The organism is Halorarum halophilum, assembly GCF_013401515.1.
GTDB classification, from domain to species: Archaea; Halobacteriota; Halobacteria; order Halobacteriales; family Haloferacaceae; genus Halorarum; species Halorarum halophilum.
Window position 1 is genome coordinate 113370 of record NZ_CP058530.1, and the last position, 54580, is coordinate 167949.

General features: G+C 69.2%; 60 protein-coding genes and 1 pseudogene (2 of these 61 only partly in view). 41 read left to right on the forward strand and 20 right to left on the reverse strand.

Features of this window, described 5'->3' with window-relative positions:
- A protein-coding gene (locus HUG10_RS18840; protein WP_179171240.1) for a CBS domain-containing protein crosses the window boundary here: on the forward strand, positions 1–995 show its 3' portion. The gene continues 238 nt to the left of window position 1, outside the view; the window shows 995 of its 1233 coding nt (coding positions 239–1233); its start codon lies beyond the left edge, outside the window; it ends in the stop codon at positions 993–995.
- Between the two features lie 630 nt (positions 996–1625).
- On the opposite strand, the gene HUG10_RS18845 is transcribed toward HUG10_RS18840, so the two are convergent.
- Positions 1626–2246 (reverse strand): hypothetical protein, encoded by a 621-nt coding sequence (locus HUG10_RS18845; protein WP_179171241.1) that lies wholly within the window; start codon positions 2244–2246, stop codon positions 1626–1628.
- A gap of 314 nt (positions 2247–2560) precedes the next feature.
- Here HUG10_RS18845 and HUG10_RS18850 point away from each other — a divergent pair, with 314 nt between their 5' ends.
- Positions 2561–2845 carry a hypothetical protein gene (locus tag HUG10_RS18850; RefSeq protein ID WP_179171242.1) on the forward strand — a complete coding sequence of 95 codons (285 nt, stop codon included), beginning with the start codon at positions 2561–2563 and terminating at the stop codon, positions 2843–2845.
- Between the two features lie 67 nt (positions 2846–2912).
- Here HUG10_RS18850 and HUG10_RS18855 read toward each other — a convergent pair whose 3' ends face one another.
- Entirely contained in the window at positions 2913–3821 is a 909-nt protein-coding gene (locus tag HUG10_RS18855; RefSeq protein WP_179171243.1) for a CBS domain-containing protein, read from the reverse strand.
- Positions 3822–4019: 198 nt separating this feature from the next.
- Between HUG10_RS18855 and HUG10_RS18860 the strand changes: the two genes are divergently transcribed.
- Entirely contained in the window at positions 4020–4379 is a 360-nt protein-coding gene (locus HUG10_RS18860; RefSeq protein WP_179171244.1) for a hypothetical protein, read from the forward strand.
- A 48-nt stretch (positions 4380–4427) separates the two neighbouring features.
- Here HUG10_RS18860 and HUG10_RS18865 read toward each other — a convergent pair whose 3' ends face one another.
- The 3 genes from HUG10_RS18865 to HUG10_RS18875 all read right to left on the reverse strand — a co-directional run bounded on the left by HUG10_RS18865 (position 4428) and on the right by HUG10_RS18875 (position 6694).
- A complete protein-coding gene (locus tag HUG10_RS18865) occupies positions 4428–4754 on the reverse strand; it encodes a HalOD1 output domain-containing protein (RefSeq protein ID WP_179171245.1) in 327 nt (108 codons plus the stop codon).
- Between the two features lie 161 nt (positions 4755–4915).
- On the reverse strand, positions 4916–5794 hold the full coding sequence (locus HUG10_RS18870; RefSeq protein ID WP_179171246.1) for a hypothetical protein: 879 nt from the start codon (positions 5792–5794) through the stop codon (positions 4916–4918).
- A gap of 138 nt (positions 5795–5932) precedes the next feature.
- On the reverse strand, positions 5933–6694 hold the full coding sequence (locus HUG10_RS18875; protein WP_179171247.1) for a mechanosensitive ion channel family protein: 762 nt from the start codon (positions 6692–6694) through the stop codon (positions 5933–5935).
- 211 nt (positions 6695–6905) lie between these two features.
- Between HUG10_RS18875 and dps the strand changes: the two genes are divergently transcribed.
- Positions 6906–8006 carry a DNA starvation/stationary phase protection protein Dps gene (gene dps, locus HUG10_RS18880; RefSeq protein WP_246310393.1) on the forward strand — a complete coding sequence of 367 codons (1101 nt, stop codon included), beginning with the start codon at positions 6906–6908 and terminating at the stop codon, positions 8004–8006.
- A gap of 116 nt (positions 8007–8122) precedes the next feature.
- Here dps and HUG10_RS18885 read toward each other — a convergent pair whose 3' ends face one another.
- Positions 8123–8551, reverse strand: coding sequence for a DUF5789 family protein (locus HUG10_RS18885; protein ID WP_179171248.1), 429 nt, complete (start codon positions 8549–8551; stop codon positions 8123–8125).
- A gap of 146 nt (positions 8552–8697) precedes the next feature.
- On the opposite strand from HUG10_RS18885, the gene HUG10_RS18890 reads away from it, so the two are divergent.
- From HUG10_RS18890 to HUG10_RS18940, 11 genes are all read left to right on the forward strand, one after another.
- The gene (locus tag HUG10_RS18890) at positions 8698–9033 is read left to right on the forward strand and encodes a DUF7130 family rubredoxin-like protein (RefSeq protein ID WP_179171249.1); all 336 of its coding nucleotides are present in this window, start codon (positions 8698–8700) and stop codon (positions 9031–9033) included.
- Positions 9034–9167: 134 nt separating this feature from the next.
- Complete coding sequence (locus HUG10_RS18895) at positions 9168–10877, forward strand: NADH-quinone oxidoreductase subunit D (protein WP_179171250.1); 1710 nt, start codon at positions 9168–9170, stop codon at positions 10875–10877.
- A 264-nt stretch (positions 10878–11141) separates the two neighbouring features.
- The gene (locus HUG10_RS18900; RefSeq protein WP_179171251.1) at positions 11142–11324 is read left to right on the forward strand and encodes a hypothetical protein; all 183 of its coding nucleotides are present in this window, start codon (positions 11142–11144) and stop codon (positions 11322–11324) included.
- A 45-nt stretch (positions 11325–11369) separates the two neighbouring features.
- Complete coding sequence (locus HUG10_RS18905; protein ID WP_179171252.1) at positions 11370–11918, forward strand: uracil-DNA glycosylase; 549 nt, start codon at positions 11370–11372, stop codon at positions 11916–11918.
- A 280-nt stretch (positions 11919–12198) separates the two neighbouring features.
- Positions 12199–12867, forward strand: coding sequence for a helix-turn-helix domain-containing protein (locus HUG10_RS18910; RefSeq protein ID WP_179171253.1), 669 nt, complete (start codon positions 12199–12201; stop codon positions 12865–12867).
- Positions 12868–13175: 308 nt separating this feature from the next.
- A complete protein-coding gene (locus HUG10_RS18915) occupies positions 13176–13472 on the forward strand; it encodes a winged helix-turn-helix domain-containing protein (protein ID WP_179171254.1) in 297 nt (98 codons plus the stop codon).
- A gap of 58 nt (positions 13473–13530) precedes the next feature.
- Positions 13531–13833: a hypothetical protein gene (locus tag HUG10_RS18920; protein WP_179171255.1), complete on the forward strand. Its 303-nt coding sequence runs from the start codon at positions 13531–13533 to the stop codon at positions 13831–13833.
- A 146-nt stretch (positions 13834–13979) separates the two neighbouring features.
- Entirely contained in the window at positions 13980–14948 is a 969-nt protein-coding gene (locus HUG10_RS18925; RefSeq protein WP_179171256.1) for a hypothetical protein, read from the forward strand.
- Positions 14949–15002: 54 nt separating this feature from the next.
- A complete protein-coding gene (locus HUG10_RS18930; RefSeq protein WP_179171257.1) occupies positions 15003–15323 on the forward strand; it encodes a DUF7471 family protein in 321 nt (106 codons plus the stop codon).
- Positions 15320–15838 (forward strand): winged helix-turn-helix transcriptional regulator, encoded by a 519-nt coding sequence (locus tag HUG10_RS18935; RefSeq protein ID WP_179171258.1) that lies wholly within the window; start codon positions 15320–15322, stop codon positions 15836–15838. The genes HUG10_RS18930 and HUG10_RS18935 overlap by 4 nt, the downstream gene beginning before the upstream one ends.
- 103 nt (positions 15839–15941) lie before the next feature.
- On the forward strand, positions 15942–16322 hold the full coding sequence (locus HUG10_RS18940; RefSeq protein WP_179171259.1) for a hypothetical protein: 381 nt from the start codon (positions 15942–15944) through the stop codon (positions 16320–16322).
- Positions 16323–16441: 119 nt separating this feature from the next.
- Here the strand turns inward: HUG10_RS18940 and HUG10_RS18945 are convergent, their stop codons facing one another.
- On the reverse strand, positions 16442–16846 hold the full coding sequence (locus HUG10_RS18945; RefSeq protein ID WP_179171260.1) for a carboxymuconolactone decarboxylase family protein: 405 nt from the start codon (positions 16844–16846) through the stop codon (positions 16442–16444).
- Positions 16847–17254: 408 nt separating this feature from the next.
- Here HUG10_RS18945 and HUG10_RS18950 point away from each other — a divergent pair, with 408 nt between their 5' ends.
- Positions 17255–17584, forward strand: coding sequence for a DUF7344 domain-containing protein (locus tag HUG10_RS18950; RefSeq protein ID WP_246310395.1), 330 nt, complete (start codon positions 17255–17257; stop codon positions 17582–17584).
- 100 nt (positions 17585–17684) lie between these two features.
- On the opposite strand, the gene HUG10_RS18955 is transcribed toward HUG10_RS18950, so the two are convergent.
- Complete coding sequence (locus HUG10_RS18955; protein ID WP_179171261.1) at positions 17685–17822, reverse strand: hypothetical protein; 138 nt, start codon at positions 17820–17822, stop codon at positions 17685–17687.
- A 244-nt stretch (positions 17823–18066) separates the two neighbouring features.
- On the opposite strand from HUG10_RS18955, the gene HUG10_RS18960 reads away from it, so the two are divergent.
- Both HUG10_RS18960 and HUG10_RS18965 read left to right on the forward strand, forming a co-directional pair.
- Positions 18067–19410 carry a DUF7405 family protein gene (locus tag HUG10_RS18960; RefSeq protein WP_246310397.1) on the forward strand — a complete coding sequence of 448 codons (1344 nt, stop codon included), beginning with the start codon at positions 18067–18069 and terminating at the stop codon, positions 19408–19410.
- A gap of 9 nt (positions 19411–19419) precedes the next feature.
- Positions 19420–19710: pseudogene (locus tag HUG10_RS18965) on the forward strand (type II toxin-antitoxin system VapC family toxin); the annotation flags it as partial.
- A 30-nt stretch (positions 19711–19740) separates the two neighbouring features.
- On the opposite strand, the gene HUG10_RS18970 reads toward HUG10_RS18965, so the two are convergent.
- Both HUG10_RS18970 and HUG10_RS18975 read right to left on the reverse strand, forming a co-directional pair.
- Positions 19741–20529 (reverse strand): ABC transporter permease subunit, encoded by a 789-nt coding sequence (locus tag HUG10_RS18970; RefSeq protein WP_179171263.1) that lies wholly within the window; start codon positions 20527–20529, stop codon positions 19741–19743.
- Entirely contained in the window at positions 20522–21499 is a 978-nt protein-coding gene (locus HUG10_RS18975; RefSeq protein ID WP_179171264.1) for an ABC transporter ATP-binding protein, read from the reverse strand. The genes HUG10_RS18970 and HUG10_RS18975 overlap by 8 nt, the downstream gene beginning before the upstream one ends.
- Before the next feature lie 96 nt (positions 21500–21595).
- Here HUG10_RS18975 and HUG10_RS18980 point away from each other — a divergent pair, with 96 nt between their 5' ends.
- The 3 genes from HUG10_RS18980 to HUG10_RS18990 all read left to right on the forward strand — a co-directional run bounded on the left by HUG10_RS18980 (position 21596) and on the right by HUG10_RS18990 (position 24347).
- Positions 21596–22210: a TetR/AcrR family transcriptional regulator gene (locus tag HUG10_RS18980; protein ID WP_179171265.1), complete on the forward strand. Its 615-nt coding sequence runs from the start codon at positions 21596–21598 to the stop codon at positions 22208–22210.
- A 175-nt stretch (positions 22211–22385) separates the two neighbouring features.
- Positions 22386–23177, forward strand: a complete 792-nt coding sequence (locus HUG10_RS18985) for a rhodanese-like domain-containing protein (RefSeq protein WP_179171266.1) — start codon at positions 22386–22388, stop codon at positions 23175–23177.
- A gap of 90 nt (positions 23178–23267) precedes the next feature.
- Positions 23268–24347, forward strand: a complete 1080-nt coding sequence (locus HUG10_RS18990) for a DUF7350 domain-containing protein (protein ID WP_179171267.1) — start codon at positions 23268–23270, stop codon at positions 24345–24347.
- Between the two features lie 109 nt (positions 24348–24456).
- On the opposite strand, the gene HUG10_RS18995 is transcribed toward HUG10_RS18990, so the two are convergent.
- Positions 24457–25587, reverse strand: a complete 1131-nt coding sequence (locus HUG10_RS18995) for a trypsin-like serine protease (RefSeq protein ID WP_179171268.1) — start codon at positions 25585–25587, stop codon at positions 24457–24459.
- Between the two features lie 363 nt (positions 25588–25950).
- Here HUG10_RS18995 and HUG10_RS19000 point away from each other — a divergent pair, with 363 nt between their 5' ends.
- The 3 genes from HUG10_RS19000 to HUG10_RS19010 all read left to right on the forward strand — a co-directional run bounded on the left by HUG10_RS19000 (position 25951) and on the right by HUG10_RS19010 (position 28281).
- Positions 25951–27141 (forward strand): MFS transporter, encoded by a 1191-nt coding sequence (locus HUG10_RS19000; protein ID WP_179171269.1) that lies wholly within the window; start codon positions 25951–25953, stop codon positions 27139–27141.
- Positions 27142–27253: 112 nt separating this feature from the next.
- Entirely contained in the window at positions 27254–27814 is a 561-nt protein-coding gene (locus tag HUG10_RS19005) for a DUF7342 family protein (protein ID WP_179171270.1), read from the forward strand.
- A gap of 20 nt (positions 27815–27834) precedes the next feature.
- A complete protein-coding gene (locus HUG10_RS19010) occupies positions 27835–28281 on the forward strand; it encodes a hypothetical protein (RefSeq protein WP_179171271.1) in 447 nt (148 codons plus the stop codon).
- 3 nt (positions 28282–28284) lie between these two features.
- Here the strand turns inward: HUG10_RS19010 and HUG10_RS19015 are convergent, their stop codons facing one another.
- Positions 28285–30882 carry a heavy metal translocating P-type ATPase gene (locus HUG10_RS19015; RefSeq protein WP_179171272.1) on the reverse strand — a complete coding sequence of 866 codons (2598 nt, stop codon included), beginning with the start codon at positions 30880–30882 and terminating at the stop codon, positions 28285–28287.
- A gap of 228 nt (positions 30883–31110) precedes the next feature.
- Positions 31111–32106, reverse strand: a complete 996-nt coding sequence (locus tag HUG10_RS19020; protein ID WP_179171273.1) for a GNAT family N-acetyltransferase — start codon at positions 32104–32106, stop codon at positions 31111–31113.
- A gap of 283 nt (positions 32107–32389) precedes the next feature.
- Between HUG10_RS19020 and HUG10_RS19025 the strand changes: the two genes are divergently transcribed.
- From HUG10_RS19025 to HUG10_RS19045, 5 genes are all read left to right on the forward strand, one after another.
- Positions 32390–33484, forward strand: coding sequence for a nicotinate-nucleotide--dimethylbenzimidazole phosphoribosyltransferase (locus tag HUG10_RS19025; protein WP_179171274.1), 1095 nt, complete (start codon positions 32390–32392; stop codon positions 33482–33484).
- A complete protein-coding gene (locus HUG10_RS19030) occupies positions 33481–34833 on the forward strand; it encodes a cobyrinic acid a,c-diamide synthase (RefSeq protein ID WP_179171275.1) in 1353 nt (450 codons plus the stop codon). Before HUG10_RS19025 ends, HUG10_RS19030 begins: the two co-directional genes overlap by 4 nt.
- A gap of 83 nt (positions 34834–34916) precedes the next feature.
- On the forward strand, positions 34917–35639 hold the full coding sequence (locus HUG10_RS19035; protein WP_179171276.1) for a cob(I)yrinic acid a,c-diamide adenosyltransferase: 723 nt from the start codon (positions 34917–34919) through the stop codon (positions 35637–35639).
- 4 nt (positions 35640–35643) lie between these two features.
- Complete coding sequence (locus HUG10_RS19040; RefSeq protein ID WP_179171277.1) at positions 35644–37302, forward strand: cobyric acid synthase; 1659 nt, start codon at positions 35644–35646, stop codon at positions 37300–37302.
- A 359-nt stretch (positions 37303–37661) separates the two neighbouring features.
- Positions 37662–38951, forward strand: a complete 1290-nt coding sequence (locus tag HUG10_RS19045; RefSeq protein WP_179171278.1) for a CaiB/BaiF CoA transferase family protein — start codon at positions 37662–37664, stop codon at positions 38949–38951.
- Between the two features lie 19 nt (positions 38952–38970).
- Here HUG10_RS19045 and HUG10_RS19050 read toward each other — a convergent pair whose 3' ends face one another.
- Positions 38971–39447: a cupin domain-containing protein gene (locus HUG10_RS19050; protein ID WP_179171279.1), complete on the reverse strand. Its 477-nt coding sequence runs from the start codon at positions 39445–39447 to the stop codon at positions 38971–38973.
- 106 nt (positions 39448–39553) lie between these two features.
- On the opposite strand from HUG10_RS19050, the gene HUG10_RS19055 reads away from it, so the two are divergent.
- A complete protein-coding gene (locus HUG10_RS19055; protein ID WP_246310328.1) occupies positions 39554–39892 on the forward strand; it encodes a CHY zinc finger protein in 339 nt (112 codons plus the stop codon).
- Positions 39893–39926: 34 nt separating this feature from the next.
- Here HUG10_RS19055 and HUG10_RS19060 read toward each other — a convergent pair whose 3' ends face one another.
- Together HUG10_RS19060 and HUG10_RS19065 are read right to left on the reverse strand one after the other, a co-directional pair.
- Positions 39927–40280 (reverse strand): type II toxin-antitoxin system PemK/MazF family toxin, encoded by a 354-nt coding sequence (locus HUG10_RS19060; protein WP_179171281.1) that lies wholly within the window; start codon positions 40278–40280, stop codon positions 39927–39929.
- The gene (locus HUG10_RS19065; protein ID WP_179171282.1) at positions 40277–40648 is read right to left on the reverse strand and encodes a MarR family transcriptional regulator; all 372 of its coding nucleotides are present in this window, start codon (positions 40646–40648) and stop codon (positions 40277–40279) included. The genes HUG10_RS19060 and HUG10_RS19065 overlap by 4 nt, the downstream gene beginning before the upstream one ends.
- A 137-nt stretch (positions 40649–40785) precedes the next feature.
- On the opposite strand from HUG10_RS19065, the gene nikR reads away from it, so the two are divergent.
- The 6 genes from nikR (at position 40786) to HUG10_RS19095 (ending at position 45218) form a co-directional block, all read left to right on the forward strand.
- The gene (gene nikR / locus HUG10_RS19070) at positions 40786–41205 is read left to right on the forward strand and encodes a nickel-responsive transcriptional regulator NikR (protein ID WP_179171283.1); all 420 of its coding nucleotides are present in this window, start codon (positions 40786–40788) and stop codon (positions 41203–41205) included.
- A gap of 110 nt (positions 41206–41315) precedes the next feature.
- Positions 41316–41720: a VOC family protein gene (locus HUG10_RS19075; protein WP_179171284.1), complete on the forward strand. Its 405-nt coding sequence runs from the start codon at positions 41316–41318 to the stop codon at positions 41718–41720.
- Between the two features lie 150 nt (positions 41721–41870).
- Complete coding sequence (locus HUG10_RS19080) at positions 41871–42512, forward strand: GNAT family N-acetyltransferase (protein ID WP_179171285.1); 642 nt, start codon at positions 41871–41873, stop codon at positions 42510–42512.
- Positions 42513–42740: 228 nt separating this feature from the next.
- On the forward strand, positions 42741–43589 hold the full coding sequence (locus HUG10_RS19085; protein WP_179171286.1) for a manganese catalase family protein: 849 nt from the start codon (positions 42741–42743) through the stop codon (positions 43587–43589).
- A gap of 177 nt (positions 43590–43766) precedes the next feature.
- Positions 43767–44279, forward strand: coding sequence for a YciE/YciF ferroxidase family protein (locus HUG10_RS19090; protein ID WP_179171287.1), 513 nt, complete (start codon positions 43767–43769; stop codon positions 44277–44279).
- 237 nt (positions 44280–44516) lie between these two features.
- A complete protein-coding gene (locus tag HUG10_RS19095; RefSeq protein WP_179171288.1) occupies positions 44517–45218 on the forward strand; it encodes a YqjF family protein in 702 nt (233 codons plus the stop codon).
- A 109-nt stretch (positions 45219–45327) separates the two neighbouring features.
- On the opposite strand, the gene HUG10_RS19100 is transcribed toward HUG10_RS19095, so the two are convergent.
- Positions 45328–45942 (reverse strand): hypothetical protein, encoded by a 615-nt coding sequence (locus HUG10_RS19100; protein ID WP_179171289.1) that lies wholly within the window; start codon positions 45940–45942, stop codon positions 45328–45330.
- A 336-nt stretch (positions 45943–46278) separates the two neighbouring features.
- Here HUG10_RS19100 and HUG10_RS19105 point away from each other — a divergent pair, with 336 nt between their 5' ends.
- The 3 genes from HUG10_RS19105 to HUG10_RS19115 all read left to right on the forward strand — a co-directional run bounded on the left by HUG10_RS19105 (position 46279) and on the right by HUG10_RS19115 (position 50035).
- A complete protein-coding gene (locus tag HUG10_RS19105; protein ID WP_179171290.1) occupies positions 46279–47787 on the forward strand; it encodes an aldehyde dehydrogenase family protein in 1509 nt (502 codons plus the stop codon).
- Between the two features lie 251 nt (positions 47788–48038).
- Positions 48039–49505: a helix-turn-helix transcriptional regulator gene (locus HUG10_RS19110; protein ID WP_246310330.1), complete on the forward strand. Its 1467-nt coding sequence runs from the start codon at positions 48039–48041 to the stop codon at positions 49503–49505.
- Positions 49506–49744: 239 nt separating this feature from the next.
- A complete protein-coding gene (locus tag HUG10_RS19115; protein WP_179171291.1) occupies positions 49745–50035 on the forward strand; it encodes a helix-turn-helix transcriptional regulator in 291 nt (96 codons plus the stop codon).
- Positions 50036–50084: 49 nt separating this feature from the next.
- Here the strand turns inward: HUG10_RS19115 and HUG10_RS19120 are convergent, their stop codons facing one another.
- The 3 genes from HUG10_RS19120 to HUG10_RS19130 all read right to left on the reverse strand — a co-directional run bounded on the left by HUG10_RS19120 (position 50085) and on the right by HUG10_RS19130 (position 53183).
- The gene (locus HUG10_RS19120; RefSeq protein ID WP_179171292.1) at positions 50085–50867 is read right to left on the reverse strand and encodes a phosphatase PAP2 family protein; all 783 of its coding nucleotides are present in this window, start codon (positions 50865–50867) and stop codon (positions 50085–50087) included.
- A 19-nt stretch (positions 50868–50886) separates the two neighbouring features.
- On the reverse strand, positions 50887–52794 hold the full coding sequence (locus HUG10_RS19125; protein WP_179171293.1) for an ABC transporter substrate-binding protein: 1908 nt from the start codon (positions 52792–52794) through the stop codon (positions 50887–50889).
- 221 nt (positions 52795–53015) lie between these two features.
- Complete coding sequence (locus tag HUG10_RS19130; RefSeq protein WP_179171294.1) at positions 53016–53183, reverse strand: hypothetical protein; 168 nt, start codon at positions 53181–53183, stop codon at positions 53016–53018.
- A gap of 199 nt (positions 53184–53382) precedes the next feature.
- Between HUG10_RS19130 and HUG10_RS19135 the strand changes: the two genes are divergently transcribed.
- Both HUG10_RS19135 and HUG10_RS19140 read left to right on the forward strand, forming a co-directional pair.
- The gene (locus tag HUG10_RS19135) at positions 53383–53673 is read left to right on the forward strand and encodes a PadR family transcriptional regulator (RefSeq protein ID WP_179171295.1); all 291 of its coding nucleotides are present in this window, start codon (positions 53383–53385) and stop codon (positions 53671–53673) included.
- A gap of 222 nt (positions 53674–53895) precedes the next feature.
- Positions 53896–54580, forward strand: the 5' portion of a protein-coding gene (locus tag HUG10_RS19140; protein ID WP_179171296.1) for an arylsulfotransferase family protein. 767 nt of this gene lie beyond the right edge of the window; the window shows 685 of its 1452 coding nt (coding positions 1–685); the start codon lies at positions 53896–53898; its stop codon lies beyond the right edge, outside the window.

Genomic DNA, 54580 nt, shown 5'->3' on the forward strand with positions numbered 1-54580 from the left:
TCAGGGAGACGGCGCGGCTGTTCGTCGAGAGCGGCGTCGACCTGCTCCCGGTGTTCGAGGGGGACGAGTTCTTCGGCGTCGTCACCGTGCGGGACCTGCTCGAGCACGTCCAGGAGTTCCTCGACGCGCTCTCGGTCGAGGACGTCGCCACGCGCGAACTCGTCACCGCCGAGCCCGACACGACGCTGGGCGAGGTGATCAACGACATCCGCGAGTTCGGCATCTCCCGGCTCCCAGTCATCGACGAGGACGGCGACCCCGTCGGGATGGTGAGCGTCTACGACCTCGTCGGGTTCACGGTCCGCGAGATGCAGCGCCAGCAGGGCGGCTCCACGGAGGGGTTCGACGAGCACGGTGGTCGGGGGTCGCGTGACGACTACAACGCGACCGGCGGCTTCGGCGAGCGCGCCGGTTTCGCCGCGCGGATGCTCGACCTCCCGGCGCGGAACCTGATGAACACCCCCGCACACACCATCGAACCGGACCGCCTGCTCGACGATGCAGTCGAGCGGATGCTCGAGAACGACATCTCCTCGCTCGTCGTCGTCGACGGCGACGGCCGGCCGGCCGGCATCGTGACGACGACGGACGTGCTCCGCTCGCTGACGTGGACCGAGGAGGAGCACATGCCCGTCCGGGTGTTCGGCGTCGACCTCATGGACCTCCTCACGCGCGAGGAGATCGCCGACCGCGTCGAGGCGATCGAGGCGAAGTACGACGAGATGTCGGTGATCGAAGCGCAGGTCACCTTCCAGAAACACCGCGAGAGCAACCGGGGGATGCCGCTCATCCGGGCGACCGTCCGACTGTTCACCGACCGCGGGACGCACGCCGGGACCGGTGAGGAGTACGGCGCGGAGGCGGCGTTCGACGGAGCCTGCGACCTGCTGGAGCGGAACGTCCTCGACGAGAAGGGTCGTAACAGCATCAAGCGGAAGCCCGAGGACGCTCGGGAACGGAACGAACGGCTGCTCGAGTGGTGGCTCGAGCCCTGAGCACCGAGTCGACGGTCGAACCGAGGTAGCCTCGGCGTCGTCGTGGTCGGGAGGTGAGCGCTCGACGCGCTCCCCGGTCGGGCCGACGGTGCGGCCCGCCGTCGCTGTCACGACGAGTAGCGGTCTCGGGGGCCCTCGATTCCCCACCGGTGAGGGCGCTGCACTCTCCGACCTTCTGCCTGACAGTGCGGGGGTTGGGGACTGCACCCAGCCCATCGGCAGCGAACGCCGGCGCGGCCCGAAACGGGCTTAACCCGACCTGCGGCCCGCCGTACGCCGTCTCCCGGCACGGAGTCCGGACCCCGGAGCCGTGACGGAATAGGGGATGGCTGTCTGCAACTGCAAGGTGGCGCGCGCGAGCGAAATGGGGATTACAATGGTAGCTTTGTAAGCCCTTCAGAGTCGACCTCCGTTCGATCACGGCCCGCCTCCCCGGTAAGCCGACCTTGGTGCCAGGTAACGCACGGAAATCACCGATGGTGGCGACGACGGCGCGACCGGCGTCGCGGAAGTAACGCGTGGTTGTTCGGCGGACACACCCCGTATAACCTCGACCGACGACCAGTCGCGGACCGTCGTTCCCGGCCGGCGGACGAGTAACCCGCCGTGGGGACCGGATCCCGCTCACGTCTATCGGTTCTCGCGGCGGCGGTCCGGCGTCGCCACAATGGCTTTACGGGAATCGATGGAACGTTCGCACTGACCACCGAACGTGGTCCCGACCCCACCGCCGGCGTCCGGACGGTTCGGCTCGGTGTCGACCGACGTTCGAACGCCCGGACGGAGCGCGTGGGACGGTCGGACGGCGAGCCACCACCGAGAGAGACCAGCCACATCAGCAGCGGCATCAGCGGGAACCGACCGACGAGCGCAACCGACGAAACGCGACCCATGAGCCAGCACAATCCTGACACGGATCGAGGCCGGGAACAGCAGTGGAACCAGAGCGACCACCGGCAGCGCGGGCAGCCACGGGAACACGGTCAGCGAGGCGAGGAGCGACGGCAACGGTCCCAGCAGATGGAACAGCAGGGCGACCAGCGACACCAGCAGCAGTGGAGAGGCCAGCAACAGGGGCAACAGTACGGTCAACAACAGGGCCAGCACGGAGGACAGGGAGGTCAGCGGTACGGCCAACAGCAGCAGGGCCGGCACGGGCGACAGAGCGGCGGCGAGCGCCAGTCCGGGTTCGGACACCAGGGCCACGAACAGCAGCAACAGGGACACCAGCAGCACGGACAGCAGCGACACCAGCAGGGCGGTCAGCGACGCGAGCGAGGGGAGGGACGACAGCCCGGCCAGGGTAACCGCCGGTACAACCAGCGCCGGCGAGGCGGGAACGAGCGGTCACCCCCGTCCGGGGACGACGGGAACCGACGATAAGCGGGAATCCGTCCCGAGTAGGCTCCCTCAACGAACCCCCACGCGGCCGCCGCCGCCTTTTTCGGGTGCTCTACCGCAGGCAGACGGTCGGACGACGATTCCGCCACGTCGCGGCGTACGGTCACCCTGTTCGGGCTGGACACTTGGCTAACAAAGTGAATGGCGACCCGAGTGGCGAAGGCATGGATTCGACCAGACAGAAGCAGGAAGGCGCGAAGGCGGCCAGACAGACGGGGATGGACCCGGCGATACTCGCATCGGCGGGCTCCGTGATGCTCTCCTGGTACTACTTCTTCGTCCAGGGTGACCGGCTGCGCGGGCTCTTCGTCGGGCTCTGGGCGCCGACCATCCTCGCGTTCGCGAGCTACTTCAAGCAAACGCGGATGAGCGACAGGATGCAGCGCGCGATGGGGAAGAGCGGCCTCTCGAACCGCGTCCAGCGGATCGTCGAGGAAGTCGGCCAGTAGAGTCGGACGGATCTGAAAAGAGAGCGGCGGTTCGACGATCGAAACTGACCGGGTCGCGACGGCCCGGTCAGTACCGCGTCGATTGCGACCTGATTATCCCGGTGGCTTTGTTGAGTTGCGACCCGAGCAGCACGAGGACGTCGTCGAGCGTGACGATCCCCTCGAGACCCCCCTCGTCGTCGACGATGGGGAGCCGGCGCACGCTCGCCTCCTCCAGGGTGTTGATCGCGTCGAAGACGGTCGTCTCGGTCGTCGCGGTGACGAGGTCGGTGTCCATCACCTCCTGGACGGATCGCTCGGCGAGGTCCGCCGTCTCCTCGAGCGCGAGCGCGATGGCCCTGTCGGTGACGATGCCGACCGGCTCGTCGTCCTCGACGACGACGACGGAGCCGACCTCCTCCTCGGCCATCGTCCCGACGACCTCAGAGATCGGCTCGTCCGGCTGGACGGTGACGACGTCCGTCTGGACGACCTGCTCGAGCGTGACCGGCTGGAGCTGTGACCGCTGCCCCCGTGCCTGCTGGCCCGTCGTCCCCGGGGGCTGCATCTGGGCGGGCTGCTGGGACTGCTGCTGGGGCTGGGCGCCCGACTGCTGGTACTGGTACGCCGCCCCTCCCTGCTGCTGACCGTAGCCTCCCTGACCCTGCTGACGCTGCTGGTCGTATCCCTGCTGACCGATTCCCTGCTGCTGGGGCGGTTGTCCGTAGCCCTGCTGGCTCGACCCCTGCTGTCCCTGCGGAGTCGTTCCCGCCTGTTGCTGCTGGGTCACTCCTCCCCATCGCTGCCGACCCCCTCCCTGCTGTCCCTGGTTGGGCTGCTGTTGGGGCTGACCCTGTGGAGGCTGCCCTCCCCGCTGTTCGTACCCCTGCTGGGTGCCCCGCTGTTGACTCCCCTGCTGCCCCTGCTGGGGGGGCTGGGGTCGATAATACGATTCTCCCGGCCGGGCGTATGGATCGTCCTCTGGGTTTCCGTACATGGTGGTACCTGCTGGCCGACGCTGGTCGCGCTGGCGTGGAAGGAGTACGCGTGACGGTCAGATAAAACGGTGGGACGGGGTCCGACACACCGCCGGACGACGGCTCGAGCGGGGCCGAATCCGGCGGGAAGCAGCTCGTCGAACCGTGTTCGCTCGTAATCCATTTATAACAAAGGCCGCAGTTCCCGGTGGAAGGGTATGGCCCTCATCGACTCGGTACTCGTGTTCGTGGTGAGCCTCTTCATCGGGGCGCTCGGGATCTACGTCGGCGCGCGCGTTTTCACCCACACCGACGACTACACGTACGCGATCGTGACGGCGCTCATCGGCGCCATCGTGTGGGCCGCGATCGCGTTCCTGCTCGGGTGGATCCCGTTCCTCGGGCCGCTGCTCGCGCTCGTCGCGTACCTGGCCGTCATCAACTGGCGGTACCCCGGCGGCTGGGGGAGGGCCATCGGCATCGCGCTCGTCGCGTGGGTGTCCGTGCTCGTCATCCTGTACGTGCTGGCACTGTTCGGTCTCGCCACCTTCGATGCGGTGGGAGTGCCCGGAGCCTGACGGCTCGCGGGGCGAACGGAGCGGCCAGGAGAAGGGAGAGAGGGGACGCTACGGCGGCGTGATGGCGATTTCGCCGCTGCTGTACACCGTCACCCGGTAGTCCTGCACGCTGAACGCCACGTGGCCCGGCGGCCGGGGTGTCCCGTCCGTCTTCGGGGCGAACAGCCGGTCCAGGGCGTCGGGGTCGACGCTGTCGTACAGCGGGAACTCCGTTCCCGTGACGTCCTCCCCCATCACGTCGGCGAGCGCGTGGACGATGGTCGTCGTCAGGTCGGCGGATCCGGTCGGGTCGTGGTGTACGTAGTACGTGTTCGGTTGCCGGGTTCGGGGTCGTTCGCAGGTCCGGGGAGGGTCGTTCGGTGGTTCGTCGATCATCACGGTTCAGTCACCGCTGTTTGGAGCCACTCCACACATCCGTCTTTCGAATGAGGTAGGAGTTCGTCGGGTTATCGCCGTTAGCGGGCGTCAGACTGCAAAACCTCGATGTCGGGCCGTCGTCGAGAGCCGACACCGACCCACCGCCCGCGCCGCCGCGTTCACCGGCTGCGCTCGCGGTCGTCCGCGGACCCGGACTGCCCGGAGGAGGTTCGCTGCCGGTACCGCCACACGTCCCCGTCGGCCCGGCTCACGCCGGGCAGCTCCGCGAACGCATCGCGGACGCACTCGTCCCACCACGTGTCGGGCGTCGGGTAGTCCGCGGGGTGATCGTGGTACGCCGCCGCGGCGATGTCGGCCTCGGACGCCTCGCCCTCCCGCCGGAGGAACCCGAACGCGGCGCGCACGGCCTCGCGCTCGGACGGTTCGAGCTCGAGCGACTCGATGGCGTGCTTGACGCTCCCGTAGGGCTGGTGACCGGGTCGCGCGAGCCGACGCGTCCCGTCCGCCCCCGGCGTGTTCACTTCGGCGGGACCGGCGTAGCGCCAGGGCTCGTCCGGATCGACGGGCGCGACCACGCCCGGGAGGGCGGCCAGCGGGTCGCGGACGAGGTCGGACCACCACGCGTCGCCCGTCCCGTAGTCCGCCGGGTCCTCGCTGTAGATGGCGTCGACGAGTTCGTCGACGGTCGCCTCCCCCCAGTACCGGAGGAACGCGAACGCCCCCCTGACCGCCTCCGCCCCGTCGGGCCCGAGACCGAACATCCCCAGCACGGCCTCGATCTCGGGCGAGGTGTCGATCCGGTTGTCCCTCTCGCCGGCGGACGTGGCCACGACGCGCCGCCCGCTGTCGGTCCGCTGTACCCGTCCGTCGCCCGGGTCGGTGACGAGCCCGTTGTCCGCGAGGTCGGCCAGTCGTGCGTCGAGGTCGGCCCGTCCGACGTCGAGCTCCGCCGCGAGCTCCTCCGCGAGCTCCTCCGGGGAGCGGGCCTCGGTGCCGAGGGCGTTCAGTATCGTCCGGTCCGCTGCGTCGAGTTTCATCTCACACGGGGTGAGGCGGGGCTCCCCCTTCAACGTGGGCGTCCGAAGAAAGCGACCGGTCGGGCGTCGACCCGTCCGGCGGTCGGTCCGGATGGACCGTCGGCCGAGGGTCGACGAGCCGTCGGTCGGTGTCGGTCGTCAGTCGTCGTCGTCGGTCGGCTCGCCGCCGTCCGCCTGCGGGGCGCCGCCGGGCGCGGGAGTCCCCGAGGACGCGCGGTGCATCCAGCGGTCGATGTTGTTCGAGACGTAGGTGTGTCCGCCCCAGCCGAACGCGATGCCGGCGCCGAGCGCGAGGGCGGCTGCCAGGCCCCACGCGACCGCCTCCGCGAACGTGTAGAGGATGGTGACGTCGATCCCCATCGTGTCCAGCCCGATGACGATGGCGATGAAGTAGAGGAACATCCGGGTGCCGGTCGCGAACCAGGACGTGTACGCCGTCTGGGTCGCCGCGCGGGTCCGCGTGATCACGTCCCCGATGAAGTCGGCGACGACGAACCCGATGAGGATGACCAGCAGGCCGGCGATGAACGCCGGGAGGTACGAGACGGCCGTCCCGATCCACTGCGAGAGCAGCGGGATGGCGAGGACGTTCGCGGCCGCCAGCACCGAGAGGGCGACCACGAACCACTTCGTGATCGACCCGAACGTCTGGGAGACGGCCGACTCCGTCCCCCCGAACGTTCGACCGAGCGGCGTATCGAGGACCATCCGGTCGAACTCGACGCTGTCGGCGAGTCGTTGAACGACCTTCCCCGCGGCGACGCCGAGGATCCACCCCACGGCGAGGATGACCAGGGCGCCGACCAGTCGCGGCAGGAAGGCGACGATCTGGGCGATGGTCTCCTGGAGGAACTCGGGAATCTGTACCTGTATCACGGCTGACGCTGCTGTTGGCTGCATCTGTATACCTCGCCCCGTTTTCAGTTGTCGTAGCACTAAGGAGCGACCTTGCAGACTCCGGAAGCTTAAGTACCGAAACGAGGTTTCGTTACTAATTCGCCGCTGTCAGCGCCTGTGTGAGACGTTCAGCCGTTCCCGGGAAAGTTCACGTGGGGCACACAACATACAAGCAAATCTGCGTGGTTGGTGGTCACGCGGGAGGACGACGACCATGAGCCAGCAACAGCATCCACCACGACCGACGGAGAACCGGCAGCAACAGCAACAGCCGATCGAAGGGGGGCAGTCGACGCAACAGCAGCCGATGGAGGGGCAACAGTCCATGCAGGGGCAGGGGATGGAGCCGCAACAGCAATCGACCCAGCAACGGCCGATGGAACCACAACAGCAGCAGTTCGGCATGCAGCAGCAGCCCGGCCAGCAACAGATGGGTCAGCAGCCGGGTCAGGGGCAACAGCTGTCCGGACACGAGTTCCCGACGAAGACGCATCTCCCCCCGGAGACGCGGCGCGGGTCGATCGAACTCCTCAACCAGGCGCTCGTCGACACGACGGACCTGCTGACTCAGGTCAAGTTCGCCCACTGGAACGTCCGAGGCGAGAACTTCTTCCAGCTCCACGAGCTGTTCGAGGAGCTCGCGGAGGAACTGGAGGAGCACGCCGACGAGATCGCCGAGCGGGCGACCTCCCTCGGCGGGCAGGCGATGGCCACGACCCGCATCGCGGCGGCGACCTCGCGTCTCCCCGAGATGCGGACCGACGCGATCCGGGGAACCGAGTACGTGGAACTCGTCGCCGAGCGGGTGGCGATCCACGACGCCAACCTGTCGGCGGCACTCCAGGCGGCGACAGCGAACGAGGACCTCGACACGGCCGACCTGCTCAACGAGATCTCCCGGGAGGTCGGCAGGTACCGGTGGTTCCTGGAGGCTCACTTCATCACCCAGCCGACCGGAAGCGAGGGCTCCGTGGGCCAACAGCCGGGCATCGGAGACCAGCAGCCCGAGATGAGCGGTCAGCAACCCCGAACGAGCAGTCAACAGCCCGAGATGGGAGGACAGCAGTTCGGCATGAGCGAACAGCAACCGGGTATGGGAGGTTCCCAGCCCGGTATGGGAGCATCGCAGTCAGGCATGGGAGAACCGCAGCCCGGCATAGGAGAATCGCAATCCGGTATGGGCGGTCAGCAGTCGACCCAGCAACAGCCGCCGACGGGCGTTCAGCAGATGCAACCGCCGTCGATGGACGCGCAGGTCGGCGGCGAACAGCAGCAGCCCCGGCAGCAGTCGGATCACCAGCGGTCCTCCTACTGATAGGGGGACGATTCGCGCCCGGCGGGCGGTGACGCGACGGTGACCGACACCCCTTGATCACGGCGCGTCCCCGTTAGTCGGGACGCGTCGCCGGACGCTTCGCGTGTCGGCCGACCTCAGCGCTCCAGCCCCGACTCGTCCTCGCGTTCGGGGGCGTCGGGGTCCGCGTCCCGCCGTCCCGTCGCTCGCCCCTCGTCCCACGTCGGCTCCTCGGCGGCGAGTTCCTCGTCGCGACCCTCCAGCCGGCCCTCCTCGAACTCCGAGACCAGCGCCTCGTACGCCTCGTCGGGGTCCTCGAAGCTCCTGTCGAGGCGCCCGAAGGCGCTCCCGAGCGACTCCGTCTCGTTTGGCAGGTCGATGGGATCGTCCGCGTAGTAGGCGCTGAGGTCCTCGCTCGACACCGGGTACTGGTGCGTGCCGAGGTCCTCCTCGACCGCCTCCATCGTCCGCTCGACCGAGTCGGCGCGTTCGCTCTGCCGTCGCTCGGCGGCGTCCTGGACGCTATCGCGCGTGTTCTCGGGCCCTTCGGAGTCGTCAGGTGCCATGGGGGGTGTCGGGCGCGGCGCCCCAAAATATCCACGGCCGTCGGCGGCCGGTGCCTAGATGGATAGTGTGAATTTCGGGGGACGTGACCGCCCTGGAGGTCGAATCGACGGATAGACCTTTGAGGTCGGCGTCCGAACGGTTTCCTATGAGTGGACGTGGTGAGACACCCGAGGAGGAGGGCGAGGACGTCGAACCGTCGGCCCCGAAGATCTCGTTCGGACAGACGCTGTACACCGAGGACGGCGAGCCGGTCGGGAAGGTCCGGGGCGTCGAGGAGGGCGGGGTGTTCGTGAGCATCCGCGAGGGCGCCGAGTCGTTCAGCATCGAACACGCCCGGTCGGGGCAGGCGTTCGGCGAGGCGGAGCTGATGTGGCGCTGTACCGAGTGCGGCGAGATGGGAAGGATCGACGACGATCTCCCGGATAACTGCCCCAACTGCAACGCCGAGCGCGAGGCGCTCATGTACTGGACCGAGGACTGAGCCCGCGACACGACTTGCAAACAACGGCGACACGCTTTCCCGAACTCGCATGGGAGTGAGACGCATGGTATTCGGGCTCGGCCCCACCCGCTCGAGCGGGATGGGCGCCGGCCCGGTAGGAAGGAGGTACAACAATGAGCACTGACGAGAGTACGTCCGAACAGTCCGAACGGGCGGAAGGGACGCGACAGGAACGGGTCGGGGCCGGGGGCGTCGACTACGACGAACTGGAGGAGCTCCTCGGCGAACACGCCATCGGTCGCGAGAGCCACGTGAACGCCGAGGCGTTCGTCGTGCGCCCCGACGAGGTGCAGGACGCGCTGTCCCTGCTGCGCGACGAGGCTGGCTTCGACCACCTCTCCTGTCTCACCGCCCAGGAGTACGGCGACCGCTACGAGTCCATCTACCACCTGACGTCGTACGACGACCGCACGCGCGAGGTCGGCGTCGTCGTCCCGGCCGCGAAGGACGACCCGGTGAGCGAGAGCGCAGTCCCGGTGTACGAGACGGCGAACTGGCACGAGCGGGAGGCGTACGACCTCGTCGGTATCGAGTACGAGGGGCACCCCGACCTCCGGCGCATCCTGCTCCCAGAGACGTGGCAGGGCCACCCACTCGCGCTGGACTACGACCAGGACCGACCGCAGGTCGTCTCCCTCCGCGAGCACAAGAACCCCCTCGCCGGGGACACCCGCGGGCAGGGAGAGGGGGAAGAGGGGTCCGACACGATGTTCCTGAATATCGGGCCGCACCACCCGGCGACCCACGGCGTGCTCCACCTGAAGACGACGCTGGACGGCGAACAGGTCGCCGACGTGGAGCCGGACATCGGCTACCTCCACCGCTGCGAGGAGCAGATGGCACAGAACGGCACGTACCGCCACCAGATCATCCCCTACGCGGACCGGTGGGACTACACCTCGAACCTGCCGAACGAGTGGGCGGTCGCGCGGGCAATCGAGGACCTCGCCGACATCGACGTGCCGGAGTACGCCGAGGTGCTCCGGACGATGTCGGTCGAACTCGGTCGGATGCTCGGCCACTTCCTCGCGGTGGGGACGTTCGCGCTGGACGTGTACGGCGACTTCACGGCCATCTTCATGTACGCCATCCAGGACCGCGAGCGGATCCAGAACATCCTGGAGGACCTGACGGGCCAGCGGATGATGTTCTACTACTTCCGGGTCGGCGGCGTCGCGTGGGACGTCCCCGAGCCGCGCGAGGAGTTCTTCGAGAAGGTCCGCGACTTCCTCGAGGAGCTCCCCGAGGCGATCCAGGAGTACTACGACCTGACGACGAACAACGAGATCCTCCAGATGCGGACGGTCGACACGGGCCGCATCTCGGCCGAGACGGCCAAGGACTACGGCTGTACCGGCCCGGTGGCTCGCGCGTCGGGCGTCGACTACGACCTGCGCCGGGACGACCCGTACGGCTACTACGAGAACCTCGACTGGAACGTCGTCACCGAGGAGGCCGGCGACAACTACGCCCGACTCGCCGTCCGCCTGCGGGAGATCGAGGAGTCGGCCCGCATCGTCGAGCAGTGTCTCGACCTGCTGGAGGACTGGCCCGAGGACGACCGGACGCTCCAGGCGAACGTTCCCCGGACGCTGAAACCGGAGTCCGACACGGAGATCTATCGCGCGGTCGAGATCGCCAAGGGCGAACTCGGCGTCTACATCCGCTCGGACGGCACCGACAGCCCCGCGCGGTTCAAGATCCGGAGCCCGTGTTTCCACAACCTCTCGGCGCTGCCCGAGATGTCGGTCGGCGAGTACGTGCCCGACCTCGTCGCGGCGCTGGGTAGCCTCGACATCGTCCTCGGGAGCGTCGATCGGTGAGCGTGCCGGCGGGAGTGCTCGTCGCCACGACGCTCGCGTTCCTGCTCGCAAGGGGGCCCTCGCCGGCGGCATCGTCCTCAACGTCATCGAGGAGGAACTGCCCGCCGAGCGCAAGAGCCGGTTCGGGACGTTCGCGCTCGGCGCCGGAGAAACGCCGTCCTACTATCACTAGTGTGAATTACCCATCGTTGCGGACTGTTGCAGACCAGATGCAAACGAATGCAAGGGCGGAAGGGCTAACACTCCAGCCGGGGATGGGGAACCATGGCGCGATACCCGCGGCCAGTGAGGGACGCCCGCATCAAGTGCATCGAGTGCAACGCGCCCGTCGTGGAGACCGTCGACGAGGGGTACCACTGCGTCGACTGCGGCGGCTCCCCGATAACGTCGCACTCGGATGCGTCCTCGGGCTCCGAGGCGTCGTCGCTCAACGAAGCGGATGACTGAGTCGGCGGCGGCGGTATCCTTCCCGGGACTGGGTGGCCGGCTCGCGTGAGTGACTTCGAGGACCGCTTCGGGGACGCGCTCGAGGCCGTCCCCGAGGAGCACGTCGACCGGTCGCGCTTCGTGCCGGGCGTCGGCCCGCTCGACGCGGACGTCGTGCTGGTCGGCGAGGCGCCCGGAGAGAACGAGGTCGCGGAGGGCGAGCCGTTCGTCGGCCAGGCCGGCAGGGAGCTCGACCGCGTGCTCGCGGACCTCGGCGTCGACCGCTCGTCGGTGTACGTCACGAACCTGGTGAAGGTCCGGCCGCCGGAGAACCGGACCCCCTACGTCGCCGAGATCGACGCCTGGCGTCCGGTGCTCGACGCCGAACTCGAGCGCATCTCGCCGACCGTCGTCGTCCCGCTCGGCACCACCGCGACGCGGGCCGTGCTCGACACGGACGAGGGCGTCACCGACCTGCACGGCCGGCAGTTCGAACGGGACGGGTGGACGGTCGTCCCCGCGTTCCACCCCGCGGCGACCTTCTACGACGAGACCAAGCGCGACGAGTTCGAGGCCGACATCCTGGCCGCCTTCGAGGCCGCCGGGCTGGTGTGAGGGACGCCGGAAGCGGCCGCCTTCCACTGTTCGTTCGTGTCCGAGTCGAGTACTACGGGCAGCCGACACGCTACCGGTCGGCGGCGTGCCGGACTGGAACCCGGCGACGGGGCGGACGTCCCGGCGTTCCTCACTCCCGTACGCGCGGTACTCCCGGAGGAAACCCGCTTGCGGTGCTTCCCCGGAAACCACGGAGTAGTCACCTTATTTACATTCCAGCACACCCTCAACAATTAGGGGAACCTCTCTTATCCGATAGTTGTGTAGCAACCGTCACACCATGACGACCATTGTGCGAGCCACCCTGCCGGCGGAACAGTTCGCGCTCGACGAGACGTTCAATCGCGTTCCGTCGGCCGAGTTCGAGATCGTTCGGGTGGTCGCCGACAGCACCGACCGCGTGCTGCCGCTGCTGTGGGCGACTGCCGACGAAGGGGAGCCGTTCGACTCGCTACCGGAGGTGATCTCCGAGGACCCGACGACCCAGGAGATGTCCGTCGTCACCGAGTTCGACACCGAGTACCTCCTGAAGATGGACTGGGAGATGCACGTGCGCGTGCTGTTCTACATCCTGAAGGAGGAGGACGCGACCATCCTCGACGCGCGCACGAAGGACGGCGAGTGGCACTTCCGGGTGCTGTTCCCCGAACACGACTCGGTCGGGACCATGTACCAGTCGTGCAAGGACTACGACATCACCCTCGACATCAAGCAGATCACCCAGCTGTCCGACTCGTTCCGCCGCGGCTGGTTCGGCCTGACCGAGCACCAGTACGAGACCATCGTCGGCGCGTACCGCGAGGGGTACTACTCCGTCCCGCGGAAGGCGAACCTGGAGGAACTGGCGGACCGCTTCGGCGTCTCCCACCAGGCGCTCTCCGAGCGGCTCCGGCGGGGCCACGAGAAGCTCATCGCGAACGCGATGCACCTCGAGTCGACCCCGGTGTAGCTGGAACCCGACGGCCGTCGTGAGCGGCGGCCACGTCGAACGAGCACCGTGCCCGGTGACGGCCGCGGGGACCGTGCCCGCGTCGGATCCCCGCCGACAATGGTTTTCTCGATAAAGTAGCAACTCCGAACTGACCTTATGTCCATCTCTTTATAAGTCTTCTCTCCCGCCACCCGCCCCGCTACCGGCCGAATTCGGCCAGTACGCGAAACGCGGCGACGTGTCGGTGCGAACCGGCCTCCATCCGGACGGAACACACCGCGACGTGGGAAGGAACCAAACCCTCTCCCGGGAAACGTTCTCCCGGCATGGAAGGCGTGCTCTGGTACCTGCTCGCGAGTTCCCGCGGGGGACCGACGCGGACTCGGCTCCTTCGGGTGCTCGAGGACCAGCCACGCAACGCCAACCAGCTCGCGGACGAACTGGACCTCGACTACACCACCGTCCGACACCACCTCGACGTCCTGATGGACAACAACGTCGTCCGTCGCGCCGGCGGCGACTACGGGGCGGTGTACCTGTTCACCGACCAGGTCCGGACGAACTGGGACACGGTCGAGGAGATACTCGAGGCGGTCGACGCGGGGGGGAACGACGACCCATGAATACGGACGAACTTTGGACAGCACCTATGAGGGTTGCGGGCGGACCGGGGAGGCGACCATGACCGTCTGGCTCGACGTCGCGAGGGCCGCTGCGGGGGTGAACGTGCTGCTGCTGCTCGCGCTGGGCTCCGTGTGGCTCCGCAACTACCGCCAGCACGGCGCCCGGCACACGCTGGGGCTCCTCGTCGTCGGAGCCTTCCTCCTCGTGGAGAACGCCCTCTGGCTCTACTTCTACGTCGTCCACCCGGCGTTCGTCGGCTGGTTCGTTGCCGCCGACGCGGACGTGCAGGTCGGGATGGCGATGCTGTGCGGGCTGGAACTCGTCGCGCTGGCCGTCCTCGCCCGGATCACCTGGCGCTGATCGCCGGACCGTCGCGTGTCCCAAGCGGTTACGTATCTCAGGCGGTCACGTATCCCGGCCTCTTCCCCGCTCCGAACACCGACGTGGGACGAAGTTTGGACGGAGTTCGGAAAACGCTCTTTCGCGGGGTCGGCGTCCCGTCGGCTATGGCACTCACCCGACGGCGGCTGCTCGGTGCGACCGTGGTAACGCTCCCCCTCGCGGGCTGTACGAGCGGCAGTGGCAGCAGCGGCGGTGGCGGAGGCGGGAACCAGCCCACCGCGACGGAACCCACCGACGGCGACGACTCCACGCCGACCGGGACCGGAACCGGAACCGACGCCGGGATGGACGGCGCGACGGTCGCCGTCAGCACGCATCCCGACCACGGCGAGCTCCTGGTGGGGCCCGACGGGATGACGCTGTACATGTTCGACCAGGATACGCGGGGCGAACCGGCCAGCACCTGCTACGAGGGGTGCGCCGAGGCGTGGCCGCCGCTCACCGTCGAAGGGGAACCGACCGCTGGCGAGGGCGTCTCGGCCGAGTTGACCACGTTCGAGCGGGACGACGGCTCCACTCAGGTCGCGGCCGGCGGCTGGCCGCTGTACCACTTCGCCTCCGACTCGGAACCGGGGGACGCGACCGGCCAGGGCGTCAACGACGTCTGGTGGGTCATCCGCCCCGACGGCACGCCCGTCAGGCCCGGCCAGGGGACGGCCACCGGAACCGGGATGGACGGGGCGACCGTGAACGTCAGGTCACATCCCGACCTCGGCGAGCTTTTGGTGGGACCCGACGGGATGACGCTGTACATGTTCGACCAGGACACGCAGGGGGAGTCAGCGAGCGCGTGTTACCACGGCTGCGCGGAGGCGTGGCCCCCGTTCACCGTCGATGGCGAGCCGACCGCCGGTGACGGCGTGAGCGCGGAACTGACGACGTTTGAACGCGAGGACGGGACGAGCCAGGTCGCGGCCGGCGGCTGGCCGCTGTACCACTTCGCTTCGGACACGCAACCCGGGGACGCGACCGGCCAGGGCGTCAACGACGTCTGGTGGGTGCTGCGGCCGGACGGGACACCCGTGAAGCCGGATCAGGGGACGGCAACGGGCACGAACGGCGCGTACAACTGACCACGCCGTCCCGGACCGAAAGGCCGACGTGGTCCCCGCGCCCACTCAGGGTCGATGAATCCCGCGTCCCTCGAGATCGGCCACGTTGGCGGGCCCTGGTACGTGCTCGTCCTCGGTCTCGCGGCCGCCGGGGGAGCTGTGTTGCTCGGCGGGGGACTGGCCGCGTTCCTCCAGCGCAGGTCGCGCCCGTACCTGCTCGTCGCGCTCGCGCTCGGCACGCTCCTCGCGCGCACGGCGCTGGCCGTCGGCGCGACGTGGGGGGCAGTGGGCGAGGAGGTCCACCACTTCGGCGAGCACGTCCTCGACGTGGCGATGGCCGGGCTGGTCATCGCCGCGGTCGTCTACGCCCGTCGCGCGGGGGGGACGACGACGTGAGCGATACCCCGACCCGAGAGCGCGTCGCGTCCTACGTCCGGACCCACCCCGGACTCCACTTCAACGAGCTCGTCCGTCGGCTCGACCTCGCCCCCGGTCAGGCCCAGTACCACCTTCGGGGGCTCACCGACGACGGCGACCTGTGCCGCGAGGAGGTGTCCGGCCGGACCCACTACTTCCCGCCGGAGTTCGCCCCCGCCGACCGGCTGCTCGTCTCGCTGTTGCGCCGCGAGACGGCCCGCGACGTCTGCCTCGAACTGCTGGATCGTCCCTGGCGGCCGGCGTCGCTCGCGGACGACCTGGGGGTCGCCCGAAGCACGCTGGAGTGGCACCTCGACAGGCTCGTCGACGTCGACGTGGTCCGCAAGCGCCGCGACGAGCGAGGTAGGGTGACGCTCGTGCTCGCGGACCCGGAACGAACCGCTCGGGGACTTCGGACCGTCCGGCCGTCGCTCCCGGACCGCCTGCTCGACCGGTTCACCCGGCTGGTGGACGGGCTGCTGGAGGGCGACTGACCGGCGGGGGCCCGGATTCCGTCGGCCACCGGCTCATGGAGGCAGACACGGAGGGGAAACATAGTGCAGAAGACATTTAGCTACTCGGCCGGGCGTGAGAACGATGGCGCTTCCACGCTCCCGTGGGCTGCTTCTCTGCCTCTGCTGTCTCGTGGTGAGTGCTACAATCGCGGGCTGTCTCGGGGGGGCCGGGGTGGGCGACGCGGAAGCGAGGGAACGCGCGCTCGCCGCCGAGGGGGACCACATCGCCGAGCAGTTGGAGAACGCGACCTGCGTCGAGGGCTGGGGGCCGACCTCGTACGCGGGGGTGGAGAGGGAGGCGACGGTCACGAACCGAACTGCTGACGGGGTGTACGTGGAGGTCACGCACCCGTACTGGTACTCGACGGGGCGGGACGAGGCCGACGTCGGTTCGAACGCACGCTACCTCGTCACCGCCGACGCCGTCCGCCGTGTCGGCGGTACCGACGTGTCGCCCTGTTAGGCTCGAGCCCGACCGTGTGATCCGTGCGTCACCGTACCGGGCTGGCTGGCGAACTCCCCGTTGACGGTAGTTCAGCCGACCGAGGGAAGAAATGGGGAGTCGAGAGGCGTTCCGTCGGCTCAGTCGGCACCCGCCGATGCCGCCTGTTGTTCCTCGATGTGGTCGACGATCTGGGACGTCTCCTCGACGAAGTCGTCGAGGTCGACCTGGCTCCCGTGGAGGATCGTCGAGAAGTACTGCACGTTGGCCGCGACGTTCACCGCTTCGGTTACTCCGCCCTCCGTGACCTCCTCCAGTTTCGCCTCCTCCGTGTGGAAGTGGATGCAGTAGGGACAGTTCAGCGCGGCCGCCGCCCCGAGCGCGACGAGCGCCTTCTCCCGGTTCGGAAGCTCCGTCTCCCCCAACTCGAGGTCGCGCACGACCTGCCAGCTGTGGTCGGCGGCGGGCTCCGAGAGTCCGTCTATCCAGCTCGGTACCTGTCCGAGGTACTCTTCGATTTCTTGCCGCGTTTGATCCGAGACCATGGGTTCTCCTGAATTCCACGAGCGTCACCACACCATCCCACCTGCGTGCCGCAACAGCTCTGAAATCCGGGCGGCTATACATCACGAACAATCATGTAACTACCTCAAACGGTCACGCTCGGGGTGTCACGGAATATGAGGAATCGAACGCAAATCCAACAGGAGGTACTCTAGTTCACAACGCAGATCCGTGTTCGTGCCGCTTCCCATGCCGCCGGCGCCGTTGAACCCACTTCCTCACACTCGCTGTCGCGCGAATCAACCGCCGAGATAAGCCCGCGCATGGGGTGGAGCGGGTCGAACTCGGATGGGATCCAGCCCCCATCGTGCTGCGTCACCCAGTTACTCACACGTTCAGCGAAACGAAAATAGTGGGAAAATTATCCCTGTTTGCCACTTCGAGGGGATATGGAGAACATCGGCCGGACGCTTTCGTTCGACGACATGATCGACGCGTTAGCGGACGTTCAGCGTCGGAAACTGTTGATCGCGCTCATGGAGCACAACCCCCAGAACGATTCGCCGGTGGCCATCGCGGACTCCGACAGCGAAGCGGACGCCATCAAGCGCCTCGTGACGATGAATCACGTCCACCTGCCGAAACTAGCCGACTACGGGTTTATCGAGTGGGATTCGGAGAGTCACCAAGTGACGAAGGGTCCGAACTTCGACGAGATCAGGCCCCTGCTCGAACTGCTGGACGGCCACGAGGACGAACTCCCCACCGACTGGCTGTAACGTACTACACCCGTGACCGATTCGACCTCGTCCTGAAGGCTACACCTGTCACGCGTACCTGGCACGCGTCATCGACGGGTAACCGGATGCCAGGGGAGCGCTAGTGAACGAGGTGGAACTCGAGGATGTGGCGGTCGCCGTACTCCGCCTGGTGTCGTTCCTGGAGTTCGAGCACCTCCTCCGGGTCTTCGATCTCGTCCCGAATATTACACTCGGAACAGGAAACGATGTACGTCATGGTGGACTCAATTAACTGAACGTACGCCCCGAACTCGCATCAGTTCCGACCTTGCAAAGTTCGACTGGTATCATATCGTTGTCTAGTTAGAGACCAGTACCGACCGACCCACGTTCCATCTCCGATAGCAGCCGTTCGTACCTGCTTGTCGGTGAACCCGGATGTTGTCAACTGCCGCAATCGGAGTCGCGCGTTCGACGCGCACACCACAACCGCCTTTCCCGCGGACCGACTACGGCCGCCAATGAGTGACAGCGACGGGCCGGGGGGACGCGCCAGGGCGCGGGACCGGCGCGTTCCGGACGCCGACGGCGGGCTCTCGCGCCGCGATTTCGGGAGGGCGGCCGTGGCCGCCGGCGGGGCCGCCGCCCTCTCCGCCTGCGTCGAGCGCCTCCGACCGGCCGAGCCGATTCCGACCGGCGACGGCGCAGCCGCCCATCCGACCGGCCAGCACGAGTGGAACGAGTTCCTGGACGCCGACGACGCCGGCAACGACCGCCTGCCGCGCCACCACGTCTTCCTCTACTGCTCGCTCCCCGGCGACGGCCCGCCCGACGAGGACGCCCGGACCGCCGTCGGCGACGCCCTCGACGCGCTGGACGACGCGTTCGCGTGGGGGCCCGAGGGCCTGCTCCACTCGACCGCCTACTCCCCGGCGTACTTCGACCGCTACGACGCGTCCCTCCCCGACTCCGTCGACCTCCCCCACCCGCGGACGCTCGCGCCGTTCGAGACGCCGACGTTCGACGAACAGGACCTGCTCGTCCACCTCGCCTCCGACCGTTCGGACGCCATACTGGCGGCCGAGGAGGCGCTGACGGGGGAGCGCGACTCGGCCAACGAGACCCAGTTCCGGGCGGCGCTCACCGACGCCGTGACCGTCGACTCCCGACGGACCGGGTTCATGGAGGCCGGCAAGCCCCACGAGGAGGGGGACGACCTCTCCGGGGTCCCGCAGCCGAACCCGATTCCCGAGGAATCGCCGCTGTTCATGGGGTTCATCGCCGGCCTCCGGGCGAACCAGGCGTCCGAGTCGTACGTCGCCATCCCGGACGGGCCGTTCGCCGGCGGCACCACGAAGGTCGTCTCGAACTGGCGCCAGCGCCTGAACGACTGGTACGGCGAGCAGGACTTCGACCAGCGGGTGATGGAGATGTTCTCGCCCGCCCACAGCACGCAGGGACTCGTCGAGGGCGTCGGCGAGGACCTCGGCGACGACAGCGGCATCGACGAGTTCCTCGACGACGTGGTCGCCGACGCGAAGGAGCACGGCCGCGTCGGCCACGCGCAGAAGGCCGCGCGGGCGAACCGGGACGAGGAGGGGAACGTGAAGCTGCTCCGCCGGCACGTCGAGTCGACCGACGACGACGAGGCGAGCCTCCACTTCCCGGCGCTCCAGCGCGGCATCTCCGACTTCGAGGCGGTGCGGGAGGCGATGAACGGGGTCGACGCGACCGAGGCGACGCCCGCGGTCCGCCAGCGGGTGAACAACGGCATCCTCGAGTACATCTTCGTCAGGCGGCGGGGCTACTTCCTCGTCCCGCCGCGCGAACTGCGGGCGTTGCCACGGCCCGACGGGAGCGCGTGAGGTGCGCGCGAGACCCTCCACGGGCTCACGATGCACGCGGGCCACGAGGCCGCCGTCGACCTCCTCGACCGCGTCGAGGAGAACGCCCGGTTCCACGTCGAGTCCCTCAGCGGGAACGCGTTCGCGACCGCGAAGGCGGAGTTCAGGCGTCACGCCCCGCTCTCGTTCGTCGACGCGTGCATCGTCGCGTACATGCGGACCGAGGGGCTCGGCTACCTGTACGCGTTCGACGACGACTTCGACCGTGCCGAGGAAGTGTACCGGCTCGACACGGCCGTGAACCCCTACGACCCGGAGTAGCGGCCGTTCGGCTTCTATCCCCGGGCGGTCTCAGTTGATGTCCCGCCGCGCGAACCAGAGTTCGCTGGCGCCCACCAGGACGAGCGCGGCGACGAGCAGCAGCGCTGCCCCGCCGAGGTCGTACGTTCCCTCCACCAGTACGGCCGTCGGGTCGTAGTACCGCATCGGGGCGAGCGCGCCGAGCCAGGCGTAGTCGGTGCCGCTGGCGACCGAGTTCACGAGGAAGAGGCCGAACAGCGCGGCGAGTGCGGCGCGCTGGGCGATACTGACCCGGTCGAACGCGACCGACGCGAGGAGGCCAACGCTCGCGGTCGCCAGGAGGTACGGAACCGACAGGGCGTGGACGGCGAGGAGGTCGGCGACGGCGATCGGGTCGTCGATGAGCGCGGTCGCGACGTAGACGACGACCGGGACGGCGACGTTGAGCACCGCCATCGGCACGAGCAGGGAGAGGAACTTCTCCGTGACGAGTCGCGACCGGGTCACCGGCAGCGAGAGGAGCAGGTCCATCCGACCGCGCTCGACGTCGTCCGCGACGAGCCCCGCGGCGGCGTACGCGAAGTAGAGCCCGAGCAGGAGCACCCAGCCGAACGCGTACAGTTCGGCCGCGAGGAACCCCTCGATGGTGCTCAGGGTGGCGATGCCGAACGCCTCCCGGAGCGCGGGCGGGAACGCCCGCATGTACTCGTCGAGGTCCACCGACGACGACACCGAGGGGAACATGGCGACGTACAGCGCGACGAGTGCGCTCAGCCCGACCGTGAGCGCGAGCGCCCCCCTGATCCGGTGGCGACCCTCGTACCGCGCGAGTTCAAACATCGGACCCACCCCCGCCGGTCGACGCGGCTGCCGGACGGGCGCTCTCGCCGTCGGTTCCGGTCCCGCTCCCGTCGACGCCCTCGCCGTAGAACCGCATGAACACGTCCTCCAGCGGGGCCTCCTCGACGGCCAGGTCGACGAGGTCGAACCGGGCGAGTCGCTCGAGCAGGGCGTTCACGTCGCCGGTGTAGGTGAGCGACGCCTCGGCGACCGCGTCGCCGTCGCTCCCGTGGACGTCGACGTCGTGTGCGCCCGCGAAGTCGAAGTTCGCGGCGGTGAGCGCCTCCGCGGCCCGCACGCGAACCACCTTCCCGCTCCGCCCGAGCAGGTCCGCGACGCGCTCGGTCGTGACGAGTCGGCCGTCGCGGAGGACGCCGACCCGGTCGCAGACCCGCCGCACCTCGCCGAGGACGTGGCTGGAGAAGAACACCGTCACCCCGCGATCGCGCTCGGCGCGGACGAACTCCTCGAAGCGGCGCTGCATCAGCGGGTCGAGCCCGGACGTGGGCTCGTCGAGCACGACCAGGTCGGGGTCGTGCATGAACGCCTGCACGATGCCGAGTTTCTGCTCGTTCCCGGTCGAGTACTCCCGGACGGGCCGGTCGACCGGCGGGTCGAACAGGTCGAGCAGTTCCGCGCTCCGTTCGTCGCCCTTGATGGACGCGTGGAGGTCGAGGATCTCCCGGCCGGTGGCCGTCCCGTCGAACGCCGGACTCGCCGGCAGGTAGCCGATCCGCCGCTTCGCCTCGACGAGGGCGGCCTCGTCGCGCGCGTCGGCGCCCAGTACCGTCGCCGTGCCCGCCGTCGGCGACTGGAAGCCCAGCAGTGTCCGGATGGTCGTCGTCTTCCCCGCGCCGTTCGGCCCCAGGAAGCCGAATATCTCCCCCTCCTCGACGGCGAACGAGAGCGAATCCACCCCCCGGACGTCGCCGTACTCCTTCGTCAGATCCGCCACCTCGATGGCTGCCATACCACTCTCGTCACTCTATGACCGGATATCTTTTTCGTTCATGAATTCATGACCGATGACCGTTTCGTTTATGAAATCTCGAAGCCAACCGGCCGTATGCGCGGGTTCAGCGACGAGGAGCGGGAACGAATCAGGGAGGAACTCGTCGAGACGGGGCGGGAGCTGCTGGTAACCTACGGCCCGGAGAAGACGAACGTCGCGGACGTGACCGAGCCGGTCGGCATCGCTAAGAGCACCTTCTACCGTTTCTTCGACTCCAAGACGGACCTGTACCTCGAGGTCTTCACGCGGGAGAGCGAGGACTTCCAAGAGCGAGTCGAGGCCAAACTGGCGGGCGTGAATGACCCGCAGGAGGGGCTCGAACGGCTGTTCCGGTGTTACGCCGAGTTCGCCGAGGGGAACCTGCTCGTCCAGCGGATGATCACGAGCGACAACTACCGGGAGCTGTTCGGCGACGTGTCGCCCGAACGGATGGCGGAGTACCAGGCGGAAGGGATGGCCGCCTACGCGCCGTTCGTCGAGCGCTTCCAGGCGAAGGGGAGCGGCCCGCTTGAGGGGATGGAGCCGCGGACCGTGCTCGGGGTGATGGGGACCATCGGACTGCTCGTCCTCCACGAGGAGGAGTACGAGCAGTACGGCGAGGGGTACTACGAGGAGGTCCGCGACGCGCTCGTCACGACGCTCGCGCGCGGGCTGACGGCCGGGGAGTAGACGCGCGTCGGTCCGTGACGCCGATCGAAGCGGGACCGATCGGCACCGCGGCCGACCGCCTCGACGGTCGATAGCTGACAGGACCACCCTCACGCAGTCGGGGGGTTCCCTGGCGAAGTACGCGTGACGGGCGCCGTGAGCAGACGTTATCAGTACCGGGGGGTAACAGGGGGGTATGACTGGACGGGGAACCACGGGTCGGCGCGCCTTCCTCAGCGCGGCCGGCGTGACCGGCGCGGCGCTGCTCGCCGGCTGTCTCGGCGGGTCGGGCGGCGGAAACGGAACGACGGAGGGGAACGACGGCTACCCGCCGACGCCCGACGAACAGCCCGAGGAGCGATCGATCGACACTAGCGGCTTCGCCCGGAAGACGGTCAACGGCACCGAAGTTCCGCTCGCCCCCATCGACGTCACGCACTACTGGCATCTCCGCCGCGAGGCCCGGTTCGTCGACGCCCGGGGGTCGACGCAGTACGGCAAGTCGCACGTCCTCGGGGCGGTCCTCAGCACCGCGCCGGACGGCGTGAACGACGACCCGACGGCCTCCTGGCCGAAGGAGGACCGCGTCGTCTGCTACTGCGGGTGTCCCCACCACCTCTCCTCGCTCCGAGCGGCGAACCTCATCGACAACGGCTACGAGAACGTCTTCGTCATCGACGAGGGGTTCTGGGAGTGGTACGAGCGCGGCTACCCGATGTCGGGAAGCAAGATCTCGAACCGCCCGGCCTCCTACGAGATTCGGGGGGAGGTCGGCGCCGAGTACGCCGGAGAGACGGCATGGGCGTGGCACGACTCGTCGGGCCAGCGCGAGGCTGGGCCGATCGGCGACGACGGGAGTTACCTGCTGGAACTGACGTTCTCGGGGATCACGCGGTCCTCGCCGATCCGCATCGAGACGCCCACCTACGAACTCGAGGCGCCCCTCTCCGACCTCCTCTCGGGGGTCGTGACGGCGCCGGACGCGTAGGCCGGCCACGACCGGCGGTGATCGCCCGGGCGGGACGCCGTTCGAGAGGCGTACCAGAACCGCCTTTCCAGAGAGGGCGCTACCGGGGGTATGGACAGACGTTCCTTCCTCCGGGCCGCCTCCGCGACGGGGCTCGCCGGCACCGCCGCGACCGCCGGCTGTCTCGGCTTCGAACTCTCCCAGGGCGGCGTCCCGCCGGTGCTCGAGGAGCGCCCCGACGCGGTGTACTACCCGACCCACGTCGAGGCGATGGAGATGGCCGGGATGGGGAGCGGCGGCGACTACGCGGTCGCGGTGATGTACTCGCTCCCGCACCGCTTCTGGAACGTCAACGGCGAGTCCGTCGAGCGGACCGACATCCGGCAGGACGACGCGGTCCACCTGATGGCCGCCGTCTGGGACCCCGGCTCCGGGAAGGTGCTCCCCGACACGGGGCTCTCGGTCGAGATCCTCCAGGGAGGGGACCTCGTGTCCCAGGAGGTCATCTACCCGATGCTCTCCCAGCCGATGGGGTTCCACTACGGCGCCAACTTCCCCCTCCCGGAGGACGGCACCTACACCGTCCGCGCCGACGTCGGCGCGGTGGGGACCCGCAAGACCGGCGACTTCCGGGAGAAGTTCGCGGAGCCGGCACAGATCGACGTGGAGTTCGAGTACAGCGAGTCGACCGTGAACGACATCGAGGTGCGGAACCTCGACAACGCGGGCGAACCGGGCGCCGTCGAGCCGATGTCGATGGACATGGTCCCGAACTCGATGGCGCCGGAGACGGGGGACCTCCCCGGACGGCTGCTCGGCGAGGCGACCAGCAACGACGCGGTGCTCGTCGCGACGGTCCTCGACTCGCCGCCGTCGGGCGTCGACGGGGACGGCTCGTACCTCGCGGTCTCGGCGCGGACGCCGTACAATCGGATGCTCCTCCCCGCGATGGCGCTCGACGCGACGCTCACCCGCGGCGGCGAGTCGGTCTACGACGACGCGCTGACGGCGACGCTCGACCCCGACCTCTCGTACCACTACGGCGCCGTCGTCGACGGGGTCGAGTCGGGCGACGAACTCGAACTGACGCCCACCGTCCAGCCACAGACCGCCCGGCACGAGGGGTACGAGACGGCGTTCGGCGCGCTGCTGGGCGGGATGCCGCCGGCGACGATTTCGGTCGAGGGGTGACCCCGTACGGTGTAGTCATCTCGTAGTGAGTGAAGCGCGATGACTCGCCGAATTTCCCTGCCACGGGACAGGGTTTTCACCGACGTCGACGATAGTTCTCGGGGGACGATCACGACTCCGTCCCTTCGGGGGCGCTCAGCCGGGCGTTTAGACGGTCGAGCAGTTCTTTTCCGGTCGGGCCCGCACACTCCTCGCAGGGTTCGCAGAACGTCGAAAACGTGCCGACGAGGTAGTCGTCGTCGTCGAGGAACGGGCCGCCGGAGTCGCCGTTAGTGACCTCGTTCGGCGAGTAGTCCGCCTGGTACTCGACGCTCGCGGTCCTCGACGTAGCGTAACACTCCGTGGTAGCGTAGCACGTCGAACGGCCGGCGAACTTCACGGGGAGCGTCTTGCTACCGGACGTCCGATCGGTCAGTCCGGAGTGCGTCCACGCACCTGACAACTCCCCGAGATCGTCACCGGCGTTCTCGCGGACGCCCGGTTCTACGGCGTCGGGCCGATGCCTGTACTTGATCACGTCCAGACCAGAGTCGCCGAGGGGACTGTGGTCCTCGTAGCTTCCGACGTCCTCGGAACGTGGATTCCCGTCGGAGTCCGTCCCCCCGTGGCGGAGATAATCGGCGTACTCGCCACCCTGCTCCGCGACGTGTGCGGCAGTGATATAGCACTCGTAGGGATCGTCAGCGTCGTCGTTGTAGCACACGATCCCGAGCGTTCCTTCGCCGTGTTTGTTCCCGTCACCGTCGACGGCGCCGACCTCGGGGGTGGCGGGTAGTGGATCGTAGAAGTCGAGGATCCGACGTTCGCAGACGCGAGCGAGCGTCCGATCGACCGTCCGTTCCTCCAGAGTGACGGGGATCTTCCGTACCCGGTTGGGTACCTTGCGGCGGACCCTCCGAACGTTGTTATCGACGAGCACTTTGAGGGCCAGATCGGTCGGATCGTCGGACTGCTGAACGAGTCTGATGCCGTTGACCCCGTCGGTCCGCTCGTAGATGGTGCTCGGGGGAAGCCGGTTGTACACCTGAATACGGCGATACCGCTCCTTCGAGAGGTACCGGACGGTTTCTGGGTTGCCGAACCGATCGTATCGCCAGACGAGCGGCTTCCCGTCCGGCTTCTCGCCGAACGCTCGCGCGGTGGCGTTCCGAAGCGCAGCGATTCCAGCGCCGGACGCGGCGAGCGTGCGGAGGAACACGCGGCGCGTTCTCTCGGTGTCGAGCCGGTAGAGACCGTCCATTTCGACGTCGGGTGTGGCTCTCGACACGACCCTAGAGTTGTAGGTAATATAATAAAGTAATAAATAGAATACTGTGAGTAAATACAGATGAAAGCGATAGTGATGACCAGTTTGTTATCTTTTTTGAGCACGACGTACGGATAGCGAAGCCGTCCCTCTGCGTCGTGACCCCCGAAGACGTGGTCCGATCCGAACTCCCATCGAAGGCCTTCGCGGTAAGCGTGCGGTCCAGATCGCCGAACGCGCCGTTCGTCACGGGCCCTATTCTCCTTCGACGACCATCACGGTCGAGGAGTCACAACGCCCGCTTACCGCGCCATACTGGGGGGATAACAACCACCGCTCCGACGGACGCCTACGTAGATGTCGAGTCGGAGCGACGGGGAGGGTCGGCTGCCGACGGCGATCCCGTGGGAGTCGCCGACCGTCCGCGTGGCCCTCCTGAGCACGTTACTGGCCCCGCTGGGCGTACCGCTCGTCAGCCCCGCGCTGCCGACCATCAGGGACGCCCTCGCGCTCACCGACGCGCAGGCGAGCCTGCTCGTCTCGGCGTACTTCCTCACGGGCATCGTCCTCTCGCCGTTCATCGGCCTGCTCGCCGACCGGGTGGGTCGACGGCGCGTGCTCGTCCCGTCGCTGTTCGTCTTCAGCGTCGCCGGCGCGGCCATCGCGCTCCGGCCGGGCTACGCGGTCATCCTCGGGATCCGGGTCGTCCAGGGGACGGCCGCCGCCGCGCTGTTCATCACGACCGTCACGCTCATCGCGGACACCGTCGAGGGCGTCCAGCGGAACACCGTCCTCGGGGTGAACACCGCGGTCCTGTCGGCCGGCGCGGCGATCTACCCGCTCGTCGGCGGGGCGCTCGCGACGGTGTCCTGGAACGCCCTCTTCGCCGTCTACCTCGTCGGCCTCCCGGTCGCCGTCTTCGCCCACCGGGTCCTGCCCGAACCCCCGGTCGAGCGGGAGACGCGCACCCTCGCGTACCTCCGGCGATCCGTCTCGGCGCTGTCGCTGCGTGAGGCCTCCGTCTACTACGGCGCGGCGTTCCTCGTCGAACTCCTGCTGTTCGGGGCGGTGTTGACGACGGTGCCGTTCCTCCTCGCGGGCACCTACCGGCTCTCGCCGGTGCTCATCGGCGGGGTGGTGACGCTGGCGGAGGTGGCCTCGGTCGTCACGTCCGGGCTGAACGGCCGGTTCGCCAAGCGGATCTCGAATCACGCCATCGTCGCGGCCGGGTTCGCGGCCGTCACCGTGGGCCTCCTCGGAACGTGGTGGGCGCCGACCCTGGCCGCGGTGGTCGCCGCCACGACCCTCCTCGGCGCGGGGTGGGGGACGGTGTTGCCGTCCATCGACGCCGGCGTCAGCGGCCTCGTCCCGACGCGGTTCCGCGCCGGCGCGTTCAGCATCCGGAACAGCACGACGTTCCTCGGCCGGGCGCTCGGACCGGTGCTGTTCACCACGCTCGCCGTCGGAACCGGCTACCGCCCGCTGCTGCTCGCGGCCGCCGTCGTCTCGCTGGCGTTCGTCCTCGTCGTGCTCCTGCTGTCGCGGTGACCGCTCGTCCGTTCGTCCGTCCGCGTTTTTCGATATCCTCCGTGGGAGTACGCGGGCAGATATATCTCCGCTCTGCGAAAGATATATCTCCCTCAGCGGTCGACGTGGACGTATGACCGAGGATCGGACCGGGTCGACGCCGTCCCAGTCCCGCGCCGGCGATGCACGGAGCCAGTGGCGCGAGACGCGAACGACGTTCCAGCGGGTGTACGACGTCGTCACCGGAACCACCGACTACGAGACCGCGAGCGGCGTCGCCGACCTGGCCGACTGTTCGACCGACGGCGCACGGGACGCGCTCTCACAGCTCGTCGAGATGGGAATCGCCGAGAAACGCGAGGGACGGCCGGCCGAGTACCGCCGGAACGAGTCCTACTTCCGCTGGCGGCGGGTCGAGGAGCTCGCGCGGGACAACACCGCGGCGGAACTCAGGGACGAGGTCGATGCACTCCTGCAGGAGGACCGGGAGTTCCAGGAGCGGTTCGGCGTCACCGACCCGGCAGCGGTCCCGCCGTCGTCGTTCGAGACGAGCGATCACGGCGAGATCCACGAACGGTGGGAGGCGCTCTCGCGATGGCGGAGCGTCCGCCGGGACGTCGAGGTCCTCCAGCGGGCGGCCCACCGCGCCGACGGGTACGAACACGACGACGCCAACGACGCGGCGTCGGCCTGAGCCACGGGGTCACGGACGCGATGCCGGAGTTCCCGCACAAGGGCGACTCGCCACCGGACGGTGCCCTCGACGTCACGACCCTTCAGACCGTCGGGCAACGGGCGGCGAGTCACCCGCTCGTCGAGTCCTGGTCGTTCACCCCCTCGAACGCCTCGCCGCGAACGCTCGAGATCCACCTTGACCCGGACGCGTATCCGACCGAAACGGACGCCGTTCGCCTCGACGTTCACTGGTTCCGTTCGGGTGACTACTACGTCCACTACGTCGAGACAGCGGGGGAGGAGCGGTACCAGTGTAGATGGGACCGACACCCGAAGACGAACGCACCGAGGGCGCACTTTCACCCGCCGCCGGACGCGGGCGACGCCGTGGACGCACGGCTCGGCACGCATCCGCTCGACGTCCTGTTTACGGTGCTCGACTGGGTGAGCGAGCGAGTGGAGTCACTCCACGCGGGCGGGGACTGACCGTCAGTCGGCAGACGCCGCCACGTCGTCCTCGGAGATCCCGTCCTCGGGTGAGATGCGCGCCAGCCGCATCGCGTTGGCCGTCACGCCCGTCGTCATCCCCGCGTCGCCGACGAGGACGGCCGCCCAGATGGGCACCAGCCCGAACGGCACGCCGACCGCGAGCGCGGCCTTCGCCCCGAGGCTCGTCCAGACGTTCTGCCGGATGATGCCGTTGCCCGCGTGGGCGAGGTCGTAGAGGTACGGGAGCTTCGTGAGGTCGTCAGCCATCAGGGCGATGTCGGCCGTCTCCAGCGCCGTGTCGGTGCCGGCGGCGCCCATGGCGATGCCGACCGTCGCGGTCGCCAGCGCCGGCGCGTCGTTGATGCCGTCGCCGACCATCGCCACGGTGCCGTGCTCGTCCAGCAGCGCCTCGACGGCCTCGACCTTGTCCTCCGGGAGCAGTTCGGCGCGGTACTCGTCGACGCCGACCTCCTCGGCGATGGCCCGCGCGGTCCGGTCGTTGTCGCCGGTGAGCATCGCGGTGGCGACGCCGGCCTCGCGGAGGCGCTCGACCGTCCGCTTCGCCTCCGGGCGGACCTCGTCCGCGACGGCGATGACGCCCTCGAGTTCGTCCTCGGTCCCGACGAGCACGACCGTCTTCCCCTCCGACTGCAGCGCGGGGACGGTGTCCTCCAGCAGGTCGAGGCAGTTGTGTCGCTCGCAGAGCTGTCGGGTGGTACGGGTGACGACGCCGCCGTCGGTCGCGGCGTGGACGTGCGAGAGGTCGAAGCCGAGCTCCTCGAACAACCCCGGCTTGCCGGCGTAGTGCTGGCGGCCGCCGAGTTCGGCGGCGACGCCCTTGCCGGTGATGCTCTCGAACGCGGTGACCTCGCGGTCGGCGGCAGAGCCGTTCGATCCGGCCGAGGCGCCCCCGTTACCCTCCGCGTGCGCGACGATGGCGTCGCCGATGGGGTGCTCGGAGCGCAGTTCGAGGCCGCGGGCGCACTCCAGCACGTCCGCCTCCGAGCGGTCGCCCAGCGGCACGACGTCGGTGACGGCGAGTTCGCCCCGCGTCAGCGTGCCAGTCTTGTCGAACGCCACCGCGTCGACGTCGCCCATCGCCTCCAGGTGGTCGCCGCCCTTCACGAGCACGCCGTTGCGCGCCGCGCTCGTCAGCCCCGAGACGACCGTGACCGGCGTCGAGATGACGAACGCGCACGGGCACGCGAGGACGATCAGCGTCAGCCCGTACACGACGTACGTCCCCCACGGCGCGCCGAACGCGAGCGGCGGGACGACCGCGAGCAGGGCGGCCGCCGTCACGACGATCGGGGTGTAGTAGCCCGCGAAACGCTCGACGAACTGCTCGCGCTCGGTCCGGTTCGCCTGCGCGTCCTCGACGAGTTCGACCACGCGCGCGAGGGTGTCCTCGCCCACGGCCGAGGTGACCTCGATCTCCAGGTAGCCCTCCTCGGCCACCGTGCCGGCGAACACCTCGTCGCCGGCGGTCTTGTCGACCGGGACGCTCTCGCCGGTCACGGGCGCCTGGTTCACGGCGCTGCCGCCGTCGCGGACGACTCCGTCGCGGGGGATCTTCTCGCCCGGCCGCACGACGACCGTCTCGCCCACGTCCACGTCCTCCGCCGGGACGGTCACCTCGGCGCCGTCGCGGACGACCGTCGCCTCGTCGGGCGAGAGGTCCATCAGCTCCCGGAGCGAGGTGCGCGCGCGGTCCATCGCGTACTCCTCGAGCAGCTCGGCGACGCCGAACAGCGTCGCCAGCATCGCGGCCTCGAAGTAGAACGGCTCCGCGAAGACGACGCTGACGATCACCGCGCCGGCGATGGCGATGCTCATCAGCAGGTCCATGTCGAGGCTGCGGTTGCGGAGCGAGTAGTAGCCGTTCCGGAACACCGCGGCGCCGGCGAGCGCCACGGCCGCGAGGTAGAACAGCGCCCCCACCGACACGGACGTCCCGCCGATCCCGATCGTCGGCCCGGTCGCCTCCGTGATCGGGTTCGCCAGCAGGAAGCCGACGGCCGTCAGCCCGGCCGCGAGCCACGTCACCACCGCGCGCCTGCTCCGCCAGACGCTCTCGCGGTCGGCGTCGGCGCTCGTCCCGCCCTCGGTCGACGAGTCGACCACCTCGTAGCCGGCCGCCTCGACGGCGGCGACGAGCGCGTCGAGGTCAGTTCGGTCCGGGTCGAACCGCACCACCGCGGTCCCGGTCGTCGGGAGCGTGTCGTACTCCTCGACCCCGTCGACGCCGTCGAGCGCGTTCCCCACCTTCCCGGCGCAGGATGCGCAGTCCATCGACGGGACCGAGAGCCGGACGGTCCCGTCCCCGTCGGCTCTGTCGGCGGCGACCTCGTAGCCGGCCGCCTCGACGCGCTCGACCACGGCGTCGGCGTCGGTTCGGTCTCCGTCGTAGGTGACCCGCAGCCGACCGGTCGTCGGCCGGGCGTCGATCTCGGCGACGCCGTCCAGCCGGGAGACGCTGGACTCCACCTTCCCGGCGCAGGCGGCGCAGTCCATCCCCGGCACGGAGAGGTCGACCTCGCCGATGGCGTCGCTCCCCACATCCTGCCGGTCCGTCGGTCGATCCCGCTGATCGGTCATTGTCGGAACTCAGCGCCGGGTTCCTATTAACTTGGCTGCTATCGGTCGGCGTCTAAGCGGGAATCTTTACTAAAAATAGCTGTCTGAGTTAATAACCCGGGCGACAATCGCAGCGCAGCGTGATAGGACTTCGACGGGTGACTGAGCATCGACGCGTGAGGGGATATCGACGGGAAATGGGGGGATCGACGGGAGATCGCGGGCCGGTGCGTGGTATCGGCGACGGCGTCACCGTAGGCGTTTGTACAGCCTCGCGGCCGCCTTCATCTCCCAGCTCCCCCGGTTCAGCGCCTGGTACGTGCGGAGGTCGGGGGCAAACTTCGCCTTGTACGTGCAGAGGTCCGGGTTGTTCGCGCCGAGGAGGTCGTACGACTCGCAGCCGCGCGCCTTCGCCGCCCGGAAGGCGTGCCAGTACATGAGATCGTACACCGGGACCGAGCGGGAGACGTCCCCGGCGGACTGCCACCCGTAGACGGTGCCGTCGTGCTCGAGGGACACCTCCCCGCCGCAGAACTCGCCGTGCTCGCGACACACGTGGGCGTGCAGCATCCCGTCCGGGAGTTCGCGGGCGACGTCGGCGACGAACGACGGCGTCACGTTGTAGTCGGCGCCCTTCTCCGCGTGGCGGGCCGCCGCCGCCTCGACGATCCGCTCGATCCCGTCGGTCCCCGCCTCGGCGATCTCGAAGCCGTCCGCCTCCCGCCGGACCGCCCTGCGGAGGTCCTTGCTGAACGCCGTGAGCAGGTCCTCCTCGTCCCGGGTCAGGTCGAGCACGTACGTGTAGCGGGGGGTAGCGTCGTAGCCGGCCCAGAGGAACGGCCGTTCGTCGTCGTAGGCCGGACTCGTCCGGACGTTCACGTACCGCGGGTCGAACTCCCGGTCGACCCTGTCGAGGACCGCCTCGACGAACCGCCGGTTCCGGCGGTCGCGCTTGCGCCGCTTGAGCCCCCCGGGGTTCAGCGGGGCCGGCCCGAGGTAGTGGACCTTGAGGTCCGGCGGCGGGGAGAACGCCGCCGTGAACGGGCCCTTCCGCATCTCGAACACCGGGAAGAGGCCGATCGGTTCCGCCCCCCTGTACCCGACGAAGGGGTGGAGCGTCGCGCCCGCGTGGTCGGCACAGACCTCGAGGAACTCGAACCGGTGGAACGGGGACGCCCCCGGGCTCCGCGCGAGGAGGTCGTTCCAGGCGTCGCCGTCGGAGACCTCCTCGACCGTGACGCTCACCGATCGAACACCCCTGATTCGGCGCCGTCGGACGACGCTCGATCCAGCCACCCCCTGCATCGAATCCGGACAGACTGGCCCGAGGCGACCGGCCGGGGAGAATACCATTGGTTGATACCAATCACGGCTAATCCGACGGCCGGATACGGACTTCGTTATGGACACGTTACCGTCAATTCAAGACGTTTAATTACCAGATGGTGTACGAGGGAGGGCTGTCGGAGGACAACTCGGGTTGTAGTAGGACCAGTTAACTCATGGTCCGGGGTCGCCATCGCCCCACATGAACGGAGCCGGCGGAACGACGTTCGCGCTCGCCGCAGGGACGACGCACACGGCGGCCATCCCCGGTATCAGCGCCGCCGGCGCGGACGCCGCCCTGCGCGTCCACACGCCGAGCGCCGACGCGGAACTGTTCGCGCTCGGGCGGTCGGTCGAGGCCCCGGTCGTGCCGGTCAGCCCGACCGGCTGTCCCACGCCCGCCGTCGTCACCCGTGCGGCACTCGAGGCGCTCGACGTCGACAACTCCGCCGACCCCGTCTCGACGCTCGTGCTCGACTGCGGGCTGGCTCGACCGACCGGTACGCCGACCGTCGACCTGGGCGCCGCACCGGGCGCCGACGTCCGCGAGCGAGTCGCCGTCCCCGGCGCCGAAGCGGTGTTCGAGGCCGCCCGCGACCGCGGCCGAGACCTGGAGTGCGAGCGCCTCGTCGTCGGCGAGACGGTCCCCGGCGGCACGACGACGGCGATGGCCACGCTGGCCGCGCTCGGCGAGCGCCGGGCCGTCTCCTCGTCGCTCCCCGAGAACCCCCTCGACCGCAAGCGCGAGGTGGTCGAGGCCGCGCTCGCAGCGAGCGACCTCGCACCCGGCGACTGCGCGGGCGACCCGCTCCGGGCGGTCGAACTGGTCGGCGACCCGACGCTGGCCGGCGTCGCGGGGCTCGCGACCGGCGCGCTCGACGCCGGCGTCGACGTGACCCTCGCCGGCGGGACCCAGCTCGCGACTGCCGGCCTGCTCTGCCGACACGCCGGCGTCGACGATCCAGTGACCCTCGCGACGACGTCGTTCGTCGCGGCCGACGACTCGGCGGACGTGGCCGGCCTCGCGGCCGACGCCGACCTCGACCTCGTCGTCACCGACCCCGGGTTCACCGACGACCATCCCGCGATGGCGGCCTACCGCCGGGGCGAGGCGAAGGAGGGCGTCGGCATGGGCGGCGCGCTCGCGCTGGCGGCGGAGGCGGACGCGCTGTCTGCCGTCCGCGACCGGCTGGTGGTGGTGTACGACCGGGTCGCCGACGACGCCAGCGGCACCGACGACGCCGACGACACCGGCGACGCGGGGGCCGAGGAGTGCGCGGAGGCGGAGACGCCGTGAGGGGGGTCGTGGTCGCCGGCACCAGTTCCGGCGTCGGCAAGACGGTCGCCACCCTGGCGGTCTGCCACGCGCTCGCCGCGGCGGGGCACACGGTCCAGCCGGCGAAGGCGGGGCCGGACTTCATCGACCCGAGCCACCACGAGGCCGTGGCGGGCGTCCCGTCGCGGACGCTCGACTGCTGGCTCCAGGGCGAGGACGGCCTCCGGCGGAACTACTGGCGGGGGACGGGCGGCACCGACGGGCACAGCCCGTCTTCTCGGGGGACGAGGTCCCCCGCTATCTGCGTCGTCGAGGGCGTGATGGGACTGTACGACGGCGACGGCTCCAGCACCGCGATGGTCGCCGAGGCGCTCGACCTCCCGGTCGTCCTCGTCGTCGACGCGAGCGCCGGGCTGGAGAGCGTCGCCGCGACGGCGCTCGGGTTCCGCGAGTACGCCGAACGTGCCGGACGCGACGTCGACGTCACGGGCGTGCTCCTCCAGCGCTGTCACGGCGGGCGACACGAGCGCGGCATCCGCGAGGCGCTCCCGGACGATATGTCCTACGTCGGTCGTATCCCGCCGAACGACGACCTCGCCGTACCGGATCGCCACCTCGGACTCCACATGGGCTCGGAGGCGCCGATCCCGGACGACGCGCTCGACGCCGCCGCCGAGCACGTGGAGACGGATCGACTGCTCGAATTGGCGCGGGAGCCGCCGCGTCCCGACCCCGTCGAGGAATCCCCGGCTGCCGACGATGTGGACGCCACCGTCGCCGTCGCCAGCGACGCGGCGTTCGCGTTCCGCTACCCCGCGACGATCGAACGGCTCCGCGAGCGCGCGACCGTCCGGACGTTCTCGCCCGTCGCGGACGACCCGCTCCCCGACTGTGACGCCGTCTACCTCCCCGGCGGCTACCCCGAACTCCACGCCGACGCCCTGGAGGCGAGCGACGCGCTGGCGACGCTGGCCGACCGGGCCGCCGATGGCCTGCCGGTTCTGGGCGAGTGCAGCGGGCTGATGGCGCTCGCGGAGTCGCTCACGACCGTCGACGGCGACACCCGGCGGATGGCCAGCGTCCTGCCGGGCGACGTGCGGATGCACGAGCGGTACCAGGCGCTCGATCACGTCGAACTGGAAGCGCGCGATGGAACCCTCACGGCGCCGGCCGGCGGACGGCTCCGCGGCCACGAGTTCCATTACTCGAGCGTCGACGTGCCGGGGGACGCTCGGTTCGCGTTCGACGTGCGTCGCGGCGACGGCATCGACGGCGAGCACGACGGGCTGACCGAGCACCGGGCGCTCGGGACGTACTGCCACGTCCACCCCGAGAGCGGGGCGTTCGACGCGCTGCTCGACTCCCTCTAGGTCGTCGCGGCCGACGCGTCCACCGATTCGACGGCCACCACCCCGACCGGCGGAAACTAAACCCTGGCTGTACAGGTCCAAGTATGAGCGAACAAGACGATTCGGACGGGCAACCCGGCGACGACGAACGCTCGCGCGACGACCGATTAGCGAACACGCCGGGGAAGGGCGTCACCCCGGAGGCGTCGGCCATCGAACCCGCCGCCCCCGAGGAGTTCGGGCTGGTACAGGCCTGGTGGGGCGACGGCAAGGGGAAGACGACCGCGGCGCTCGGCCTGGGGATGCGCGCAGCCGGTCACGGCTACCGCGTCCACCTGCTTCAGTTCATGAAGGGCGGAACCGCGAGCGTCGAGGCCGTCCGCGGCGAGTACAACGCCATCGCCGCGCTCCCGGGGTTCAGCTACGAGACGACCGGGAACTTCGGCTGGCACGGCTTCCTCGACGGGACCGACGACGGCGAGCACGCCGCCCGCGCCGAGGCCGCCCTCGCGCGCACGAGTGAACTAGTAGAGGCCGCGGGGGAGGCCGACCTCGACGCGCCGCTCCCCCTCGACGGCGACCCCGAGGACGGCGTCCACCTGCTCCTGCTCGACGAGGCGCTGTACGCCGCCAACCGGGGACTGATCGACTCTGAGGAACTCGTCGCGCTCGTCGAGGGGAAGCCCGAGGGGCTCGAACTCGTCCTCACCGGCGGACACGAGTCGCCCGACTACCTGCTCGACGCGGCGGACCTCGTCACGAACGTCCGCAAGGTGAAACACCCGTTCGACGAGGGCCAGCGGGCGCGGAAGGGCACCGAGTACTGAGCGGATGACCGGTCCAGCAGATTCGTCCAAGTCGTCAAAACCGTCCGAACCATCCAAACCCCCTGGGCGGTCAGGATCCGAGGAGCGGTCCGAGTCGGACGAAGGGGGAGAACCCGGCCGGGCGCCGACGCTGCTGGTCGTCGGCACCGCGAGCCACGTCGGCAAGTCCACCGTCGCGGCGGGGCTCTGCCGCCTGCTCGCCGACCGGGGGGACGACGTCGCGCCGTTCAAGGCCCAGAACATGAGCAACAACGGCCGCGTCGTCCCGACGCCCGACGGCGACTGGGGCGAGATCGGCGTGTCGCAGTACACCCAGGCGCAGGCCGCCCGGACGCCCGCGACGACGGACTGCAACCCGGTCCTGCTCAAGCCGCGCGGGGCCGGCGAGAGCCAGCTCGTCCTGAACGGCGAGGCCGTCGCCCACTACCCGGCCGGCGAGTACTACGAGGAGCACTGGGACGACGCGCTCGCGGCCGCCGAGGCGGCCCACGCGCGACTCGCCGCCGAACACGACGTCGTCGTCGCCGAGGGAGCCGGCTCGGCCGCGGAGCCGAACCTCAGCGAGCGCGACCTCGCGAACGTCGAGACCGCGCGCTTCGCCGACGCCCGGGTCGTCCTCGTCGCGGACATCGAGCGCGGGGGCGCGTTCGCGAGCATCGTCGGCACGCTCGAACTGATGCCCGAGGCGCTGGCCGACCGCGTCGCCGGCGCGGTGATCACGAAGTTCCGCGGCGACGACGCCATCCTCGCGCCGGCGCTGGAGGACCTGACGGAGCGGACCGGCGTCCCCGTGCTCGGCGTCCTCCCCCACGACGACCCGGGGCTCCCGGCGGAGGACAGCGTCTCGCTCCCCGCCGAGGGGGAGTTCGCGGTCGTCGGCGACGACGACGGCGTTCTGACCGGGCGGACGGTCACGGTGGGCGTCCCGCGGCTTCCCCGCGTCTCGAACTTCACGGACTTCGACCCCCTCGCCCGCGTTCCGGGTGTCCGCGTCGCGTACCTCCCGCTCGGCGCCGACCTCGACGGCTGCGACGCGCTCGTTCTCCCGGGGACGAAGAACACCGTCGACGACCTGCTGGCGCTCCGGACGTCCGGGTTCGACGAGCGCCTGGCCGACTTCGAGGGGCCGGTCCTCGGGCTCTGCGGCGGCTACCAGCTGCTCGGCGAGCGCATCACGAACGCGGACGTGGAGGGGACGGGGGAGTACGAGGACGCCGACGAGTTCGGTGGGATGGACGGGGTCGACGACGGCGCCGTCGTCGAGGGGTTCGGCCTGCTCCCCGTCGAGACGGCGTTCTCGCCGGAGAAGCGCGTCGAGGTGACGGAGGCGGCCCTCGACGGCACGGCCGAGGGTCCGTTCGCCGGCTCGACCGGGACGGTGTCCGGCTACGAGATCCACATGGGCGAGACGACCGCCACGGGTGCGGTCTCCCGGCCGCTCGGGCCCGGCAGCGCGGCGCGGGGGCTGACGGCGGGGACGTACCTCCACGGCCTGTTCGAGAACGAGTCGGCGCTGGAGGGGTTCGTCGACGCGACGTTCCGGGCTGCAGGGCGCGAGCGTCCCCCGGTCGACGACGAGACGGGGAACCCGTACGACGCGGCCGCCGAGTTGCTCCGGGAGCACGTCGATCCGGAGTCGCTGCTCGGGCCGGTCGTCGAATGAGATAGCGTCACGGTGGGGATTGGATTTCGGCGCGCGGCGGCCGCGCCTCGTGCGCGGCCGATGCGTTCGAGGGATGAGCACCGCAGTGAGCGAAGCGAACGAGGAGCGCAAGAGGCTGGGGAGGGTGAGGCTACGGCTGGGTAGGACTGAAAGGGGCCGCGGTCTGCGCGAACCCCGGGGACGCAAGCACTGCAGCGAACGACCGAAGGGAGTGAGCGAAGCGCACAGCGAGCCGCGGGAGCGCAGACCGCGGGGGCTTTCGAGGTGTTCTTCCCGTCAGGACCCCCGATCCGAATCCATCCAAACGACACCACTTCCTCGAACGCGACACACTTGTCCCGGGGAGGTCTCGATCCACCATGGTCGGAGAAGCCGAGCACCCGTCCGAGGACGCCGGGCCGCTCGACGGCGTGACGGTGCTCGACGCCTCGCGCGTGCTCGTGGGACCGTTCTGTACGATGCAACTGGGCGACCTCGGCGCGGAGGTCGTCAAGGTCGAGCGGCCGGGGACGGGCGATCAGACGCGGGGGTGGCACCCGCCGCGGTACGGCGACGCCGAGGAGAGCGCCTACTACATGAGCGTGAACCGGAACAAGCGCTCGATCACGCTCGCGCTCGACACGGCGGAGGGGCGCGAGGCGTTCCGCGACCTGGCCGCCGAGGCGGACGTGCTCGTCGAGAACTTCCGTGTCGGGCGGATGGAGAAGTGGGGGCTCGGCTACGCCGACCTCCGCGAGGCGAACCCCGGGCTCGTCTACTGCGCGCTCTCGGGGTACGGCGAGTGGGGGCCGGACCGCGACCGCCCGGCCTACGACATCATGATGCAGGCCGAGGGCGGGCTGATGTCCATCACAGGCGTCGACGGGGGCGAGCCGGTCCGGGTCGGCGTCGCGCTCGCGGATATCGGCGCCGGGATGTACGCGACCCAGGCGATCCTGGCCGCGCTGTTCGAGCGGGAGTTCGGCGACGGGACGGGCCAGAAGGTGGACGTGAGCCTGCTCGACGGGCAGGCGGCGTGGATGACCTACATGGCGACGAACTACTTCGCCACCGGCGACCCACCGGGGCGGATGGGGAGCAAGCATCCGACGATCGTCCCCTACCGCGCGTTCGAGACGGCCGACGACTACGTCGTCGTCGCGGTCGCCTCGGAGCCGACCTGGGAGCGGTTCTGTCGCGCGCTCGACCGCCCCGACCTGTACGCGGACGACCGGTTCGAGGTCAACACCGACCGGGTGAACAACCGCGAGGCGCTCGACGCGGAGCTGGAACCCTGGTTCGCGGGGCGCGAGACGGCGGAGACGCTGGAGCGCCTGGACGCCCACGACGTGCCGGCCAGCGGGGTGAACGACATGGCCGACGTGTTCTCGCACCCGCAGGTGCTCGCCCGGGGGATGCGCGCAAGCGTGTCGCACCCGACGGCCGGGGAGGTCGAGTTCCCCGGCAGCCCGATGCACCTCTCGCGGACGCCGACGACCGTCCGCCGGCACCCGCCCCTGCTGGGCGAGCACACCGAGGAGGTGCTCCGCGACCGGGGGTACTCCGACGAGGACCTCGAGGACCTGTACGCGGCGGGCGCGCTCGGCGACCGGTTCGAGGGGGAGTCGTTCGACGGAGGGGCGTTCGACGGGGAGGCGTCGGACGGTTGAGGAGGCGGTGTGGCGGGCCCTACTCCTGGACGTTCCCGCACTCGGTGCAGGTCAGCCGGAAGCGGCCGTCGGCCATCGCCACGTCCTTCGTCCGCTCGGCGTCGCACTCCGGGCAGTAGGCGCGCGACTGGAGGTCGTCCCAGTCGTGTCTCGCGCCCGGCGCGCCGAGCGCCCACCCGACGACGCGCTCGTCGGCGTCGTTGTACCCCGTCTGGAACTCGCCCGGCGGGAAGCGGATCAGCTCCCCGGCGTCGACGACGACCGACTCGCGGTCGACCCCGACGTCGAACGTGACGGTCCCCTCCTCCACGTAGAACACCTCCTCCTGGTCGTCGTGCCGGTGGAGACCGCCCGAGAACGACTCGCCCGGCTCCAGTTCGAAGTAGTTCATCGCGAAGTCGGTCGTCCCGAGCGCCCGCGAGACGGGCTTGCGGACGCTGTGGACCTCCATCGGGTTCAGTTCGGTGTCGACCTCGTCGACCGCGACCTTCTCCATGGCCGGTGGGTGGGACGAGTTCGTGAAAAAACGGTGTCCCTCGTCCCCGTCGCCGACCGCGAACGCGCGTCGAACCGCTTTTGCCCGCAGCGCACCGCTACCCGGCGTGTCCAGCCGAACCGTCCACGGCGTCCGGGTCCGCGGCGTCGACGTCGGTCCGGAGACTCGATGCTCCCACTACGGGACCGACCGGGACGTCGTCGCGCTCCGGTTCGGCTGCTGTGAGGCGTACTACCCCTGCTTCGAGTGCCACGAGACCGTCGCGGACCACGACTCCGAGCCGTGGCCCCGCGAACGGTTCGACGAGCCGGCGGTGCTGTGTGGCGTCTGCGGCGCGGAACTGACGGTCGGCGAGTACCGAGACTGCGGCCACTCCTGCCCGGACTGCGACGCGGCGTTCAACCCCGGCTGTGCGGCCCACGAGGACCGGTACTTCGAATCGTGAGGCCGGGTTCGTCGTGCGAGCTCTTGGCGTCGAGTCAACCGAGATAGTCAACCAGTGCTCCGATCGCCTCGTCGACGAGCGTCCGATCGAGTCGCCCCTGCCAGAAGTCGATGTCCGCAGCGTCGAGCGACTGGACGCCCCACGGTACGATGTAGCTCCGAGTGGGCGTGCCACCGTGGGTCCAGTCCGCTTCGGGAATCGCCAGCAGTCCATCGGGCCACGTTCGCGTCGTCAGCGTCAGGGTGATGTACTGGTCGCCGTGGAACGGTCGCCCATCGTGGTTCGATATCACGATCCAGGGACGCGCGGCGCCGGCGCCCTTGAACGGGTCCTCGCCGTATACGACGTCCCCCGGTTCGTACACCGTGTTCGTTCCGGAATCGGTCACTCGGCGTCCTCCGAACCCGGATGAGGACCGTCGGCGGCGTGGGCCCGCCACGCCTCCTCGTCCTCCTCACCGAGGCGATCGTTGAACAGCGCCGTCGCCCGCTCGTACCCCGAGTATTCGCGGAGGCGCGACTCGTCGTCCGTCACCGCCCAGTAGGCCGCCTTGTGCTCGACGAGGTCGCGACCCTTGAGTCGCGTCAGCGCCGTACTGACCGCGCCCTCGTCGACGTCAAGCCGTGCGGCGAGTTCGCGAGCCTTGAACGCGCGGTCGCGGTTCGCGAGGAGGTAGCCCAGCACCTGTTCGGGAACGGAGGCCTCCGAGAGTTCGTCCTCGCTGGCACGCTCGAACGTGTCCCGGTCGATCGACATTCCTGTCCGAAGGTAGCGTATGAGGTGATGTAAGTGTTCGTGCTGAAATCAGCGTGATCGACGTAAGAAGCGTCGGCATCGTCCGACCACCCCCATAAATACTAAGCCTTAATAATCGAAACCACCTCAGTTCATACATGACAGTCGTCAGCGTGTCCATGCCGGACGACCTCGTCGACCGCATCGACGAGTTCACCGAGGAGCACGGCTACACGGGCCGGAGCGAACTGCTCCGCGAGGCGTCAAGGAACCTCCTCGGGGAGTTCGAGGACAAACGACTCGAGGACCGGGAGCTGATGGGCATCGTCACGGTCGTCTTCGACTACGAGGGCACCGCCGTCGAGGAGCGCATGATGCAGCTCCGCCACGAGCACGAGGAGCTCGTCGCCTCGAACCTCCACAGCCACGTCGGCGACCACAACTGCATGGAACTGTTCATCCTCGAGGGGACGCTCGAGGAGATCTCCACGTTCGTCGGGAAGATCCGCGCGACCCAGGACACGACGACGGTGGACTACTCGGTGACGCCCATCGACAGCGGCGACCTGCTGGAGTAGTCGCCGGGACGGTTCACCCCCAGTCGTGGGGTACGGAGTCCCGGGCCAAACTCCGGAAAGCACTCGAAAACTGGGGTGGGTGTTATCGCGGACGGTGCCGTCAGGTCCGTATGGACCCCCACATCACCCTGGTCACGCTCGGCGTCGAGGACCTCGACCGGTCGATCGAGTTCTACCGCGACGGGCTCGACCTGCCGATGCAGGAGCGACCCGAGGACGAGACCATCGCCTTCTTCGACCTCGAAGGGGCGATGCTGGGGCTCTACCCCCGGGACCTGCTCGCCGAGGACGCGACCGTGTCGCCGGAGGGCTCCGGCTTCGGCGGCGTCACGATCGCCCACAACGTCGCGGATCGGGACGCCGTCGACGCCGTCCTCGCGGAGGCCGAATCCGCGGGCGGGGAACTCGTCAAATCGGGGCGAGAGGCCGACTGGGGCGGCTACTCGGGCTACTTCGCCGACCCCGACGGCCACCTGTGGGAGGTGGCGTGGAACCCCTACCTCTCGGCGGACTGATCCGTCCGCCGCGGCGGAGGCGCCGCCCCGACGGATCGCCCCCGAACCACCCGCACGGAACCCGGAGTCGCACGCCACCTGGTATTCTACGTGATATTTTAACGGGAACACCTATGAACGAGTTCGAGCGATTCGCACTCGGATACTTATATGGAGAACGCTTTACTCGGTTCCGAATTCGATGCTCGCCCTCCGGATTCCTCTTCAAGCGGGGACCACGTCGGCTCCCGTTCGCTGCCGACGTGGACCGCGATTGACGGCCGGGACCGCGAACTCGCGTTCGCGGCGATCGAGTACGCGTCCTGGGAGGAGATCGACGGCGTCGTCGCGATGTACGACGACTTCGAGGAGAAGCACGCCGCACAGGGGCTCCCGCCCCGGAAGGGGGACGATATCCGCGAGTGGCTGACCGCCCTCCGATGCGGCCTCCACGTCGTCGCGCGCCACGACGGGCGGACCGTCGGGCACGCGACCCTCGTGTCGGGCGAGGAGAGCGATGTAGGGAGTGGCTCGGGCGACGAGCGCGAAGCGGGACACGAACTCGCCATCTTCGTCCACCAGGACTACCGGAACGCCGGAGTCGGCACGCACCTGCTCCGAACGTTGCTCTCGTACGCGGGGACCGTCGGCGTCGAGCGCGTCTGGCTCATGGTCGAACGGCACAACCGCGCGGCTATCGCGCTCTACGACGACGTCGGGTTCGAGACGGTCGAGGTGTCGGGGGGAACTGTGGAGATGGAACTCGATCTCGACGAGTCGGCCGTCTCGCGGCTGCCGGCGAATCCGGCCTGACCGGTCGGGGATCCAACCGAGAGCAGGGTTCGAGTTCCCGAGTAGTCGGAACGCGCGACCCCGATTCGGGGTCGTCGCAGGCGTACCGCATCCCCGTCTGATGGGCGACTGTCAACGACCGTGCCGGGAGCTGGTAACCATTCGTCCACTTGTTTTCGTACAGTAGTCCTTGCAGCGAACAGGCTTATTGAAATTCGCGGCCGCTTCGAACCCGGAGTAACTCCCCACATGTTCTACCACGACGACAGGCTCCAGTACGAGGTCGAGGTCGAGGAACCGAACCCGGTGTTCGCGAAGATGCTCCAGCAGGCGATCGGCGGCGTCGAGGGCGAGATCCGCGTCGCCATGCAGTACATGTTCCAGGCGTGGGCGATCCCCGACGAGCACGCCGAGTACCGCGCGATGGTGATGGACACGGCCGCCGAGGAGCTGGGACACATCGAGATGCTCGCGACCGCCGTCAGCAAGAACCTGGAGGGGTCGCCGCTCTCCCTGGCGGACGTGAGCAACGACGGGGAGATGGGGCTCGCCACCCTCGCCGGGATGCAGCCCCGCCAGATCCTCTCCACGGGGCTGAACGCGATGCCCGTCGACTCGAACGGCGTCCCATTCAACGGGAGCTGGGTCGTCGCCAGCGGGAACCTCGCGGCGGACATGTACGCGAACATCATGGCCGAATCGACCGGACGGCTCCTCGCGACCCGCCTCCACGAGATGACCGATGACCCCGGGATGAAGGACATGCTCGAGTACCTCATCGCCCGGGACACCATGCACCAGAACCAGTGGGTCGAACTCCTGAAGAGCCTCGGCGACCCCGAGGAACTGCTCGACGTCCATCCCATCCCCGACAGCTTCCCGGACGAGGTGGAGAACCAGGAGTTCAACTACGCGTTCCTCTCGACGAACGCGGAGCGGCAGGACGACCCGGGCATGCCGTGGACGGAGGGCGAGTCACCGGACGGCGAGGGGACGTTCTCGTACACGACCCAGCATGACATCGAGGGGGCGCCGCGCAACGTCGACAAGGCCGACCCGCAGACGTTCAACGAGCCCGCGCCCCAGGACGAGGACTGACCCGAGCGATCGACGGACGCCGGACGGATGGGCGCGTCGACCCCCCGAGACGGGGACCGGTCACCCTGGCCGACGGTGGCAGCGGCGCCAGGTCGTGACCACGTTCACCCCGGTTCCTGATCCGTTACCCCACGTCTCCGAGCGATTATCGCCGTTCCGAACGACGGTTCGTCCGCGATGGCCGCGCAATTCGACACCATGCACGACCTGTTCGTGCACGAACTCCGGGGCGCGTATCACATGGAACGCCGTCTCGTCGAAATCCTCGACGAGATGGCCATGAACGCGACGAACGACCGCATCAGCACCGGGTTCGCGGACCACCGCGACGAGACGCGCCAGCACGTCGAGCGTGTCGAGGAGGCCTTCCGGGCGCTTGGTCTCGAACCCGAGGAACGGCAGTGCGCCGTGGTCGAGGCGCTGGACGAGGAACGGGAAATCGTCGAGGAGGGCGTGACGGACCCCGACCTCCTCAACCAGTTCTACCTCGGCGCGGGGATGAAGACCGAGCGCATCGAGATCACGACGTACGACAGCCTCCTGACGATGGCCGACCGGCTGGACCTCGGCGACGACGTGACGGACCCGCTCCAGCGGAACCGGGACAGCGAGGACACCGCGCTCAAGGAACTGAAGGCGCTGAGCACCGCGTCCGACCTCAAGGACCTCTGGGACAGTCTCACGCCCTGAGCTGCGGGGGCGGGGACCCCCGATAGCGGACTCCGTCCTGCCGGAGCGAGCCACGGCCGAGCGCCGACGGCCGATAGACCGAACTCCCCCGGGCGGCACGGTCACGGTAGCGATGAGCCGAACGAACGGGAACGACTCGGACGGGAAGCGCAACTGACGCGGCCGGGAGGAGGGCGCGACCGGAACGAGCGGGGCGATCTGCCCTGGCATTAAGACGCGCCCGCTCGGACCGTCGGCATGGTCCTCCCGATCGCGTTCGGCTGGCGCCACCTCCTGTTCGCGAACTGGCCCGTGGACGCCGACCTGATCGACGCCCACCTGCCCGACGCCCTCTCGGTCCAGACGTACGACGGCACCGGCTGGCTCTCGGTCGTCCCGCTCACGAACGTCCACGTCCGGCCGCGCGGCCTCCCGAGGGCCGCCGGCGTCACCCTCCCGGAACTGAACCTGCGGACGTACGCCACCTGCGAGGGGGAGCCGGGAACCTACTTCTTCAGCCTCGACGCGCAGGGGGTCGCGAGCGTCGTCGGCGCGCGGTTGCTCCACCACCTGCCGTACTTCTACGCGCGGATCGACCACCGGGTGGACGACGGGCGCGTCCGGTTCCGGAGCCGGCGGCTCCACCCCGGCGCGCGGCCGGCCCACTACGCGGCGAGCTACCGGCCGGACGGCGACCCCTTCGAGGCGGATCCCGGGTCGCTCGCCGAGTTCCTGACCGAGCGACGGCGGCTGTACACGCAGGGCTACGACGGCGCGGTCAGGTACACGGACGTGGAACACGACCGGTGGACGCTCTACCCCGCGTCCGTCTCGACGAAGCAGAACACGCTCTTCGAGGGGGACGGGTTCGACCATCCCGACACGGAGCCCGTGTACTACTACACCCCCGGCACCGACGTCGTCACCAGCAGGAACAAGCGGTGGACGCCGACGGGGTGAGGCGGCCTCACCCCTCGTCGTCGCTCGCTCGGTAATCGGTCAAAAAAACCCCGCGACGGGGACGATCGAATCCCGCTCGCCGCCACGGAGGGACGCGGGACGGCCCGCGCTACTCCTCGTCGTCCTCGCTCCCCTCCTCGGCGCTCGCCTCGCCCTCGCTCTCGTCGCCCTCGACCTCCTCGGCGACGCTCTCGGTGGTCTCCGCGACCTCCTCGATCTGCTCGGAAGCGTCCTCGCCGCCCTCCTGGACGCGGTCGGCGGTCTCCTCGCCGACCTGCTGAATCCGGTCGGCGGCCTGGTCGGTGACGGCGTCGATCCGCTGGGCCGCCCACCCGGCCCGGCTGGCCGTCATCTCGGCGACCGACTGGGTCCGGCCGCTGGCCTCGTCGATGTTCTCCCCGACGGAGCCGGACCGCCGCTTCATCGCGTAGCCGAGCGCGGCGACGGCCCCGACGCGGAACAGCATCGAGAGGAAGCGTCGACCCCTGGAACGCCCGCCGGTGGACTCCTCGGTCGTCTCGGTGATCGACTCCGACATCAGGTCGGACCCCTCGTCGCCGCCGTCCATCGTCCGCCGCCACCGGACGAGGTAGCCGAGGGCCGCGCCGAACCCGACGAGCGTGAGGGTGCCGAGGATGCCCCGACCGCCGGACGACCCCTTCGTGTCGGAGTCCGGTGGCCCTCTCGCCGCCTCCTTGATCCCCTCCCGGACGGCGGTGCTCATCGATCTCGCCAACGTTTCCTTCCGCTCTTCTGTCAGAATACCGTCCGTACTTGCCCGCATGGTTCGAACGTACCGTAGTATGGGCAAAACCGTTCGGCCTGCATATCCGGGTGAGGGCCCGCACACCTCGAACTGGCCATCGACGGGATCGGCCCGCGAGCGTTGTAGTGTATTCCTGTTAACTATCGGACAACGCGCCCGAAACGTCGCCGTCTCCCCGAATCGTCCCCGGCGGGGAAGTCGACGGGCGTCGTACGCACTGTCACGGGTCGGATCGACCAGTGGCCCCGAAACGACAAAGAAGTTAAGAGAACGTCAGGTGTGGTATCAGCTAGTATGGGAGCTACTGACGAGGCTGAACGGACGTACGGCGACATCGACGACGTCGAGGTCGCCCCGGAGGGCGGCTGGAACGCACAGTTCGTCGACGGCGAGTGGCGGTCGGCGGCCGGGCGGGACACGATCACGGTGAACGCGCCGGCGACCCGGAGTCCGGTGGGCGAGGTTCCCCGCGGGACGACGGACGACCTGGACGAGGCGTTCGCAGTCGCGGAGCGGGCCCAGCAGGAGTGGGCGAACACGCCCCCGCAGGCGCGCTCGCGGATCGTCTCGCGGGTCGCGTCCCTCCTGGAGGAACACGCCGGGGACGTCGCCCACCTGACCGCGATCGAGGGCGGCGGGGTTCGGGCGAAAGCCGAGTTCGAGGCCGGCGCGGCCGGCGGGGTGGCCGCACACGCCGCCGGGATGTCGCTCCGCAACCGGGGGGAGCAGTCCGACTCCATCGTCCCGGGGAAGGAGAACATCGTCGTCGAGGAGCCGGTCGGGGTCGTCGGGGTGATCACGCCGTGGAACTTCCCGCTCGTCCTCTCGATGCGGGCGGTCGCGCCGGCGCTCGCGCTCGGCAACGCCGTCGTCCTGAAGCCCGACGAGCACACCCCCGTCACCGGCGGCCTCCTGCTCGCCCGGCTGTTCGAGCTGGCGGGGCTTCCCGACGGCCTCCTCAACGTCGTCACCGGGTACGGCTCCGACGTCGGCGACCACCTCTCCGGCCACGAGACGCCGTCGGTCATCTCGTTCACCGGGTCGACCGAGGTGGGTCGCCGCGTGGCGAGGAACGCGGCCGAGAACCTCCACCTCCCCGCGCTGGAACTTGGCGGGAACAACGCACACGTGGTCACCGACGACGTCGACCTCGACCGTGCGATCGAGGCGGGCGCGTTCGGGTCGTTCACCCACCAGGGCCAGGTGTGCATCTCCATCAACCGCCACCTCGTCCACGAGGACGTCTACGACGAGTACGTCGCGGGACTCGCCGCGGCCGCGGAGAGCCTGCCGGTCGGCGACCCCCTCGACGAGGAGTCGGTCGTCGGGCCGATCGTCAACGAGTCGCAGTTCGAGCGGATGATCAGCTTCCTCGAGGACTCCATCGAGATGGGCGCCGAGGTCGAGGCGGGCGGCGACTACGACGACCCGTACGTGGAGCCGACGGTGCTCTCGAACGCCACCAACGGGATGCCGACGGCGTGCAACGAGCACTTCGGCCCCATCGCGCCCGTCATCCCCTTCTCGAGCGACGAGGAGGCCGTGGAACTCGCCAACGACACGGAGTTCGGACTGTCCGGGTCCGTCCACTGCCGGGACGTCGGACGGGCACGGTCGATCGCCGACCGGATGGAGACCGGGATGGTCCACATCAACGACCAGCCGCTCAACGACGACCCGCAGGCGCCGTTCGGCGGCGTGAAAGCGTCGGGAATGGGGCGGTACAACGATCGGTGGATCGCGGACGAGTTCACGACCACCCGGTGGATCTCCGTCCAGCACGAGCCCCGCGACTACCACTGACGACAGCGTCGATCGCGTCCTCGCCGGCCGACGGGCGGCACGGACCGACCCTTTTACGCGGGGGCCCTCCCGGGAAGGTGGACTCGAACCGCTCACGGGAGCACGGCCGTCGCGGTAACGGAACGTATAAGTCCGTTATCCCTTTTACACCGTACAAACATTAGCTGGCCGAGAAAACACGGTATGTTCCCGGGCCGGAGCGAAGTAAGCGAATGCTATATGTGTAACCACAGAATGGGTCTCAGGTAGACGTGACCGACGGTTCCAGGAAGCGGAGGGGCGGCGACTGGTTGGGGCGGAGCGCCACGTACGTCGTTCTCTTGCTCCTTTTCCTCTCGCTCGTGACGGCCCCGGCCGCCGCGGCCGCGGGTGTCGAACGGACCACGCAGGGTCCGACGATCGGGAACGTGTCGTTCCAGGAGGGCAGCGGGCTGGCCGACGTACAGGGGAACACGACGTTCCTCTGGCTGGGCGAACCACAGACCCTTACGGTCCAGGTCGGCGACGACGGGAAGATCACCGGCCGCGAGCTGTGCGTCTTCTCGAGGCCGGAGCCGAGCGGCTCCTCGCAGGAACTCGCCTGCGAGCCCATCCGTTCGGCCGGGCAGAACAACGTCACCGTCGACAGCTGGCCCGAGGACCTCACCGGCGAACAGACGGTCACGGTCACCATCAGGAGCGTCGTCAACTCGAGCAACGTGACCGACGAGACGACGCTCCCCGTCCACGTCCTCAACCGGACGGACGACCTCGACAGCGACGGCCTGACGAACGAGGAGGAGGTCGAGGCCGGGACGGACATCCACTCGGCCGACACGGACAAGGACGGGGTCGAGGACGGTCCCGAGGTGAACACCTACGGGACGAACCCGACCGACCCGGACACCGACAGCGACGGGCTCCGGGACAACACCGAGATAAACGGCGGGACGAACGTCACCGTCCCGGACTCGGACGGCGACAGCCTCCTCGACGGCGAGGAGGTCAACCAGCACGACACCGACCCCCTCAACCCGGACACGGACGGTGACGGGCTGAACGACGGCGAGGAGGTCAACCAGCACGACACCGACCCGAACAACCCCGATTCCGACGGTGACGGGCTGAACGACGGCGAGGAGATCAACGAGCACGACACCGACCCGCTCGAGCCGGACACGGACGGCGACGGGCTGAACGACGGCGAGGAGGTCAACCGGTACGGCACCGACCCGGACAGCGCGGACACCGACGGCGACGGGCTCGGGGACGGCACGGAACGGCGGATCGGCACCTCCCCGACCTCGTCGGCCGACGTGCTCGTGCTCGGATTCGTGGTCCTGCTCGCGCTCGTCGGGGCCGGCTACGCGCTCACCCGAATAGACCGCGAGGAGGCGCTCGACCGGCTCCCGTTCTCCCTCGGATCGGGCGGCGCGGACAGGCGGAACCGGGCGAACGGGAGCGCCGGCCGGGCGCCGACGAACCCGGGGAACGACGGGTACTCGGACACCGAGGTGCTGACCGACGAGGATCGCGTGATGAAGCTCCTGCGCGAGTACGGCGGCCCCATGCCCCAGAAGGAGCTCTCCGACGAGACCGGCTGGTCCGCCTCGAAGGTGAGCCGCCTGCTCTCGAGCATGGAGGAGGACGACAAGATCACGAAGATCACGATCGGCCGCGAGAACGTCATCAAACTCGGCGGCGAACACCAGAACAGCCCCTTCGACCAGGAACGGTAGTCGCCCGTCGTCGCGGCGGGGGAAGGGATCGGTCCGCGCCCGGCGAGCGGGCCGACACCGACGCGGTTCTAGCGGCGTTCACGACGGTCCCCCAGGCGACCGTACGGCCCCATCCTGCAATCAGATGGTAAGTAAACCTTCGGTAAACAGTTGCAAACCCTTTCAAACACGTCCATTGGGTGCAATTCGACCGAACAATCTCGAGTACATATGACCCCGCTCCTCTCTGTACCGACCACATGCACGAGTTGACGGGATTCCAGCGCGACCTCCTGTTCGTCCTCAGCGGGATCGGCACCTCGAACGGCCAGCAGCTGAAGCGCGAACTGCAGCGCACGCTCGACCAGTCCGTCCTGTCGGGACGGATCTACAGCAACCTCGAGACGCTCGTCGAGGGGGGGTACGTACTGAAGAGCGAGCGCGACGGGCGGACGAACGAGTACCGCCTCTCCTCGCGGGGGGAGGAGGTGATCCGGGGCCGGTTCGAGTGGCAACGTCGGCAGGCGGACCCGAGCCTGGTCGTGAAGTAGCGACCGCGCAACGATCCGCAACGACGGGAGGTCCGCTGGCCGACGTTTTTCACCGCAGACGAGTGGCGAACCATACGCAGAACGCGCCGAGCAGACACCCGGCCACCACGTCGGTCGCCCAGTGGATGCCGAGGTACATGGTCGAGAACACGACGCTCGCCGCGATCGGGATCGCGACGAGGGGCCACCGGGGGAACCGCTCGCGCGTCTCCCACGCGAACAGGGCGATCGTGACCGAGAGCGACGTGTGCAGCGACGGGAAGACGTTCGTGTTCGTGTTGACCTGACTCGTGAGGATCTGGGTCTGCGGGTAGGTCGCGTACAGCAGCGGCTCGACCTCGGTGGGGAGCATGTTCCGCGGGCCGTAGGAGACGAACAGCGTGTACAGCAGGAGGCCGATTACGTAGTTGAGCGCGACGCCGATCGAGGCCCGCTTCAGCGGGCGGAGGTCCTCGATGGACGCGTACGCGACGAAGGGGAACGAGAGCAGGAAGACGTAGCCGCAGAGGTATACCGTCGCCAGGTACGCCGTGAGCCACGGCGTCGCGAGCGACTGCAGGTCCGCGACGAACGACCCCTCGATACCGTGGATCGCGCCCGTGATGTTCCACCCGATGACCTCCGACACCTCCGGCGAGACGGTTCGAAGCGCCTTGTTGACGCCGAGGACCGCGAAGAGGAGCCCGATCCACTGGAGCACCTCCCGTGGGCGCGACCGCAGGTTGTCCACGACCCCCGCGAGGCCGTCGCGACCGAGCAGCGCGACCGCGGTGACGGCCGTCGCGAGCGCCGCTCCACCGACCACGACGGCGGTGACGAGGAGCAGGGACACGGCTACGAACTCCCCCCCATCACCGTGTCAGGAGCCTGCCGTCCGACGAGTACCGGTAGCCGGCCTCCCGGAAGTTCTCGCGGGCCTTGTCCACGTCCAGGTGTCCGTTCTCCCCTGCGAACGGGACCACGATGTCGCTCGCCCCGCCGCCGAGGTCGGGGGAGAGCGGCCCGTCGCGGCCGAGGGGGCTGACCGCCGGCTCCGCGAAGCCGCCGAAGAACTCCTCGACGAGGGACTCCCTGTCGAGGAGGGCGGCGACGGCCCGGCGGAAGCGGGTGTTGCTGTTCGGCGCCTCCCTGACGTTGAACCCGACGTGGTAGAACGCGTTCGGATGGGTGACCCGGAGCGCGAGGTCCGGCGCGCCCCCGATGTCGGGGACGGTCTCCGGCGGGACCGGCGAGGCCGTCGCATCGGCCGAGCCCCCCGCGACGAGTTCGACCGCCGCGGCCCCCGACGGCACGACGGAGAACTCGAGCGCGTCGAACGCGAACCCGCCGGCGTACCGCGCCGGGGGGCCCTCGATCGACTCCCGCGCGAGGAAGTGGTCGTCGAACCGCGTCAGGACGAGCGACTCCTTCTCCTTCGACCGGTCGAACCGCAGCGGCCCGCTCCCGACGGGGGTCGGGTTGTCCCAGACGAGCGCCTCGGTGATCGAGTCCGCCGCCGCGAGCCCCGCGATGCTCGCCGGTTCGTTCCGATCTGCCCACTCGAGTTCGGGGAGGATGGGGGCCGCGAACGCCGCGGCGGCGACCCGACGGCTCGTCGGCCCGAACTCGAGCTCGACCCGGTCGTCCCCCCGAACCGACACCGACTCCACGAGCGACGCCTCCCGGCGGTAGTTCGGGGCCGGAACGGCGTTCTCGAGGGCGCCGAGGGAGGTGTCGGCGAGGAACCGGTAGGTGAATGCGACGTCGGCGGCGGTGAGCGGTTCGCCGTCGTGCCACGTGAGGTCCTCGCGGAGCGTCACGACCGCCGTCAGTCCATCGCCGTCCGCGCCGCCCCCCCACTCCCAGTCGGACGCGAGCCACGGGCCGACGGACCCGTCGATCCACCGACCCAGCGAGTCGTAGATCAGCCCCGTGACGGCGGTTCCGGTCCGGTACTCCACGGCGAGCGGGTTCAGGTTCTCGGTCGGCCGCGAGTCCCCGAGGGTCACCCGGAGCCGCGACTCCTCCGACCGATCGCCAGCCGGCCGCCCGGTGACGGCGTCGAGTTCCGCGTTCGTCCGGCTCGTCTGGGGTCGACCGGCTTCGAGGTAGTGCAGCGACGTCGACGCTCCGTCGGACGCCCAGCCCGTGACCCGGTCGGTGTGTGCGGTCCTGATCTCCTCGGGGAACGCGAGGACCGAGAACGGCTGGTCGCGAACGACGACGCGCTCGATCTCACGCAGGGTCCGCTGGCGCGCCGTGCCCGACTGACCGCGCTGGGCGTCGAGCAGTTCGTCGAGTTCCAGGCTGGCGTAGCCGAACGGGTTCCCCCACCCCGGTTCGCCGTTGAACCGGGAGTGGAGCAGCGGCCGGAGGAAGTCGGGGTCGTGCGCGTGGGGGAACCGTGCGACGTACAGGTCGAACTTCTGGTTCAGGAGGACGTCGCGGTACAGCTCCTCCCGGCTCGCCAGCACCACCTGCGCGTCGACGCCGACGGTCGTGAGCCGGTCGGCGAGCGTGCGGGCCACGGTCGTCGCGCGCGTGTCGGCGTCCGCGGGGACGGTCTTGATCGAGAGCGACAGCTGTTCGGGGCTATCCCGGCCCACGAGTGCCCGCGATCGCTGGATGCACCCGCTTCCGACGAGGGACGCCGCCCCCGCGAGGACCGCGCGTCGTCGCACGGAGGGGCCGGAACCGCTCCCGTCGCCGTCGGTGGGAGGACCGGAGTCGCTCGCGTCGTCGGCGGCGGAGGGCGGAGTCGAGTGGTCGCTGGATACCATGTGAGGGGAGGGTCGTCCACGTGGACGAGGTCGGAAGACGTTATTACGCGATTGTTAAGTTGCCGAATCGGCCGTCGAGGCCGCTCCGAACCCCGCCGCGAGCGCGCCCTCCCTCCCGTTCCAGTCGCGGGTCCGTCAGGTACGCGCCAGTGTCGCGCGCGGGACGCCGTGTCACCCGTCGCGTGTCGCCCGTCGTGGGTCGTATCGGACGCGGGGCGGGTTCACGGGTAGAAGTATATCCCGAACTCGGCGCCGCACCGGTCGCAGGTCACGTCGCTTCCGAGCAGCGGGGCCTCCCCGGCGGGCGGCGCGGCGTCCTGCGGGTCGACGTCCGGAACCGGGCCGAACGCGGTCTCGCAACTCGGACACTCCGGGTTGACAGCGGCCATGGTCGAGCGAACTGTTCGTCCCGCAGTAGCTTTGCTATCGACACGATAAGCGCCGCCGCTCCGACCCGCTCCCGACGGGTCCGGGCCGGCCCGGACGTTCGCGGACGGTTGCACGGGCGAGCGGAACCCCTTAGATGGGATATAAGTATCCGGACCGGGCGACGACGTGTCCTCGCGCCACCAGCGCGCGTGACACCGCATGTTCGATCTCACCGCATTCCAACGCGACCTGCTGTTCACGATATCGGGCTTCGAGGAACCTCACGGGCTGAAGCTGAAGCGCAGCCTCCAGGAGGACTACGAGGAGGAGATCAGCAACGGTCGCCTCTACCCCAACCTGGGCGAACTCGTCGACCGGGGACTCATCAGGAAGGGAAAACTGGACGACCGGGCCAACACGTACCAGATCACGCGGGAGGGGCTTCGCGTGCTCCGGCGCCGGCGCCAGTGGGAGGAACGGTCCGTTCCGGACGGGCTCGTCGGGACGTAGGTCCGACGCGGGGGAGGCTGGTGGAGCGGCGGTCCGGTTCGTGACCGTCGGTTCGGCCGCTCCGACCGCGGAACCGAACGTGGACGACGCCCGCGACGGACCGACCCTGGGGGGGAAGCGGTCCCGAGCCGGGCGGCCGTATCCCGTGCGTAACCGCGGTCGCGCGCGCCGATTTCGGCTTACATTCTTTATAATAAAGCCCTCGGGCCGCCGCGTGCGTGTATGGAGCGCCGAAGCGGGTACCGCCTCGTGTTCGTCGTCGTCGTCGTTCTCTCGGGCGCCGTCCTCTCGGCCGGCGCGCTGTCCGGCGACGGCGGTGACGCGACCGCGTCCGCCGGGGGGAGCATCACCGGCGACGGGGAGACGGTCGCACCCCCGCGCGACGGCATCACGGTCGTCGCGACGGACTCGAACACGTGGCTGGGGAGGGAGAGCGACGGCCCGCGAGCGAACGCCGAACTCGTCGCCGTGGGGCCGGACGGCGAGCGGATCTACTACAACGATAGCCACACGCGCTACTGGGACGTCGACCCGGTCGAGGGGACGGACGCCACCGTCGAGTACGTCTACGCCGACCACCTCGAACCCGAGGACTGCGGCGGCGAGGAGGTCTGTACGCGCAACGGCATCGAGCGCGTCAACCTCACGACTGGGGAGGTGACGGAGGTGTTCAGCCGGGTCACGCCGGGCAAGCACTCGACCCGGTGGCACGACGCCGACCGGATCGACGGGTCCACGATCGCCGTGGCCGACATCGAACGCGATCGCGTGTTCGTCGTGAACACGACGACGAACAATCTGGAGTGGTCTTGGAACGCGCAGAACAAGTTCCCCGTCGCCGACAGCGGCGGGCCGTACCCCGAGGACTGGACGCACCTCAACGACGTCGAGGTGCTCGAGGACGGTC

What these genes read in the sequence shown, in the direction of transcription:
- HUG10_RS19000 (WP_179171269.1), top strand. Translation starts at nt 25,951, where the DNA reads ATGTCGAGTCGGAGCGACGGGGAGGGTCGGCTGCCGACGGCGATCCCG.
- HUG10_RS19025 (WP_179171274.1), top strand. Translation starts at nt 32,390, where the DNA reads ATGAACGGAGCCGGCGGAACGACGTTCGCGCTCGCCGCAGGGACGACG.
- HUG10_RS19105 (WP_179171290.1), top strand. Translation starts at nt 46,279, where the DNA reads ATGGGAGCTACTGACGAGGCTGAACGGACGTACGGCGACATCGACGAC.
- HUG10_RS18915 (WP_179171254.1), top strand. Translation starts at nt 13,176, where the DNA reads ATGGAAGGCGTGCTCTGGTACCTGCTCGCGAGTTCCCGCGGGGGACCG.
- HUG10_RS18885 (WP_179171248.1), bottom strand. Translation starts at nt 8,551, where the DNA reads ATGGCACCTGACGACTCCGAAGGGCCCGAGAACACGCGCGATAGCGTC.
- HUG10_RS19125 (WP_179171293.1), bottom strand. Translation starts at nt 52,794, where the DNA reads ATGGTATCCAGCGACCACTCGACTCCGCCCTCCGCCGCCGACGACGCG.
- HUG10_RS18865 (WP_179171245.1), bottom strand. Translation starts at nt 4,754, where the DNA reads ATGATCGACGAACCACCGAACGACCCTCCCCGGACCTGCGAACGACCC.
- HUG10_RS19115 (WP_179171291.1), top strand. Translation starts at nt 49,745, where the DNA reads ATGCACGAGTTGACGGGATTCCAGCGCGACCTCCTGTTCGTCCTCAGC.
- HUG10_RS19095 (WP_179171288.1), top strand. Translation starts at nt 44,517, where the DNA reads ATGGTCCTCCCGATCGCGTTCGGCTGGCGCCACCTCCTGTTCGCGAAC.
- HUG10_RS18895 (WP_179171250.1), top strand. Translation starts at nt 9,168, where the DNA reads ATGAGCACTGACGAGAGTACGTCCGAACAGTCCGAACGGGCGGAAGGG.
- HUG10_RS18855 (WP_179171243.1), bottom strand. Translation starts at nt 3,821, where the DNA reads ATGTACGGAAACCCAGAGGACGATCCATACGCCCGGCCGGGAGAATCG.
- HUG10_RS18960 (WP_246310397.1), top strand. Translation starts at nt 18,067, where the DNA reads ATGAGTGACAGCGACGGGCCGGGGGGACGCGCCAGGGCGCGGGACCGG.
- HUG10_RS18950 (WP_246310395.1), top strand. Translation starts at nt 17,255, where the DNA reads ATGGAGAACATCGGCCGGACGCTTTCGTTCGACGACATGATCGACGCG.
- HUG10_RS18890 (WP_179171249.1), top strand. Translation starts at nt 8,698, where the DNA reads ATGAGTGGACGTGGTGAGACACCCGAGGAGGAGGGCGAGGACGTCGAA.
- HUG10_RS18990 (WP_179171267.1), top strand. Translation starts at nt 23,268, where the DNA reads ATGGACAGACGTTCCTTCCTCCGGGCCGCCTCCGCGACGGGGCTCGCC.
- HUG10_RS18875 (WP_179171247.1), bottom strand. Translation starts at nt 6,694, where the DNA reads ATGCAGCCAACAGCAGCGTCAGCCGTGATACAGGTACAGATTCCCGAG.
- HUG10_RS18930 (WP_179171257.1), top strand. Translation starts at nt 15,003, where the DNA reads ATGAATCCCGCGTCCCTCGAGATCGGCCACGTTGGCGGGCCCTGGTAC.
- HUG10_RS19065 (WP_179171282.1), bottom strand. Translation starts at nt 40,648, where the DNA reads ATGTCGATCGACCGGGACACGTTCGAGCGTGCCAGCGAGGACGAACTC.
- HUG10_RS19080 (WP_179171285.1), top strand. Translation starts at nt 41,871, where the DNA reads ATGGAGAACGCTTTACTCGGTTCCGAATTCGATGCTCGCCCTCCGGAT.
- HUG10_RS19085 (WP_179171286.1), top strand. Translation starts at nt 42,741, where the DNA reads ATGTTCTACCACGACGACAGGCTCCAGTACGAGGTCGAGGTCGAGGAA.
- HUG10_RS18980 (WP_179171265.1), top strand. Translation starts at nt 21,596, where the DNA reads ATGCGCGGGTTCAGCGACGAGGAGCGGGAACGAATCAGGGAGGAACTC.
- HUG10_RS18900 (WP_179171251.1), top strand. Translation starts at nt 11,142, where the DNA reads ATGGCGCGATACCCGCGGCCAGTGAGGGACGCCCGCATCAAGTGCATC.
- HUG10_RS18920 (WP_179171255.1), top strand. Translation starts at nt 13,531, where the DNA reads ATGACCGTCTGGCTCGACGTCGCGAGGGCCGCTGCGGGGGTGAACGTG.
- HUG10_RS19040 (WP_179171277.1), top strand. Translation starts at nt 35,644, where the DNA reads ATGACCGGTCCAGCAGATTCGTCCAAGTCGTCAAAACCGTCCGAACCA.
- HUG10_RS18975 (WP_179171264.1), bottom strand. Translation starts at nt 21,499, where the DNA reads ATGGCAGCCATCGAGGTGGCGGATCTGACGAAGGAGTACGGCGACGTC.
- HUG10_RS18995 (WP_179171268.1), bottom strand. Translation starts at nt 25,587, where the DNA reads ATGGACGGTCTCTACCGGCTCGACACCGAGAGAACGCGCCGCGTGTTC.
- HUG10_RS18910 (WP_179171253.1), top strand. Translation starts at nt 12,199, where the DNA reads ATGACGACCATTGTGCGAGCCACCCTGCCGGCGGAACAGTTCGCGCTC.
- HUG10_RS19050 (WP_179171279.1), bottom strand. Translation starts at nt 39,447, where the DNA reads ATGGAGAAGGTCGCGGTCGACGAGGTCGACACCGAACTGAACCCGATG.
- HUG10_RS18940 (WP_179171259.1), top strand. Translation starts at nt 15,942, where the DNA reads ATGGCGCTTCCACGCTCCCGTGGGCTGCTTCTCTGCCTCTGCTGTCTC.
- HUG10_RS18970 (WP_179171263.1), bottom strand. Translation starts at nt 20,529, where the DNA reads ATGTTTGAACTCGCGCGGTACGAGGGTCGCCACCGGATCAGGGGGGCG.
- HUG10_RS18955 (WP_179171261.1), bottom strand. Translation starts at nt 17,822, where the DNA reads ATGACGTACATCGTTTCCTGTTCCGAGTGTAATATTCGGGACGAGATC.
- HUG10_RS18870 (WP_179171246.1), bottom strand. Translation starts at nt 5,794, where the DNA reads ATGAAACTCGACGCAGCGGACCGGACGATACTGAACGCCCTCGGCACC.
- HUG10_RS19100 (WP_179171289.1), bottom strand. Translation starts at nt 45,942, where the DNA reads ATGAGCACCGCCGTCCGGGAGGGGATCAAGGAGGCGGCGAGAGGGCCA.
- HUG10_RS19035 (WP_179171276.1), top strand. Translation starts at nt 34,917, where the DNA reads ATGAGCGAACAAGACGATTCGGACGGGCAACCCGGCGACGACGAACGC.
- HUG10_RS18860 (WP_179171244.1), top strand. Translation starts at nt 4,020, where the DNA reads ATGGCCCTCATCGACTCGGTACTCGTGTTCGTGGTGAGCCTCTTCATC.
- HUG10_RS18925 (WP_179171256.1), top strand. Translation starts at nt 13,980, where the DNA reads ATGGCACTCACCCGACGGCGGCTGCTCGGTGCGACCGTGGTAACGCTC.
- HUG10_RS18850 (WP_179171242.1), top strand. Translation starts at nt 2,561, where the DNA reads ATGGATTCGACCAGACAGAAGCAGGAAGGCGCGAAGGCGGCCAGACAG.
- HUG10_RS19045 (WP_179171278.1), top strand. Translation starts at nt 37,662, where the DNA reads ATGGTCGGAGAAGCCGAGCACCCGTCCGAGGACGCCGGGCCGCTCGAC.
- dps (WP_246310393.1), top strand. Translation starts at nt 6,906, where the DNA reads ATGAGCCAGCAACAGCATCCACCACGACCGACGGAGAACCGGCAGCAA.
- HUG10_RS19015 (WP_179171272.1), bottom strand. Translation starts at nt 30,882, where the DNA reads ATGACCGATCAGCGGGATCGACCGACGGACCGGCAGGATGTGGGGAGC.
- HUG10_RS18985 (WP_179171266.1), top strand. Translation starts at nt 22,386, where the DNA reads ATGACTGGACGGGGAACCACGGGTCGGCGCGCCTTCCTCAGCGCGGCC.
- HUG10_RS19010 (WP_179171271.1), top strand. Translation starts at nt 27,835, where the DNA reads ATGCCGGAGTTCCCGCACAAGGGCGACTCGCCACCGGACGGTGCCCTC.
- HUG10_RS18945 (WP_179171260.1), bottom strand. Translation starts at nt 16,846, where the DNA reads ATGGTCTCGGATCAAACGCGGCAAGAAATCGAAGAGTACCTCGGACAG.
- HUG10_RS19005 (WP_179171270.1), top strand. Translation starts at nt 27,254, where the DNA reads ATGACCGAGGATCGGACCGGGTCGACGCCGTCCCAGTCCCGCGCCGGC.
- nikR (WP_179171283.1), top strand. Translation starts at nt 40,786, where the DNA reads ATGACAGTCGTCAGCGTGTCCATGCCGGACGACCTCGTCGACCGCATC.
- HUG10_RS19135 (WP_179171295.1), top strand. Translation starts at nt 53,383, where the DNA reads ATGTTCGATCTCACCGCATTCCAACGCGACCTGCTGTTCACGATATCG.
- HUG10_RS19130 (WP_179171294.1), bottom strand. Translation starts at nt 53,183, where the DNA reads ATGGCCGCTGTCAACCCGGAGTGTCCGAGTTGCGAGACCGCGTTCGGC.
- HUG10_RS19090 (WP_179171287.1), top strand. Translation starts at nt 43,767, where the DNA reads ATGGCCGCGCAATTCGACACCATGCACGACCTGTTCGTGCACGAACTC.
- HUG10_RS19075 (WP_179171284.1), top strand. Translation starts at nt 41,316, where the DNA reads ATGGACCCCCACATCACCCTGGTCACGCTCGGCGTCGAGGACCTCGAC.